The organism is Exiguobacterium sp. S22-S28 (assembly GCF_043359615.1).
Taxonomy (GTDB): Bacteria; Bacillota; Bacilli; order Exiguobacteriales; family Exiguobacteriaceae; genus Exiguobacterium_A.
Window position 1 is genome coordinate 108565 of sequence record NZ_JBHFFC010000027.1, and the last position, 52329, is coordinate 160893.

At 45.3% G+C, this 52329-nt stretch carries 73 protein-coding genes and 1 pseudogene (2 of these 74 cut by a window edge); 31 read left to right on the forward strand and 43 right to left on the reverse strand.

Annotated features, from left to right (window positions below; all coding sequences use genetic code 11):
• Nucleotides 1–218 carry the 3' portion of a DinB family protein gene (locus tag ACHA8N_RS10595; RefSeq protein WP_393965672.1) on the forward strand. It extends 280 nt beyond the left edge of the window, so only the last 218 of its 498 coding nucleotides appear in the window; its start codon lies off the left edge, out of view; the stop codon is at nt 216–218.
• Between the two features lie 129 nt (nt 219–347).
• On the opposite strand, the gene ACHA8N_RS10600 is transcribed toward ACHA8N_RS10595, so the two are convergent.
• The 3 genes from ACHA8N_RS10600 to ACHA8N_RS10610 form a co-directional block, all read right to left on the reverse strand.
• Nucleotides 348–1172: an SDR family oxidoreductase gene (locus ACHA8N_RS10600; protein ID WP_393965673.1), complete on the reverse strand. Its 825-nt coding sequence runs from the start codon at nt 1170–1172 to the stop codon at nt 348–350.
• A gap of 37 nt (nt 1173–1209) precedes the next feature.
• Nucleotides 1210–2622, reverse strand: a complete 1413-nt coding sequence (locus ACHA8N_RS10605; protein WP_393965674.1) for an aldehyde dehydrogenase family protein — start codon at nt 2620–2622, stop codon at nt 1210–1212.
• A 106-nt stretch (nt 2623–2728) separates the two neighbouring features.
• Nucleotides 2729–3064 (reverse strand): ArsR/SmtB family transcription factor, encoded by a 336-nt coding sequence (locus tag ACHA8N_RS10610; protein WP_393965675.1) that lies wholly within the window; start codon nt 3062–3064, stop codon nt 2729–2731.
• 247 nt (nt 3065–3311) lie between these two features.
• On the opposite strand from ACHA8N_RS10610, the gene tnpB (ACHA8N_RS10615) reads away from it, so the two are divergent.
• The gene (tnpB, locus tag ACHA8N_RS10615; protein ID WP_393965747.1) at nt 3312–4484 is read left to right on the forward strand and encodes an IS200/IS605 family element RNA-guided endonuclease TnpB; all 1173 of its coding nucleotides are present in this window, start codon (nt 3312–3314) and stop codon (nt 4482–4484) included.
• 107 nt (nt 4485–4591) lie between these two features.
• On the opposite strand, the gene ACHA8N_RS10620 is transcribed toward tnpB (ACHA8N_RS10615), so the two are convergent.
• A complete protein-coding gene (locus ACHA8N_RS10620; RefSeq protein ID WP_393965676.1) occupies nt 4592–5677 on the reverse strand; it encodes a peptidyl-alpha-hydroxyglycine alpha-amidating lyase family protein in 1086 nt (361 codons plus the stop codon).
• A 219-nt stretch (nt 5678–5896) separates the two neighbouring features.
• Between ACHA8N_RS10620 and ACHA8N_RS10625 the strand changes: the two genes are divergently transcribed.
• The 3 genes from ACHA8N_RS10625 (at nt 5897) to ACHA8N_RS10635 (ending at nt 7289) form a co-directional block, all read left to right on the forward strand.
• A complete protein-coding gene (locus tag ACHA8N_RS10625; protein WP_147511208.1) occupies nt 5897–6439 on the forward strand; it encodes a hypothetical protein in 543 nt (180 codons plus the stop codon).
• A 23-nt stretch (nt 6440–6462) separates the two neighbouring features.
• A complete protein-coding gene (locus tag ACHA8N_RS10630) occupies nt 6463–6684 on the forward strand; it encodes a PLD nuclease N-terminal domain-containing protein (protein ID WP_393965677.1) in 222 nt (73 codons plus the stop codon).
• A 179-nt stretch (nt 6685–6863) separates the two neighbouring features.
• The gene (locus tag ACHA8N_RS10635) at nt 6864–7289 is read left to right on the forward strand and encodes a MarR family winged helix-turn-helix transcriptional regulator (RefSeq protein ID WP_026833149.1); all 426 of its coding nucleotides are present in this window, start codon (nt 6864–6866) and stop codon (nt 7287–7289) included.
• 19 nt (nt 7290–7308) lie between these two features.
• On the opposite strand, the gene ACHA8N_RS10640 is transcribed toward ACHA8N_RS10635, so the two are convergent.
• Nucleotides 7309–7638, reverse strand: coding sequence for a hypothetical protein (locus ACHA8N_RS10640; protein ID WP_393965678.1), 330 nt, complete (start codon nt 7636–7638; stop codon nt 7309–7311).
• A 52-nt stretch (nt 7639–7690) separates the two neighbouring features.
• On the opposite strand from ACHA8N_RS10640, the gene ACHA8N_RS10645 reads away from it, so the two are divergent.
• Nucleotides 7691–8062, forward strand: a complete 372-nt coding sequence (locus ACHA8N_RS10645; protein WP_393965679.1) for a hypothetical protein — start codon at nt 7691–7693, stop codon at nt 8060–8062.
• Nucleotides 8063–8107: 45 nt separating this feature from the next.
• Here ACHA8N_RS10645 and ACHA8N_RS10650 read toward each other — a convergent pair whose 3' ends face one another.
• From ACHA8N_RS10650 to ACHA8N_RS10665, 4 genes are all read right to left on the reverse strand, one after another.
• Nucleotides 8108–8467: a hypothetical protein gene (locus ACHA8N_RS10650; RefSeq protein WP_393965680.1), complete on the reverse strand. Its 360-nt coding sequence runs from the start codon at nt 8465–8467 to the stop codon at nt 8108–8110.
• A complete protein-coding gene (locus tag ACHA8N_RS10655) occupies nt 8464–8682 on the reverse strand; it encodes a helix-turn-helix transcriptional regulator (protein WP_393965681.1) in 219 nt (72 codons plus the stop codon). The genes ACHA8N_RS10650 and ACHA8N_RS10655 overlap by 4 nt, the downstream gene beginning before the upstream one ends.
• A gap of 270 nt (nt 8683–8952) precedes the next feature.
• Nucleotides 8953–9516 (reverse strand): DUF1349 domain-containing protein, encoded by a 564-nt coding sequence (locus tag ACHA8N_RS10660; protein ID WP_393965682.1) that lies wholly within the window; start codon nt 9514–9516, stop codon nt 8953–8955.
• Nucleotides 9517–9570: 54 nt separating this feature from the next.
• Nucleotides 9571–9957 carry a hypothetical protein gene (locus ACHA8N_RS10665; protein WP_147512613.1) on the reverse strand — a complete coding sequence of 129 codons (387 nt, stop codon included), beginning with the start codon at nt 9955–9957 and terminating at the stop codon, nt 9571–9573.
• Nucleotides 9958–10044: 87 nt separating this feature from the next.
• Here ACHA8N_RS10665 and ACHA8N_RS10670 point away from each other — a divergent pair, with 87 nt between their 5' ends.
• The gene (locus ACHA8N_RS10670; protein WP_393965683.1) at nt 10045–10527 is read left to right on the forward strand and encodes a hypothetical protein; all 483 of its coding nucleotides are present in this window, start codon (nt 10045–10047) and stop codon (nt 10525–10527) included.
• Between the two features lie 25 nt (nt 10528–10552).
• Here the strand turns inward: ACHA8N_RS10670 and ACHA8N_RS10675 are convergent, their stop codons facing one another.
• Nucleotides 10553–11233, reverse strand: coding sequence for a glyoxalase (locus ACHA8N_RS10675; protein ID WP_393965684.1), 681 nt, complete (start codon nt 11231–11233; stop codon nt 10553–10555).
• Nucleotides 11234–11345: 112 nt separating this feature from the next.
• On the opposite strand from ACHA8N_RS10675, the gene ACHA8N_RS10680 reads away from it, so the two are divergent.
• The 3 genes from ACHA8N_RS10680 to ACHA8N_RS10690 all read left to right on the forward strand — a co-directional run bounded on the left by ACHA8N_RS10680 (nt 11346) and on the right by ACHA8N_RS10690 (nt 13213).
• A complete protein-coding gene (locus ACHA8N_RS10680) occupies nt 11346–12203 on the forward strand; it encodes an alpha/beta hydrolase (protein ID WP_393965685.1) in 858 nt (285 codons plus the stop codon).
• A gap of 19 nt (nt 12204–12222) precedes the next feature.
• Nucleotides 12223–13005: an HAD-IIB family hydrolase gene (locus tag ACHA8N_RS10685; protein ID WP_393965686.1), complete on the forward strand. Its 783-nt coding sequence runs from the start codon at nt 12223–12225 to the stop codon at nt 13003–13005.
• Nucleotides 13006–13066: 61 nt separating this feature from the next.
• Nucleotides 13067–13213: a hypothetical protein gene (locus ACHA8N_RS10690; protein WP_393965687.1), complete on the forward strand. Its 147-nt coding sequence runs from the start codon at nt 13067–13069 to the stop codon at nt 13211–13213.
• A gap of 10 nt (nt 13214–13223) precedes the next feature.
• On the opposite strand, the gene ACHA8N_RS10695 is transcribed toward ACHA8N_RS10690, so the two are convergent.
• The 3 genes from ACHA8N_RS10695 to ACHA8N_RS10705 all read right to left on the reverse strand — a co-directional run bounded on the left by ACHA8N_RS10695 (nt 13224) and on the right by ACHA8N_RS10705 (nt 15146).
• Complete coding sequence (locus ACHA8N_RS10695) at nt 13224–13730, reverse strand: DNA topology modulation protein (RefSeq protein WP_393965688.1); 507 nt, start codon at nt 13728–13730, stop codon at nt 13224–13226.
• Nucleotides 13727–14005 (reverse strand): hypothetical protein, encoded by a 279-nt coding sequence (locus tag ACHA8N_RS10700; protein WP_393965689.1) that lies wholly within the window; start codon nt 14003–14005, stop codon nt 13727–13729. The genes ACHA8N_RS10695 and ACHA8N_RS10700 overlap by 4 nt, the downstream gene beginning before the upstream one ends.
• Before the next feature lie 67 nt (nt 14006–14072).
• Nucleotides 14073–15146 carry a DUF871 domain-containing protein gene (locus ACHA8N_RS10705; RefSeq protein ID WP_393965690.1) on the reverse strand — a complete coding sequence of 358 codons (1074 nt, stop codon included), beginning with the start codon at nt 15144–15146 and terminating at the stop codon, nt 14073–14075.
• Nucleotides 15147–15280: 134 nt separating this feature from the next.
• Here ACHA8N_RS10705 and ACHA8N_RS10710 point away from each other — a divergent pair, with 134 nt between their 5' ends.
• Together ACHA8N_RS10710 and ACHA8N_RS10715 are read left to right on the forward strand one after the other, a co-directional pair.
• Nucleotides 15281–15769, forward strand: coding sequence for a DUF4825 domain-containing protein (locus tag ACHA8N_RS10710; protein WP_393965691.1), 489 nt, complete (start codon nt 15281–15283; stop codon nt 15767–15769).
• 46 nt (nt 15770–15815) lie between these two features.
• Complete coding sequence (locus tag ACHA8N_RS10715; RefSeq protein ID WP_393965692.1) at nt 15816–16091, forward strand: hypothetical protein; 276 nt, start codon at nt 15816–15818, stop codon at nt 16089–16091.
• Between the two features lie 82 nt (nt 16092–16173).
• Here ACHA8N_RS10715 and ACHA8N_RS10720 read toward each other — a convergent pair whose 3' ends face one another.
• The 3 genes from ACHA8N_RS10720 to ACHA8N_RS10730 form a co-directional block, all read right to left on the reverse strand.
• Entirely contained in the window at nt 16174–17547 is a 1374-nt protein-coding gene (locus ACHA8N_RS10720) for a PTS transporter subunit EIIC (RefSeq protein ID WP_393965693.1), read from the reverse strand.
• Between the two features lie 12 nt (nt 17548–17559).
• Nucleotides 17560–18444: an N-acetylmuramic acid 6-phosphate etherase gene (gene murQ, locus ACHA8N_RS10725; RefSeq protein ID WP_393965694.1), complete on the reverse strand. Its 885-nt coding sequence runs from the start codon at nt 18442–18444 to the stop codon at nt 17560–17562.
• Between the two features lie 148 nt (nt 18445–18592).
• Entirely contained in the window at nt 18593–20533 is a 1941-nt protein-coding gene (locus tag ACHA8N_RS10730) for a glycoside hydrolase family 3 protein (protein WP_393965695.1), read from the reverse strand.
• Between the two features lie 306 nt (nt 20534–20839).
• Here ACHA8N_RS10730 and ACHA8N_RS10735 point away from each other — a divergent pair, with 306 nt between their 5' ends.
• The 3 genes from ACHA8N_RS10735 to ACHA8N_RS10745 all read left to right on the forward strand — a co-directional run bounded on the left by ACHA8N_RS10735 (nt 20840) and on the right by ACHA8N_RS10745 (nt 22406).
• The gene (locus tag ACHA8N_RS10735; RefSeq protein WP_393965696.1) at nt 20840–21502 is read left to right on the forward strand and encodes a type 1 glutamine amidotransferase domain-containing protein; all 663 of its coding nucleotides are present in this window, start codon (nt 20840–20842) and stop codon (nt 21500–21502) included.
• A gap of 55 nt (nt 21503–21557) precedes the next feature.
• On the forward strand, nt 21558–21845 hold the full coding sequence (locus ACHA8N_RS10740; RefSeq protein ID WP_147512599.1) for a putative quinol monooxygenase: 288 nt from the start codon (nt 21558–21560) through the stop codon (nt 21843–21845).
• A gap of 246 nt (nt 21846–22091) precedes the next feature.
• The gene (locus ACHA8N_RS10745; protein ID WP_393965697.1) at nt 22092–22406 is read left to right on the forward strand and encodes a dihydrodipicolinate synthase family protein; all 315 of its coding nucleotides are present in this window, start codon (nt 22092–22094) and stop codon (nt 22404–22406) included.
• A gap of 45 nt (nt 22407–22451) precedes the next feature.
• Here ACHA8N_RS10745 and tnpB (ACHA8N_RS10750) read toward each other — a convergent pair whose 3' ends face one another.
• Both tnpB (ACHA8N_RS10750) and ACHA8N_RS10755 read right to left on the reverse strand, forming a co-directional pair.
• Nucleotides 22452–23627 carry an IS200/IS605 family element RNA-guided endonuclease TnpB gene (gene tnpB, locus ACHA8N_RS10750; protein ID WP_393965698.1) on the reverse strand — a complete coding sequence of 392 codons (1176 nt, stop codon included), beginning with the start codon at nt 23625–23627 and terminating at the stop codon, nt 22452–22454.
• A gap of 230 nt (nt 23628–23857) precedes the next feature.
• The gene (locus ACHA8N_RS10755; RefSeq protein ID WP_026828525.1) at nt 23858–24268 is read right to left on the reverse strand and encodes an Lrp/AsnC family transcriptional regulator; all 411 of its coding nucleotides are present in this window, start codon (nt 24266–24268) and stop codon (nt 23858–23860) included.
• 153 nt (nt 24269–24421) lie between these two features.
• Between ACHA8N_RS10755 and ACHA8N_RS10760 the strand changes: the two genes are divergently transcribed.
• Complete coding sequence (locus ACHA8N_RS10760) at nt 24422–25186, forward strand: MBL fold metallo-hydrolase (RefSeq protein WP_026828526.1); 765 nt, start codon at nt 24422–24424, stop codon at nt 25184–25186.
• A 132-nt stretch (nt 25187–25318) separates the two neighbouring features.
• On the forward strand, nt 25319–26188 hold the full coding sequence (locus tag ACHA8N_RS10765; protein ID WP_147512596.1) for a PhzF family phenazine biosynthesis protein: 870 nt from the start codon (nt 25319–25321) through the stop codon (nt 26186–26188).
• A gap of 19 nt (nt 26189–26207) precedes the next feature.
• Here ACHA8N_RS10765 and ACHA8N_RS10770 read toward each other — a convergent pair whose 3' ends face one another.
• Both ACHA8N_RS10770 and ACHA8N_RS10775 read right to left on the reverse strand, forming a co-directional pair.
• Nucleotides 26208–26819 (reverse strand): hypothetical protein, encoded by a 612-nt coding sequence (locus tag ACHA8N_RS10770; protein WP_393965699.1) that lies wholly within the window; start codon nt 26817–26819, stop codon nt 26208–26210.
• A gap of 550 nt (nt 26820–27369) precedes the next feature.
• The gene (locus ACHA8N_RS10775) at nt 27370–27690 is read right to left on the reverse strand and encodes a winged helix-turn-helix transcriptional regulator (protein WP_393965748.1); all 321 of its coding nucleotides are present in this window, start codon (nt 27688–27690) and stop codon (nt 27370–27372) included.
• 137 nt (nt 27691–27827) lie between these two features.
• Here ACHA8N_RS10775 and ACHA8N_RS10780 point away from each other — a divergent pair, with 137 nt between their 5' ends.
• The gene (locus ACHA8N_RS10780; protein WP_393965700.1) at nt 27828–28406 is read left to right on the forward strand and encodes an NAD(P)H-dependent oxidoreductase; all 579 of its coding nucleotides are present in this window, start codon (nt 27828–27830) and stop codon (nt 28404–28406) included.
• 420 nt (nt 28407–28826) lie between these two features.
• Here ACHA8N_RS10780 and ACHA8N_RS10785 read toward each other — a convergent pair whose 3' ends face one another.
• Nucleotides 28827–29690 (reverse strand): LysR family transcriptional regulator, encoded by an 864-nt coding sequence (locus ACHA8N_RS10785; protein ID WP_393965701.1) that lies wholly within the window; start codon nt 29688–29690, stop codon nt 28827–28829.
• Nucleotides 29691–29806: 116 nt separating this feature from the next.
• Here ACHA8N_RS10785 and ACHA8N_RS10790 point away from each other — a divergent pair, with 116 nt between their 5' ends.
• Entirely contained in the window at nt 29807–30316 is a 510-nt protein-coding gene (locus ACHA8N_RS10790; protein ID WP_393965702.1) for a hypothetical protein, read from the forward strand.
• A 56-nt stretch (nt 30317–30372) separates the two neighbouring features.
• Here ACHA8N_RS10790 and ACHA8N_RS10795 read toward each other — a convergent pair whose 3' ends face one another.
• The 3 genes from ACHA8N_RS10795 to ACHA8N_RS10805 form a co-directional block, all read right to left on the reverse strand.
• Complete coding sequence (locus tag ACHA8N_RS10795; protein ID WP_393965703.1) at nt 30373–30672, reverse strand: hypothetical protein; 300 nt, start codon at nt 30670–30672, stop codon at nt 30373–30375.
• A gap of 52 nt (nt 30673–30724) precedes the next feature.
• Nucleotides 30725–30901, reverse strand: a complete 177-nt coding sequence (locus tag ACHA8N_RS10800; RefSeq protein WP_393965704.1) for a hypothetical protein — start codon at nt 30899–30901, stop codon at nt 30725–30727.
• A 149-nt stretch (nt 30902–31050) separates the two neighbouring features.
• Nucleotides 31051–31881 (reverse strand): MerR family transcriptional regulator, encoded by an 831-nt coding sequence (locus ACHA8N_RS10805; protein ID WP_393965705.1) that lies wholly within the window; start codon nt 31879–31881, stop codon nt 31051–31053.
• A 79-nt stretch (nt 31882–31960) separates the two neighbouring features.
• Between ACHA8N_RS10805 and ACHA8N_RS10810 the strand changes: the two genes are divergently transcribed.
• From ACHA8N_RS10810 to ACHA8N_RS10835, 6 genes are all read left to right on the forward strand, one after another.
• Nucleotides 31961–32308, forward strand: coding sequence for a DMT family transporter (locus ACHA8N_RS10810; protein WP_393965706.1), 348 nt, complete (start codon nt 31961–31963; stop codon nt 32306–32308).
• Nucleotides 32308–32622, forward strand: coding sequence for a DMT family transporter (locus tag ACHA8N_RS10815; protein ID WP_393965707.1), 315 nt, complete (start codon nt 32308–32310; stop codon nt 32620–32622). The genes ACHA8N_RS10810 and ACHA8N_RS10815 overlap by 1 nt, the downstream gene beginning before the upstream one ends.
• Complete coding sequence (locus ACHA8N_RS10820) at nt 32622–33353, forward strand: carotenoid biosynthesis protein (RefSeq protein ID WP_393965708.1); 732 nt, start codon at nt 32622–32624, stop codon at nt 33351–33353. The genes ACHA8N_RS10815 and ACHA8N_RS10820 overlap by 1 nt, the downstream gene beginning before the upstream one ends.
• Nucleotides 33354–33477: 124 nt before the next feature.
• The gene (locus ACHA8N_RS10825) at nt 33478–33732 is read left to right on the forward strand and encodes a hypothetical protein (RefSeq protein ID WP_081776030.1); all 255 of its coding nucleotides are present in this window, start codon (nt 33478–33480) and stop codon (nt 33730–33732) included.
• A 15-nt stretch (nt 33733–33747) separates the two neighbouring features.
• The gene (locus ACHA8N_RS10830; RefSeq protein ID WP_393965709.1) at nt 33748–34041 is read left to right on the forward strand and encodes a hypothetical protein; all 294 of its coding nucleotides are present in this window, start codon (nt 33748–33750) and stop codon (nt 34039–34041) included.
• Between the two features lie 26 nt (nt 34042–34067).
• Nucleotides 34068–34460, forward strand: coding sequence for a DUF2283 domain-containing protein (locus ACHA8N_RS10835; protein ID WP_393965710.1), 393 nt, complete (start codon nt 34068–34070; stop codon nt 34458–34460).
• Nucleotides 34461–34684: 224 nt separating this feature from the next.
• Here ACHA8N_RS10835 and ACHA8N_RS10840 read toward each other — a convergent pair whose 3' ends face one another.
• Complete coding sequence (locus ACHA8N_RS10840) at nt 34685–35014, reverse strand: winged helix-turn-helix transcriptional regulator (protein WP_393965711.1); 330 nt, start codon at nt 35012–35014, stop codon at nt 34685–34687.
• Nucleotides 35015–35370: 356 nt separating this feature from the next.
• Here ACHA8N_RS10840 and ACHA8N_RS10845 point away from each other — a divergent pair, with 356 nt between their 5' ends.
• On the forward strand, nt 35371–36573 hold the full coding sequence (locus ACHA8N_RS10845) for an MFS transporter (protein ID WP_393965712.1): 1203 nt from the start codon (nt 35371–35373) through the stop codon (nt 36571–36573).
• 135 nt (nt 36574–36708) lie between these two features.
• Here ACHA8N_RS10845 and ACHA8N_RS10850 read toward each other — a convergent pair whose 3' ends face one another.
• On the reverse strand, nt 36709–37455 hold the full coding sequence (locus ACHA8N_RS10850; RefSeq protein ID WP_393965713.1) for a class I SAM-dependent methyltransferase: 747 nt from the start codon (nt 37453–37455) through the stop codon (nt 36709–36711).
• Nucleotides 37456–37612: 157 nt separating this feature from the next.
• On the opposite strand from ACHA8N_RS10850, the gene ACHA8N_RS10855 reads away from it, so the two are divergent.
• Complete coding sequence (locus ACHA8N_RS10855; RefSeq protein ID WP_071500266.1) at nt 37613–38518, forward strand: TerC family protein; 906 nt, start codon at nt 37613–37615, stop codon at nt 38516–38518.
• A gap of 148 nt (nt 38519–38666) precedes the next feature.
• Here the strand turns inward: ACHA8N_RS10855 and sstT are convergent, their stop codons facing one another.
• The 8 genes from sstT to ACHA8N_RS10895 all read right to left on the reverse strand — a co-directional run bounded on the left by sstT (nt 38667) and on the right by ACHA8N_RS10895 (nt 44179).
• Nucleotides 38667–39938 carry a serine/threonine transporter SstT gene (sstT, locus tag ACHA8N_RS10860; RefSeq protein ID WP_393965714.1) on the reverse strand — a complete coding sequence of 424 codons (1272 nt, stop codon included), beginning with the start codon at nt 39936–39938 and terminating at the stop codon, nt 38667–38669.
• A gap of 552 nt (nt 39939–40490) precedes the next feature.
• Complete coding sequence (locus ACHA8N_RS10865) at nt 40491–40667, reverse strand: DUF6440 family protein (protein WP_167498398.1); 177 nt, start codon at nt 40665–40667, stop codon at nt 40491–40493.
• Nucleotides 40668–40724: 57 nt separating this feature from the next.
• Nucleotides 40725–41339: a hypothetical protein gene (locus tag ACHA8N_RS10870; RefSeq protein ID WP_393965715.1), complete on the reverse strand. Its 615-nt coding sequence runs from the start codon at nt 41337–41339 to the stop codon at nt 40725–40727.
• A 105-nt stretch (nt 41340–41444) separates the two neighbouring features.
• A complete protein-coding gene (locus tag ACHA8N_RS10875; protein WP_393965716.1) occupies nt 41445–41672 on the reverse strand; it encodes a hypothetical protein in 228 nt (75 codons plus the stop codon).
• Between the two features lie 154 nt (nt 41673–41826).
• Nucleotides 41827–42306 carry a hypothetical protein gene (locus tag ACHA8N_RS10880; protein ID WP_393965717.1) on the reverse strand — a complete coding sequence of 160 codons (480 nt, stop codon included), beginning with the start codon at nt 42304–42306 and terminating at the stop codon, nt 41827–41829.
• Nucleotides 42307–42459: 153 nt separating this feature from the next.
• The gene (locus ACHA8N_RS10885; RefSeq protein ID WP_393965718.1) at nt 42460–42984 is read right to left on the reverse strand and encodes a hypothetical protein; all 525 of its coding nucleotides are present in this window, start codon (nt 42982–42984) and stop codon (nt 42460–42462) included.
• Nucleotides 42984–43178, reverse strand: coding sequence for a hypothetical protein (locus tag ACHA8N_RS10890; protein ID WP_393965719.1), 195 nt, complete (start codon nt 43176–43178; stop codon nt 42984–42986). Before ACHA8N_RS10890 ends, ACHA8N_RS10885 begins: the two co-directional genes overlap by 1 nt.
• 56 nt (nt 43179–43234) lie before the next feature.
• Entirely contained in the window at nt 43235–44179 is a 945-nt protein-coding gene (locus ACHA8N_RS10895; RefSeq protein ID WP_393965720.1) for a DUF2750 domain-containing protein, read from the reverse strand.
• A 377-nt stretch (nt 44180–44556) separates the two neighbouring features.
• Here ACHA8N_RS10895 and ACHA8N_RS10900 point away from each other — a divergent pair, with 377 nt between their 5' ends.
• Nucleotides 44557–45084 (forward strand): hypothetical protein, encoded by a 528-nt coding sequence (locus ACHA8N_RS10900; protein WP_147512718.1) that lies wholly within the window; start codon nt 44557–44559, stop codon nt 45082–45084.
• Nucleotides 45085–45144: 60 nt separating this feature from the next.
• Here the strand turns inward: ACHA8N_RS10900 and ACHA8N_RS10905 are convergent, their stop codons facing one another.
• The 6 genes from ACHA8N_RS10905 to ACHA8N_RS10930 all read right to left on the reverse strand — a co-directional run bounded on the left by ACHA8N_RS10905 (nt 45145) and on the right by ACHA8N_RS10930 (nt 48521).
• On the reverse strand, nt 45145–45732 hold the full coding sequence (locus tag ACHA8N_RS10905; RefSeq protein ID WP_393965721.1) for a hypothetical protein: 588 nt from the start codon (nt 45730–45732) through the stop codon (nt 45145–45147).
• A gap of 13 nt (nt 45733–45745) precedes the next feature.
• Entirely contained in the window at nt 45746–45967 is a 222-nt protein-coding gene (locus tag ACHA8N_RS10910; RefSeq protein WP_393965722.1) for a hypothetical protein, read from the reverse strand.
• A gap of 70 nt (nt 45968–46037) precedes the next feature.
• Complete coding sequence (locus tag ACHA8N_RS10915) at nt 46038–46604, reverse strand: SMI1/KNR4 family protein (protein WP_393965723.1); 567 nt, start codon at nt 46602–46604, stop codon at nt 46038–46040.
• Between the two features lie 108 nt (nt 46605–46712).
• Nucleotides 46713–47033: a hypothetical protein gene (locus tag ACHA8N_RS10920; RefSeq protein WP_393965724.1), complete on the reverse strand. Its 321-nt coding sequence runs from the start codon at nt 47031–47033 to the stop codon at nt 46713–46715.
• A gap of 48 nt (nt 47034–47081) precedes the next feature.
• Nucleotides 47082–47765, reverse strand: a complete 684-nt coding sequence (locus tag ACHA8N_RS10925; RefSeq protein ID WP_393965725.1) for a hypothetical protein — start codon at nt 47763–47765, stop codon at nt 47082–47084.
• 66 nt (nt 47766–47831) lie between these two features.
• Nucleotides 47832–48521: a hypothetical protein gene (locus ACHA8N_RS10930; protein WP_393965726.1), complete on the reverse strand. Its 690-nt coding sequence runs from the start codon at nt 48519–48521 to the stop codon at nt 47832–47834.
• A gap of 138 nt (nt 48522–48659) precedes the next feature.
• Here ACHA8N_RS10930 and ACHA8N_RS10935 point away from each other — a divergent pair, with 138 nt between their 5' ends.
• A complete protein-coding gene (locus ACHA8N_RS10935) occupies nt 48660–48881 on the forward strand; it encodes a hypothetical protein (protein ID WP_393965727.1) in 222 nt (73 codons plus the stop codon).
• Nucleotides 48882–48900: 19 nt separating this feature from the next.
• Here the strand turns inward: ACHA8N_RS10935 and ACHA8N_RS10940 are convergent, their stop codons facing one another.
• A complete protein-coding gene (locus tag ACHA8N_RS10940; RefSeq protein WP_393965728.1) occupies nt 48901–49146 on the reverse strand; it encodes a hypothetical protein in 246 nt (81 codons plus the stop codon).
• A gap of 205 nt (nt 49147–49351) precedes the next feature.
• Here ACHA8N_RS10940 and ACHA8N_RS10945 point away from each other — a divergent pair.
• Nucleotides 49352–50477, forward strand: a pseudogene (locus tag ACHA8N_RS10945) (IS3 family transposase).
• A gap of 101 nt (nt 50478–50578) precedes the next feature.
• Here the strand turns inward: ACHA8N_RS10945 and ACHA8N_RS10950 are convergent.
• Nucleotides 50579–50800 (reverse strand): DUF2188 domain-containing protein, encoded by a 222-nt coding sequence (locus tag ACHA8N_RS10950; protein ID WP_393965729.1) that lies wholly within the window; start codon nt 50798–50800, stop codon nt 50579–50581.
• A gap of 152 nt (nt 50801–50952) precedes the next feature.
• Here ACHA8N_RS10950 and ACHA8N_RS10955 point away from each other — a divergent pair, with 152 nt between their 5' ends.
• Nucleotides 50953–51594: a DUF3885 domain-containing protein gene (locus tag ACHA8N_RS10955; RefSeq protein WP_393965730.1), complete on the forward strand. Its 642-nt coding sequence runs from the start codon at nt 50953–50955 to the stop codon at nt 51592–51594.
• A gap of 4 nt (nt 51595–51598) precedes the next feature.
• Here ACHA8N_RS10955 and lysS read toward each other — a convergent pair whose 3' ends face one another.
• Nucleotides 51599–52329 carry the final stretch of a lysine--tRNA ligase gene (gene lysS / locus ACHA8N_RS10960; RefSeq protein WP_393965731.1) on the reverse strand. 829 nt of this gene lie beyond the right edge of the window, so only the last 731 of its 1560 coding nucleotides appear in the window; its start codon lies off the right edge, out of view; it ends in the stop codon at nt 51599–51601.

Consider the following 52329-nt stretch of genomic DNA (forward strand, 5'->3'; position numbering starts at 1 on the left):
ACAATACCGACAGTGCCGATCAGTTAAGACACCGTCTCGTTCAACTGGTCGAACGAATGGAAGACTGGTCGGCACGACTTGATCAGATTGATCCAACCTCGAAAACGGAACACGGTGGGTTCGGTTGGCTGAACGCCCGTGAATGGTATCAGTTGATCGAAATGCATACCCGGCATCACTTCCGTCAAAAACAGGAGCTGGAATATCACCTTCGATGACTTAACGTTTTCAGGAGCCTGATTTTTTCAAATACGAATTTTACGCTGTAAGAAGAAAAAAGAATTAGAATAAACGCTTTAAGGATGTCACTGTTTCCCTACCTTTTACAATATTAAGCAGTCATTTCATTATTTTTTTTCGATTACACGTCTGACAATCGCAAAAAACATCGCGTTTGGTAAAAAGCGTTTCAATTGAATCAAATTTGAAGCATTTCCGCCGGCTGGATATCTCATTTTACGTTTTTTATCTGTAGCAGCTTTCCAAATCGCCATAGCCACAACATCTGGGCCTTCCGCTTTCGAACCAGCTGCATTCGAGTTCCGGAGAGCTGTTTCCGTATAGTGAGCATAATCTGTAATAGCATCATTTCGAATCAATTCTTGCGAACGTCCATAAAAATCTGTTTTAATTGGTCCTGGTTCAATGATTTTTAATTGAATATTGAATGGAGCAAGCTCGTAATGTAAAGACTCAATAAATCCTTCAATGGCCCATTTCGAACTGTGATATAGACTATAGATCGGGAAAGTGACTTGCCCACCAACTGAGCTGACAGTCAATATCATTCCACTGCGTTGTTTACGGAAATAGGGGAGTATATGCCTTACTACATTCATAACCCCGAAAACATTCGTATCGAATTGACGTTGGATTTGTTCTTGACTCGCCTCTTCAAAAATACCGACAGCTCCATATCCCGCGTTGTTTACGACAACGTCTATTTGTTGAAAATCCTGCACAATCGATGCAAGTGCTTGTTGAATACTTTTTTCATTTGTCACGTCAAGAGGATACAAACGAACACCAGGAAGGTCTTGTAATTCAAGTGACTTTTCGGGTGTTCTCATTGTTGCAGCGACATTCCATCCTTCCCGACTAAAACGTTCAACGGTTGCTCGACCAATCCCACTTGAGGCACCTGTAATAACAATTGTTTTTTGATGTTTCATGTTCATTCTCCTTTTTAAAAAATAGATAGTGGATTTATTATTTAGAAAAATAATGTTTAGCGATTCTCAATTTCTTTTCCGTATACGGTGCATACCGTAAGGACGGATCAAGTCGCGTCGACGTTTTTACGATACTTTTAGTATGCGAAAACCTATCAAAACTATGTTTCCCGTGGTATGCCCCAATACCGCTTCCCCCTACTCCTCCAAATGGAAGTTGCGCATTCATGAGATGAACCATCCCATTGTTGATGCACCCTCCTCCAAATTCGACCTTTTCCATGAAGAAGGACTCGACCGATGATGATTCTGTATACAAATACAACGCTAGAGGATATCGATTTTTTCTGATGATGGCTACTGCTTCTTCCTGAGTACGATACGTCATGATTGGGAGTAAAGGACCAAAGATTTCTTCTTTCATGATGTCATCTTCTAATGTGACGTCGTCAATCAAGGTGGGTTCGATATAGTGATGCGTCTCCTCGATTCGTCCACCGTGTATAATCGTTCCTTGACTCATAAGACCTCTTAATGTATCCATTCGTCGATCATTGATAATCCGCCCATAACTTTTACTTTTCATTGCATCTTCGCCGAAAAATGAACGGATGTGCTTTTTTAATAAAGTAATGAATTCATTTTTCACTTCTTCTTGAATAAGTAGATAATCGGGGCAGACACACGTTTGACCCGCATTAAAAAACTTTGACCATACGATTCGTTTCGCAGCGACATCCAAGTTAGCACTTTTTTCGACAATGACAGGAGATTTCCCACCTAACTCTAATGTCACGGGCACTAGTTGTGCCGCTGCTTTCATTGCGATATGGCGTCCAACACCCGGACTCCCAGTGAAAAATACATGATCAAACCGGAATCGCTCGAGTAATTGATCACCAACGTTTGCACCATCTCCAAGCACGACGCTAATAAAGTCTGATGCAAACGTTTGATGGATCAGCTCATAAATCAACTGTGAGATATGAGGGGTTTGATCAGAAGGTTTTAGGACGATACAGTTCCCTGCTGCGATAGCACCGATGACTGGTGCCAACAGGAGTTGAAACGGATAGTTCCATGGACCGATAATCAGAACGACGCCTAACGGCTCTTTAAGCATGTAACTGCTTGAAGGATGTAAGATCAAAGGTGTCTTGACTTTTGTTGGCTTCATCCATAGACGGAGGTGCTTTTTCGCTTCTTGTATTTCCTTGTACAATACTCCGATTTCAGAAGTGTAGGCTTCAAAAGCTGGTTTCCCCAAATCTTTTGATAAGGCAGTCAAAATCTCTGTTTCATTGTTTCGTATCATGTTCTCTAAATGATTTAATTGCTTCATCCGAAAATCAATCGATTTCGTCCGATCCGCATCAAAAAACGTTCTTTTTTGGAAATAGACTTGATCGTCAATGATTGTGTTCATTTTACTTTCAGGTAAACTGCTCATAATTATAATCCTGCTCCTTTTAATGTTCTTACGTTTAAACATTTAAACATTTAAACATTTAAGCCGAAGATGAACTCTTTTCTCGACTGAGAGAAAAGAGTTCCGTTTATCGAAGGATACATCCTTCTTCGATTGATTGAGTTAAAGCATTTAACAAATCGACTGCTTCCCGTAATGTCAAAAAATAAAAATTTTCCGTACCGCTTTTTTCAGATGAGACGATTCCTGCTGCGCGCAAGACCTTTAAGTGATGAGAAATCGCCGGTCGTGATAAGGAAATCTTTTCGTCCAACTGACTGACATTTAAACGGTCATGCCTTGCCAATTCGATAATGATATGTTGGCGGTTGATATCTGACAAGACTTGAAAAATCGGAATCGACTCTTGGAAATATTCAACTGCATGATCCAATGCTTTTGAATCTGTTAGATTTTTTCTCATGAAACCTCCGTTTAAACGTTTAAACATTTAAATTCATATCTGAAATTTATCTTATTTTTTTCTTAATGTCAATATTAATTTTTCGTTTAGATGATTTATCTAGAGGCTGCTTATCCAGTAGTTTTTGATCAAAATCAGGCGAGAATACGCCCACTTCTAAACGTTAAGGGCGAAGCCCTAGTGAAAGTGGGAGATGAATCGCCAGCCTGCCTTTCGGGTATATTCCCTTTGAAGGAGGTGAAAAATGGTGTTGAAACACAAGGCCTACAAATTCAGAATCTATCCGACAAAAGAGCAGGAAATCCTGATCGCGAAGACGATCGGGTGTTCGCGTTTCGTCTTCAACCACTTCTTGGCGAAGTGGGATGAAACGTACAAGACCACTGGAAAAGGACTGTCCTACGGTTCTTGTTCCAAAGAAATTCCTTTGTTGAAGCAGGAGTTCGACTGGTTGAAGGAAGTGGATAGTACATCTGTTCAGATCAGCGTCAAACATCTTGCTGATGCGTTTGACCGCTTCTTCAAGAAGCAGAACGAACGTCCTCGTTTCAAGTCCAAGCGCCATCCCGTCCAGTCGTACAAGACCAACATCCAAGGCAAAAACCAGCTTCCTGAAGTCTCGATTGGATGCAACAAGCTCAAACTTCCGAAGCTGAAATGGGTTCGTTTCGCCCATTCGAAACAGATCACAGGCCGTATCTTGAACGCCACGATCCGACGTAACGCTTCAGGCAAATATTTCGTCTCCTTGCTCGTCGAGCAGGAGATCAACGAACGGCCGAAGACCGGTTCATCCGTCGGCGTCGACGTCGGACTCAAGAACTTCGCCATCCTGTCGGACGGCACGGCATACAAAAACGACCGTTACTTCCGAACGCTTGAGAAGAAACTGGCGCGCGAACAGCGTAAGCTCTCCCGCCGTCAACGCATGGCCCTGAACAAGAAAATCACGCTTTTTGAGGCGAGAAACTATCAGAAGCAGAAGCGGAAGGTCGCCCGTATCCACGAGAAGATCGCCAACAAGCGAACCGACTTCCTGCACAAGGTATCGACCGAGATCGTCAAAAATCACGACATCATCGGCATTGAGACCTTGCAGGTGAAGAACATGCAGAGGAATCGCAAGTTGAGCAAGTCCATCTCGGACGTCAGCTGGTCCGAGTTCTTCCGCATGTTGGAGTACAAGGCGGACTGGTACGGGAAGACCGTCGTAAAAGTCGGCAAGACCTTTGCTTCCAGTCAACTGTGCTCCGGTTGCGGACATCAACACAAAGACGTGAAACATCTTGGCTTGCGTGAATGGACATGCCCGAGTTGCGGGATTCACCACGACCGGGATGTGAACGCAGGACTGAATCTCAAACAAGAAGCTGAACGCATCTTAGCTTCTTCAACCGTCGGGACGACGGGGTTAGCCTGATAAATTTTCGACCGGTAGGTCGGATAACTCAGGAATCCTCCACCTCTGAGCAAAGCGTAGGTGGAGGTAGTTCAACGTCTAAATCAGCATCAATGATTCCAAATTAATCATTTCAAGTTTTTCGGAATTCTAAACTGTTGCAGCCGCTTATTCATTAATTCCGCGACAAAAATCGTTCCGTCGTCTGCGATAGCCAGATCATGGGCAATCCGCAGCTGACCGGGCTTCGTACCAAAGTTGCCGAATCGCTCCAGAATCGTACCTTGTTGATCGAGCACTACAATTTGACTGCGGGCGTCCGTTGTCCGTTTATTCAAATAGTCACCGCCGTCAGCGACATACACCTTTCCGTCCGGCCCGACCTCGACCCCATACGGTCGACCGAGTTCCGGTTGATCCCATGTCTGCTGATGACGACCGAATCGGTCAAATACTTGAATCCTGGCGTTGTTGCGGTCGGCAACATACAAATTCGACGCGTCGTCACTACTGATGCCATGCGGCAAATTGAGTTGACCGTCTGCCGAACCCAATTGATTGACTTCCCACTCGAACTTGCCGGTCCGGTCGAATTTCGCAATCCGGTGATTGCGGTACCCGTCCGCGACTGCAAACGAACCGTCCGGCAACACCGTCACATCGGTCGGACGGGCAAACAGATACGCGTTCAATCGGACCGGGAAGTTCGGCAACTTGTTGCGAATCCGAAGACCGGCTTCCGTTCCGAACGGATATGCTTTTCCATAAACCGCTTGAACGTCGCCTTCTGGATTCAGCTTAAACACTTGATTCAAGCTGATGTCCGTCACCCAGATGTTGTTGGCGTCATCGACTTCCAACCCGTGCGGGGACTGAAACAAATTCTGACCGATCGTCCGCTTGACGGTCCTCGTCTCGCCGTCGAGCACGACGATTGTTGCCTCTTTGATCATCGCCTTACTGCCGTACGTCCCGTTTGCCCGGTGCAGGTAATAGATGTCGCCGTTTGGTCCAACAGCGACACCGCTCGCTTCGCCTGCCTGTTGTTGTTGATTGCTTGTTTTCGGCCATACTACTGTTCCTTCATAGTGTTCACTGGTCGCTTGGACCGGATACGATTTCTTAAAGACCGGTTCGGCTCCTCCGCGTGACCACCACGCTACTGTCAGTCCAAGTACCAACACACTCCCGAAGAAGATGGTTTTCTTTTTCATTATGTACGACTCCTTTTGTTTACTGCTTTCACTATACGTCTTTTGTTTCGTTTCCTCCCTCCGCCTCGCGATGTAATTTTCCTCCGGCTTCCGTCTCTTCCCTTATTCGTCCCTTTTTTGCACGATTGTCACAAAACAGTAACGTTTCTGACCTTTCCTCCAATTACCAAAAAGTGTATATTTAAAGCACTGATTATGTTAAAGGAGGCTTTTCCCCACGTGAAATTCTTCAAATCCCCTCGGGTGCTTGAATTAAAATGGATTCCCAAGCAGGACTGGCAAACGGTCTGCACCAAGCGCATGATTGACATACCGCATCATCCAAATGAACAAATCGTCGGACTTGCCTACAACAATCAACAGCAAGTCGTTCAAGTGACACGAAACATTCAAGCACCGCTGTTCGGCTATTACGTCACCTTACTCGAAAACCGTCAGGCGAAAAAAACCGTCTTGTCGAAACGTTCGCACATGACGATCCAACACCTGTCGACACGCCTGTTCGGTTCCGTCGAACTGGCCGAGTTTTCCCTGCTCGACATCCATGTCCGGGAAGAAGGACTCGGTGAACGGGGTCTGTTATTAGAGGCGTTAATCCAAGATATCGAACAGAAGTACACCCATTACCGGGTCAGCGGGGATTTCACTGCCATCTCTTACGGCGGTCGCGTCTCGGCCGAGTGTTTTACAAGGTACGGGTTTACGATTGATCAGGATCGATTGATTTTAAAAAACTACCATGATCGTTTGTTCGTCAGTTAACCAGCTACTGGGAGGTAAATCCATTGCGTCTAAAAGACAAGCCATACGTCAAAGCTGTCGTCTATATCCTTGAATTCCTGTTACTAGTCGTCTCTTATGTCGACTTATGGAAACGTCCGCGCACCCGCGGACCAAAATGGTTGTGGGGCATCCTGATTTTTCTCGTCAACTATCTCGGACCGGTCGTTTATCTCGTCTGGGGACGCCGTCCTGCGGCACCATCCGAGCCGTCCATCCAAGACTAAAAAAGCTTCACTCCGTTGCCTGAACATCAGGACAAACGAGTGAAGCTTTTTTGTTCGTATCAAGTGGTAGGAGAACGCGTGATTATGTGGTAATTTGATTAGTATACACTACTTAATTTTTTGAAAAGCTTCACCAATCACTATACCGTTCACGAACGGTGACAGAAAAGAGGGATTTGATGACGTCACACTTGTCCACTCCATCCTACCGTCATTGGCAGGGGATTCAAAAACTCCATCACCGCTACATGAAAGAAGTCAATGCTGTCTTAAAGGACTGGGGCTTATCAAAATCACAGTTCGACATGCTGGATACGCTCTACCGCGAACAGAGTGCCACTCAAAAATCACTGGAGGCGACGCTTGAACTGTCAAGCGGTGCAATCTCCCAAACCTTAAAAAAATTGTTTGAGCAACACCTCATCACCCGGAAGCGGATCGACAGGGAAAAACGACTTGTCTTGACACCGTCCGGAGAGACGATCGTTCAAGAGTCGGCCCCTGTCGTCGAAGTCATCCATGAGCAGTACTTCAAAGCCTTTACGATGGACGATCATGAATCGTTTGACCGCCTGCTTCACAAGATGCAAAGCAGTCATTTTTGATGCCTGGATGCAATCGTCGTTACCGCTCCGTCTTCGGCAGACTCTCTTCGTCGATTACACCCATCTCGATGATTTGATCGTCTCGTAAACGATACGTCATGTATTCGGTTGGTTTCAGCGGCAGGACATCCGCACGGACCGCCACGGCATATCGTTTATCCTTGGCCCGATGCTTGTCGTTATAATAGGATTTGACGACGATCGATTCACTTGTTCCATAAGTCTGTTCGACATGCTCTACGACCTGACGCATGACGTCCTGTTCATACGCACGGTCGTATCGCGTGATGTACACGTAGGACGCAGCTGCGATCAGGACCAGACAGACGATCCACATCAGTTTTTTCATGCTACAATCTCACCTTTCTCATACTCTACTTTTTCATAAAGGAGCGCTGCCGATGATTTTGCGTCACTTCACCCACCGTCGGCATCTAAAAGCCATTGTCGCCCGCGGCGGACTATCGGTAAAGGATACAGCTGAACCTTACTTACAGTTCGAATTTAATCTACCAAGCGACCACTTGAAAGAGACATTCCATTCGTTTCATCAATCCGCCAGTGATGCGTGGGACGAGACGGATACGGTTGCTCTCGACTTTGACTTCGTCAAGATCCAGGCCGCGGACATTGGCGTCCTGGAACAGGTTGAACCGTTCCCGGGAAAAATTGACTCTGATTCTGCCAACGGTCCAATCCGCTTCGTCAAAAACTTTTTGTCGCTCGGCTATTTAACGGAAGAATCACGGGAACAACTGTCTGAATATTACTGATCACACGTCAAGAACAGGCCAATCGTGCCTGTTCTTTTTTTGTCGTCAGCTGCGTCGATTGTAGATAAACATCATGACCGGGAACGTCATGACATGAATGAAGAGGAAAGACAACAAAGCTGTCATGATATCTTCGATGACGTTCCACTGGAAGAGTATCAGCATCACAAAAACATAGACAATACTCAAAGCGTATGACATGTGACCACTTTTTCTCTTGATCTCTTCTTGCCGTTCGTCATGGGGTTCAGCAGCCGGAAAAACTAGATCGGCGGCCAATTGACTCAAACCCGCTAATATCATTATTATACTGAGTGGACTCGGTCCATCAAATATTGCCAAATAGTTGCCGTATAGTATTAGAACTGCGGCGAGTAAACGATTGATCATCGGCATATGTTTCATCCTACATCGTCTCCTTTTTTCTTCGATTCGGGAATAAAAATCGCTTCAATCGGACAATCAAACAAAGCCGCCATCGAAAACGCGAGCTCGAGCGACGGATTGTACCGCTCCTTTTCAATCGAAATGACGGTCTGTCTCGAGACGCCTAACGCCTTTGCCAAATCTCCTTGCGACCACTGACGCGTTTCTCGTAACACCTTTACCTTATTTTTCATTGCGGTCACCTCTCTCTTCCAATAATATGTAAAAACGTTTCATCGTGTCAAGTTTCCTTTACAGACTAAACAGAAGAAAACCGCCGATTCATCTGATTCGACGGTCGACGGTTTAATATCATGATTTAATCGGTTGTGCGGCTTTTACCTGTCGACGTTTCTCATCTTCCCGCCACCAGCCGTTGATGAAGAGCTGAAACATCAGAACAAATTGCTTGAAAATCACCTAATTCTTTTTACTCACTTACAAGACGAGGTGCTCACGCTATTTTATCTTTCCTGGCAGTCAAACGACAATATTTCCACTTCACACCCTTGCCCTTCCAGATTCGGGCTGCACGCGTACGGACCGACTTTCCAGTCCCCTTCTCCATGCAAATGCGCAATCCGTAACTGTTCCTTCGTTTCACCGTCCACAAAATACAGTTCCACATCCTGGTTTTTGAAGACAAGCTCGAACGTCAGCGGCTGTCCAAAGACCGCGTTGTCGATATCACGCGACGACCAGTCGGAAAAGCCGAACGAAGTAACGACGGCACCGAGATGCGATTTCCCGTCCGGAATAAATTCCGCTGAAACTTTTAACCAATGATCTTCGTTTAGATAAAGAAGGATCCCTGCCTGATCATACGTCTGACGTGCATCCAACTTCACTTCAATCCGGCATGAAAACGATGTTGACGGAATCGATTGAAGTAAGGCGTGACCGGTCATCCGGTTAAACTGATAATAGGTATTGCGCCAAAAGTCGGTATCGCCTTCTGTTTTAAAGGTCAGGCGTTCCTGCATATTGAATTCTTTTGGTTCATTCAACCAAGTAAAACCTTGCCACATATTAATTCCTCCTGTTTTTAAAACTGTTTGTGTTGAAACATCCTATACGTACGCTTACGGTTCATCTTTGAACTGTTCAAACTCTATATGTTCAGGTGCACGGAAGTCATTCTCGTCCCGTGGTCCATCTCGAAAGCCATAGCCCGAATAGATGGCAATGTATTCTCCATTTTTTTCTCGGACGTTAAAGGAATACGATGTCCGCGGTTCATCTTCAAGGATGAGATCGTAGCCGTAACCGTATTTTGAGATATAACTTTTCACCTGATACTCGTCTTTTTCCAGTCCGTACTGTTGTTCGAGTTGGTCCTCCAAGTATAATTGACGTAGGATTTTCTGATGAAAAGTATACAAAAAACATGAGACCAACACCAACAGTATCGCAAGGAAGATGAACCGTCCAATCCGCCACTTGCCGTTTGCTTTCCAAAAGTTCGTCATCGGTACTCCTTTCCTCCTGCCGCCACATATGTTACGGTACGGATAAGGAAGATATTGTTAATAAACTGCCCTATTCTTAAGAAAGAAGTGATTTACTTGAAAAAATATCTCTTGATTCTCTTTTTCCCGATTGTCTTCTTAATCGTTCCGTTATGGGCTGATCAACTGTCACCCTTGTTACAAACACTCTTTTTCCTGATGTTATTCATCTCAGTCTGTTTATCGCTACATACCGCGTGGACAGTGCTCAGTCCACGGTTCCCGAAATGGACGGCGCGCGTCAACAAACTTCATCCGGCTCTCGGCATCTTACTTGGACTCGGTCTTTTGGCGGCATTCGGCTATTTGTTCTTTACAGCCTTTTCGCTTGTTTCATTCGGAATCATTCAAAGTATGCTGACGATTGTCTTGATGTATATCGGACTGGCGATTTTTGTCTTCCTCCTCAGCTGTTTCGTCGAAGGGATCACCCGCCAATCAAAAGACACGTTGTTTCAACCCGTCTTAATCTTCGTCTCTGTCTCTTATGTCGTCTTGACCACATTCGGGATTTTACAACTCATGGCGTAATCTCCAAACCCGTCTGCGCACGGGTTTATTTTTCGTGATGCAACGTACCGTCCGCATCGATCTGGACATGCAGCTTGCCGTCGAGTTCGAGAATAAGTGGACTCGTGACCGCCGGTTTCGGTGAGAACAACCACGTCCGTCCCGCTCGTCCGAGCAACAGATGGGTCCCGTCTTCCGGCGCCCCGAGGAAGTTTAAGAAATCGACGTTAATCGGCTGATGGTAGCGGTGAAAGACACCGAGTTCAGCAAATCTAGCCCCGACACCGGCGACGTCCGGCGTCGTCACGTTCATTTCGCCGATATCTAAAATATCACTCACCGTAAACGTCTCAAGCGACTTATTCGGATTGACGTCATGCCGGGCAATCAATTCGACGACGTTCTCGTCCGGGTCGTAAAAGTAGACGGAATGGGCATTGATGTTTTCAAAAAAGATTTCGTCTGCTCCGTCCTCAATCAATAATGGCACCTGCCGTTGCAACCAGTCCTTGGCCAGCTGAAACGCATTTCCCGGAACGTTGAACGCAAAGTGGTATTGTTTCGGTTGCTGTGTCGTATCCTGTTCAAACCGAAGCTGACTTGTCCCGATTTGTACCGTAAAGGATGTTGCCGTTTCTTCGACGAGTCTGAAACCAAGCGTCGTCGTATAAAAGTGTTGCATCGGTTTTACGTGATCCGTCCAAAGTGTTGCTACCGTAATTTTCATTCCACATTCCCTCCGTCTGTCTTTTAAATTCACTCGCTTCATTATACAACAATTGATGTATAATACTGGTTAAAAAGTAAGTACATTCCTATTTGAGGATGGAGGAAAACAGATGAAACGTTACAGTATCGCATGCGGCGGAATTTCAACACAAGTCACCGAATGGGGCAACCCGAATCACCCGGTGATTTTTTGTCTGCATGGTCTCGGAGGAACGAGCCTCAGCTTTATTGAACTGGCCGATGCGTTGAAGCATGACTACCGAATTGTCTCGATCGATGCACCGGGTCACGGGAAGACCGAACCGTTTCCGGATGAACGGGATTATCAGTTTGCTCGGTTTTCCGATTGGCTGAATCGGCTGTTCGAACAGTTGCACATCGAAGACTTTTATTTCCTCTCGCACTCCTGGGGCAGTTTCATCGCGCTTTTCTATCAGAAGGAACAGCCGGAGCGCGTCCGCGGATCGATTTTAATTGACGGCGGTTATCAGAGTAAACGGTTGCGGGGTACACCACTCGAGCAGGAATCTGCATTTTACGATACAGATTTTGAGGAGTCCGTCGCGACGTGGGAAGAATTTCGGGACGTTGCCGTGTACGGACCAAAGATGCGCCGGTCGCCGTTGCTTGATCTGGCCGGAAAAGATTTTGTCCGGATGCAGGACGGGCGTTACTACTGGCATGCCCGGGCGAAGACGGCACGCGCCATCTTGACGGCAATGTATCAAGACGAGATTCTCGACTTCCTCGACGATGTCCCCGGTGACAACCTTGTGTTGCTCCGTGCGACGTTACCGGTTTCAGAAGAACCGTTCCGCCAACAAGCAATTACCCTGTGGCAGGAAAAAACCGGTGGGACTGTGATATCCGCTCCGTCGACTTCCCACATCCTACACTGGGATGATCCGGAGTTTATTCTGCAGGTGATTCAGGAAAACTGGACGATTTCAAAATCGCTTCATTCATAACAGATTAAGGAGAATCATCATGAATTTTGTTTTTGATTTGGACGGGACCCTCTGTTTTCAAGGTTTGCCGTTGTCTCACCCCATTACAGAGGCGCTTCATTCGCTGGAAGAAGCGGGTCACCGGGTCATCTTCGCTTCAGCCCGACCCATTCGCGATCTGTTACCGGTCCTTCCGGAAACATTTCAGCACCACCTGTTGATTGGCGGAAACGGATCGTTAGTTTCTTGGTGTGGTGAAATCGTTTATTCAACGCCCTTTTCTCCGTCCGATGTCATCTACATGCAAAAACTGATTCAACAGATGGATGCCACCTACTTAGTTGACGGTTTGTGGAACTACAGCTATACGGGTCCCGCGTCTCACCCGATTCTCAAGAATCTGGATCCGTTGCAATCCGCAAAAAACGTAAGTCTGGCAGAACATGACACCATTATAAAAGTCTTGATTTTAAGCGCATCAAGTATGGCGGACTTTTCGGAAGCAGTACGCGAGATCGATGTCGTTTCGCATTCGCATGGTGAAGAGCAGGTGCTTGACATCAGCCCGAAAGGCATCCATAAGCGACATGCCCTTCACATCATGGGCATTACAACAGAAGGATATGTCGCGTTCGGGAACGATGCCAACGACATCGAGATGTTTAAAGGTGCCGTTCATTCGGTCATGATCGGTAGTCATGCCGGTCTGCCTTCCTATGCGGATGAACGGATTCCGTTAAACGGTTTGTTCGAAGAACAACTTGTCGCTAAACTGCGTGCATTGAATCTCCGTTTCAGTGCCAAAAATGGTTTGCCAACTTAATTTTAAGCAATTGATTTGATGTAGTTTCAATAGCAGTCTATTCAGAAAGGAGGAAGATAATATGCCTGGCATTGATCCGTTTTTGATGCAGTTGTTCATTGTTCCGGCGGTCGTCATTGGAGTTGGCGTATTTGTGTCGATTTCAACCAGACAAAATGGACATCAACTCTCTGAGCGATTCTTCAGAGGATTGACGTCCATGTTTTAGTGGATTTCGATTAAGTAGTTGTCTCCAAAAACTGCCGAACGTCGTTCCGGGATTTCAATACGATGATGGTTTTGGTCGACGCAACTTGATTAAGTTTCGATTGGATGTCGGGTCGTTGTACGTTCGGATAATTCCAAATCCATTTCAAAAAAGCAAAATCGATTTTTTCCGGACACCCTGCTGCCATGTCTGTTCTTGGTTCATGGCGGTGGCGGACTGTCCGTTTCAAGACACGGTACACACATGTCGTTCGCGGCAAATCGAGAAAGATGATTGTATCCGCCGCTTGCAGCCGAATGTCCATCGTTCCGCCGTAATTCCCGTCGATGATCCAGTCATCCCGCGCAATCAACTCCGCCTGAATGCGCGTTTGTTCTTCCCGTGGAACACCTTGCCAGTTCGGCTTCCAAAACAATGTATCCAGATGATAGACCGGAATGCCCAAGGCATGGCTGAGCTGTTTGGCTAACGTCGATTTGCCGGAGCCCCCGGAACCGATCAGGACGATTTTTTTCATTCCGTTTCCTTCCTCGTTTCCTGTGTTCGCTCACTTGACGGTTCGTCGGCTTTTGTATTTCGTTCAAGATAGACAGAAACCAACTCGTTGACATGAAACGCCAAGGCGTTTCCCCCGTCAACTGACAGTCTAAAAAACTGGGTCGTATAATGTGCAGCTGTCTCGTGGTGTTCCAAAAAACCATCAATCGATTCCATAAACATATTAAAATCAACAAAATTATCAATATAATGTACATCCCCTTTTTTCAATTTCAAAAAAAGTTTGTCCTCCATCGTTGTCCTCCTCTAGCATTTATATTCAATATTGCTGTTTCATCCTTTCGATGAGTAAATTGATTACTTATAACTCTACCCACTCAAGCCGAAATCGTCCACCGGGTCCGATCTGGTGCAGCAACGCCCGGTCCGCCTCGATGATACGACCGATGACATTAACACGCTCGTCGGCCGCAAGATCCCGTTTCGTCAGCTGCAACTCGCCGGCATACCGACCGTACTTAAGATTGTCGATCGTGACCGATCCGACAGGCCGGTCTGATAAGGTCGAGGGTTCAAGCAATCCATTGCCCGGTCGACCGTAAGCCCGTGACTCGACCGATCGGATGACATCCCGCGCCGGATCCATCCGGTTCGTCTGAATACTCGTCAACAGCGGATCATCGGTCAACAGCGGATCGTCGCCTTGCCCCGTTGCCCGGAGGACAATGATTCCCTCCTGATACGCAGCAAATTGCCGCATCGAGCTTTCCGACAAGCCCGGGTCCCCGATCAGAATCCGGTCAACGGACGCTTCCAGCTCGAGATAACAGGCAAACGGTGATTGTCCGCGGTGGTCTTCGAGCGTCGGTAACGTTTCGTGCAGCGGACCACGCAGGTGTCCGTCTCCCGGAATGAAAGCTTGGACACGGATTCCCTGTTCACGGAGCCACCGGTTTTTATCATTGAACCAGTCACGATCCAGTCCCGTTTCCGGTCGCGGATAAAAATTGTGCCACGCCTCGACCTGCTCAAGCACAAGTCCCTCCGCTTTCATCGCGTCGAGTTCTTCCGCCGTCAGCGTACTGGCGTTTAAGGCGACCATCATCTGTTTTGATAAGTCCGCGACCTGTTTCGGTGTCACGCCGTAGTCGACCCGCAGTCCGGTCACCCCCCATTCGGTTAAGGTATCGGCATCCCCCCACGTCTTGCCGAGCGCGGCAAGGGAAGTCGGGGCGATGTCCGCGACGAGTTCCATCTCGAGCTGTTGCGCCAGTTGCCCAAGCGTCCGTAAGCGTTCCGTGTACAACGAAGGATCGTCTTCCGGAATATGTAACGAGGTAAAGATTGAGGTAAAACCAATCGTCCGCATCTGTCGGATGCTGTCTTTCGCCTCATCTGTCAGTGGTTCACTCAAATAAACGGCAAGTCCTTTCATCTGTTTCACTCCTTCTTGTCAGCGTAGTGTTCAAAGACCGTCAATTGTTACTAAAGTTCCAATATAAGAATTTTTTAGGAGATACTTCATGAATTATGATACCATTAGTACGAGATCCATAAAGGAGAGATTGTATGAAACGAATTTTGATTCCGTTCCTGTCGATTGCCTGTCTGGTATTGATCTGGAACGGTTACAGCCAACATGCTGATTCAAAGACGGACCTGTTCCAACATAAACATTCTTCTGTCGGCGACAACAGCGCCGTCGCAAATATCGTCAAAGAATTGGCACACCATCAAGAGTTGCATCAGATTGCCCTCGAAACGAAACAAACACCGTATGGCATCCATTTGACTTACAAGGACATCGAGACGGAACAAGTCGAACAGGAGATCAAAGAAACGGTTCTGTTCAACGCAACCTACCTGTTTGTCCTCGTCGATAACGTGGACCGGATTACGTTTACCTTCCCGGATTATACCTTCACCGTGACCCGCGATAAGCTGGACGGCTGGTACAACACGCAACTCAGCACAATCGAACAGGAACAAGCAGTCACAAAATTGATTCAGCATCATTTGAAGTCTGAAACCAAAATCAACCAATTTTTCGCTGACTGATCTAAAAAAGTAATCACCCATTTAGAAACCAATGGAGGTCATCTGCATGTTCGCTTGGTTCGGCATGAGACACGTTAAAAAAACGGATCGTCAATTCATTGGGAATCTGCAAAAACGGACTGTGACCTTGATCCTGCTGACAGCCCTTCTCGTGTTGAACGGTGTGAAGTCTCTGTTGACTTATCTGATTCCCGCAGCATACTTGACTGACTCAATCATTGCTGTTCTGCCAGGGACAGTGGGAGTTCTTGTTGCCTTGGTCTATGTCTTGGTCCTTGAACGTATACTCCAGGACAAGACCGTCGACACGAAGACTCAATAGGCAGGTCAAACGTAAAAAAGATGGAACATCACCTCAACGTGATCTTCCATCTTTTCATTTCCCCTGATATCCTTACATCCAGTTAAATCCCATCTGCCATTTCTTCTTTGAAACCAAACCAGAAGGTAAACAAGAAACCAAAAACATACGAGATGACGAGACCACCGATATACGTCAGGTACATTCCGTTATCGATCAACGGTGTCAACGACAGACCGGATACACCGACCCCAAGCGCCGCTGTCTTCATCGTTGCCTGGAAGGCTCCGCCGACTGCGGCTCCCATACAGGCCGTCAAGAACGGACGACCGAGTGGTAGCGTGACCCCGTACAACAACGGTTCACCGATACCGAGGAACCCGACCGGAATCGCCCCCTTGATGATGTTGCGTAACCGTTGATTCCGTGTCTTGACGAAAATCGCCATCGCTGCCCCGACTTGCCCGGCTCCCGCCATCGCAAGAATCGGTAGCAGTGCCGTATTGCCAATCGTATTTAACAGCTCCAAGTGAATCGGTGTCAATCCGTGATGGAGACCGACCATGACGAGCGGCAGGAAGAATCCGGCGAGGACGGCACCGGCAATCGGACCACCGACTTCAAGAATCACGTTGATCGCCTTCATGATGCCGTCTGATAAGACGCCGGCGACCGGCATGATCGCATAGAGTGCCGTAAAGCCGACGAGCAAAACAGTAAAGAGTGGCGTAAAGATGATATCAATCGAGACCGGCATGAACCGGCGGATATGTTTTTCAAGATACGTCATCAACCAGGCGGCAAAGATGACCCCAAACAAACCACCCCGACCGACGACAAGCGGTTCACCGTAAATAATTATGTCGACGAGCAACGGATTAAACAGAATTCCGCCGGCAATCGCTCCGAGAACCGGTGTTCCGCCAAATTCCTTCGCCGTATTCCAACCGACAAGAATCGCTAAGTAGGCGAAGACGGTACTACCAATCAATAAGAGAATCTGCATCCACGTTTCTGTCGCATCAACCCCGGCATTTTTCGCAAAGTTCGCCGCTCCGTTGATGATCCCCGATGCGACGAGTCCCGGAATGAGCGGGATGAAGATATTTCCCAAACGGCGTAAAAAACGTTTGAACGGTGACTTTTGTTTATCCTTCACTTTTTGCCGTTCGATGGCAGCCCGCTCTTCAAACGTCAGGTTCTCATCGACCGACTCTTCACCGATCGCAAGACCCGTCTCACGGCTTAAATGATCGGCCACCCGATTGACCGTTCCCGGTCCGACGACGATTTGCAGTGTCTCGTCATCGATGACCCCCATGACACCGTCAATTTGTTTGAGGGCCTGGATGTCCGCTTTTGTCGGATCTTTCAGCGACAACCGGACACGTGTCATACAGTGGGCCAGTTGCCGGAGATTATCTTTTCCCCCGACATGTTCAAGGATGGCAGATGCCAACACTTCTTCCTTCTTCATGTTCGTCCCCCCTTAAAGCGCGTCGCGGACGAATCCGTGCGCACGTTGTAATCGTTCGACCGCCTCAGTATACGAAACGTCCGCTAAAATCATGACGATCGCCGTCTTGACGTGACCATTCGCCGATGTGAAATAACGCGCGGCTGTCTCAAGATCAACCCCTGTCGCTTCCACGATCATCCGTTTGGCCCGAATTTCGAGTTTTTCATTCGTCGATTGGACATCGACCATCAAGTTTTGGTAGACCTTCCCGACACCAATCATCGCCGCCGTCGAAATCATGTTCAACACAAGCTTTTGTGCCGTTCCGGCCTTCAGGCGTGTCGAGCCGGTCAAGACTTCCGGTCCGGTTTCGACTTCAATCCGGAAGTCCGCGTGTTCACTGATTGCCGCCTGCTTGTTGCAGGACAGAGCAGCAGTCGTCGCGCCGACTTCACGGGCATAGTCCAGACCGCCGATCACGTAAGGAGTCCGACCGCTCGCTGCGATGCCGATGACGGTATCATTCGCCGTCAGCTGAAGGGTCTGTAAATCTTCGACAGCAAGCGTTTTGCTGTCTTCCGCCCCTTCGACGGCTTTGATGAGTGCCCGTTCGCCCCCGGCGATCAGGCCGACGACCATATCCGGTGAAACCCCAAACGTCGGCACACATTCGGCCGCATCCAGCACACCGAGTCGACCGCTCGTTCCGGCTCCGATATAAATCAATCGTCCGCCCGCTTGAAACGATTGAATGACCCGATCGACGACTCGTTTGATGACCGGTATTTCCTGTTGAATGACAGCGGCGACCGTTTGATCCTCCGCATTCATGACCGTCAACATGTCTTCGACCGACATGTCGTCGAGACGCATCGTTTTTTCATTCCGGCGTTCTGTCGCTAATTTCTCTAACATGACCTTCATCCTCTCTGACAACTCCTTCTACTTCCTCAATACAAAATATAATAACGATTAAAATTAATAAAAAATGAAATTTAATTGCAAAAAGAGTCAATAGGCAAAGCCCAATCAGAAAGATTGAGCTTACCTATTTTCATCGTCCTTACCGGTTCCAGTTCTTGAACCCGTCTCCAAATTCGAGATGAAGTGTGTTTCGGAACGTGCCGTCTTTAAACTTCGGTACGTCAACGGGCAGTTTTCCTTGTGGTTTCACTTCACCAAAGATGGCGCGGATTCCTGCCGGTAAATTTGGTCCGGCTGATTTTGTGTTCCCGGCTTCCGAGTCCGGACCATTGGGATCTCCCTTAAAGCCGTAGACAAGCAGTTGCGCTTTTGCGTCCGCTTGCACGGCGACATCATAAGGATTCCGAAGACTGAGCAGGACGGACGGTGTTCTGGTACGTTTCGCCTGACGGAACACTTCCGCCGGTACATAATGGTCCGCTGACGTCGCTTTCAGCTTGTCACTGTTGTTGACGTTTGAGCCGACGATGATGTAGTCCGCAGCTGCGACCTTTTCTTGCAGATTCGGATTTTGCTCCAGATGCGGCGTCGACGCCGTATAATTTTCCGTCAATATGTTCACGTGTTTCAGGTTACCGGCGTTTTTCTCAAGCGACCGAATTGTCTTGACCATACTGTCCGTCTGATCTTTTGCCGGTGACAAGACAAGGATCGTCTCCCTTTTTTTAGGTTTGAACGGCAATGTTTTCTTGTCATTTTTAACGAGTGTGACCGCCGCTTCCGTCATTTTCCGCTCAAGTGCCTTATGTTCCGGACTGCCGACGACTGTTTTCGCTTGCGCCAGCTTTTCATCGAGCGTGACCGGTGTGTCCGTTTCATTCCAAATGCCGCGTGTTGCTTTTAACGTCAAAATCCGCGAGACAGACTGATCGATGTCCGCTTCCGACAGTTCACCGCTTTCGACAGCTTCAATCACGTCGTCAAAAATCGTCTCGAGTTTCGTCACGTCTTGTGTCGACCGGAGAATCGTCGGCATCAAGGCGATATCGACTCCGGCTTTTAACGTCTTGATGACGGCTTCCGACTCCGTGAAGTTGTCGGCAATCGCCTGCATGTTCAAGGCATCAGTGATGACAAGTCCCTGATATCCGAGTTCTTCCCGCAAGACGCCGGTGATGACGTCATCCGATAACGTCGCCGGCAACGGGAACGTGCCTTGTGTCGATTCGACGACCTCATCCTCGATTTGCGGCATTCCGATATGTCCCGTCATGACCATATCGATTCCTTCGGCAATTGCGCGTTTAAAGGGAACGAGTTCCAGTTGCTTCAACTCTTGTAATGATTTATCGACGACCGGCAAGCCGTAATGCGAATCCACTGCCGTATCCCCGTGTCCCGGGAAGTGTTTTGCCGTCGCAGCGACACCCTGCTCCTGAATGCCTTGTGTCATCGCCGAGCCGAGTTTCCCGACCAGCTGTGGATCACTTGAAAACGACCGGACGCCGATGACCGGATTCCCGGGATTGTTGTTGACGTCTAGGACCGGACCAAAGTTGACGTTGATTCCAAGTGCCTTCAACTCGGACCCGATGATGCCGCCTGCCGCTTCAGCGTAGGATGCACTCCGGGTCGCCCCAAGTGCCATGTTGCCCGGTAAATTCGTTCCCGTTCCGAGTCGTGTTACGATTCCGCCTTCCTGATCAATCGTCACGAACAACGGGATATCGTTGCTTGTATCCTGCTTGACGACCTCCTGCAAGTCATGGACCAATTTCGTCGTCTGCTCCGTCTCACTGACGTTTTCCGCAAATAAGATGACGCCCCCTAAGTCAAACCGGTCGATGACCCGTCCGACTTCCGGTGCCAGCTTCGTATGATTGGCCCCGTCCCATAACCGGAAATCCGGCATGATCATTTGTCCGATCTTCTGCTCAAGTGTCATCTGATCCAGTTGTACGTCGACCCGTTCCGTGACGGAGGGTGTCGTTTCGGCCGCGACCGGTTGCATTGGCAGCGACGCGGCGAGTAGCGCCGTCGTCAATCCGAGTGTTGCTGTCCAGTTGAGTTTCTGTCCCATATGCTCAGCTCCCCTTTTGTTTTGACCCCTGCTTTTACATCCATGGTTTGGCGTTTTTCCAACCGCCGTTGGTACTTTCCCCTGCGTTCACCGTTAGTATAGCAACCACATTAAAAAGAAACAATGTTTTATTTGAAAGCGTTACCAATATAAAATAAAATTTCTTTACTACATCGTTCAATCAGTTGGATTTTACTATAAATTTATTTATAGATAGACCTATTTTTATTAATTTGTTTTTACATCAACTACGCGCTATTCTAATCACGTAGCGAATCACTGAACACATCCAAGGAGGAAATAAACATGAGTAAACACGTATTAATGGTCGTCACAAACGCCAGCGAAATGAAAGAAGGACATGCAACAGGCATTTGGTTATCCGAGTTCGGCGAAGCCTATGTTGCGTTCCAAAAAGAAGGCTATACGATTACGGTCGCCAGTCCAAACGGTGGACTTTCGCCAATCGACGCCCGCAGTCTCGAAGACGAAGTGCCGGCAGATATTCAAGCCACGGCGCCGCTGCTCGAAAACACACTCGATCTGAAATCGATCAGCGACTTCAGTGCGTTTGATGCCATCTTCATGCCGGGTGGTCACGGTACGATGTTCGACTTGCCACACAGCGATGCCTTGAACCACGCACTGCGGACGTTGTTTGAAGCGGGTAAAACCGTTGCTGCCGTCTGCCACGGACCAGCTGGACTCGTCAGTGCGACACTGACGGACGGAACACCACTCGTCGCCGGTAAAACGATCGCAACGTTCACGGATGAAGAAGAACGCGCGACAGGACTCGACATCTACATGCCGTTCCTGCTTGAAACACGTCTGCGTGAACTTGGTGCGAACATCATCGTCGCTGATAACTTCACAGAAAACGTCCAAGTCGACGGAAATCTTGTGACGGGTCAAAACCCACAATCTACGATTGCCGTCGCAAATGCCGTCATCAAGACACTTAACTAAACAATCAAGGGAGATCCTTTTCACGAAGGATCTCCTTTATTAGGAGGTTCGATTCATGATTCAACTGATCGCCCGTATCGAAGCGCATCCCGGACAAGCGGAACAACTCGCTCATGTCATCGAAGGTGTGATCCTGCCTTCCCGTGCCGAAAGCGGTTGCCTGACCTATCAAGCACACCGCGCTGAGGACGATACGCATGTTTTTTACTTTTATGAGCAGTGGCGTGATCAAAAGGCGTTTGATGATCACGTTGCTTCGGTGCATTACCAAACGTACCGAACGGATAGTGCCAACCTTGTCGCCGACCGTTCGTTGACGTTTTTACAAGATGTTTCTAGGTGATTTCGAAAATGAACCTACTCGAAAAATTTCGGATGGATTTCAGACGGAAGACAAAAAAACGATTTTTCTCGTAATCGAGAAGAATCGTTTTTTTGCTGGCTTCTAATCGTTTTCACTAAACAAACATTGTTTTTGAACTTTATAATTTCTACGTTTGTTCATCTGGAATGCTAAGTATGAATATGTCATACTACTCTCGAATAACACGGAGTTCATACAAAATACTGAGGACAAAGGAGCAATAATATGTTGAAAGAAGCATTTCACATTGCTGTACCAACTGCATTTTTTCCAGATGAAACTTTGAATGTCGACGGAACAATTGAACATATTCGATATTTAGTCGACCAAGGAGAAAAGTCGATTCTTGTGTGCGGATCGACTGGAGAGCAACATAGCCTGAAACTGAAAGAAAAATTAGTTTTACTCGAGGCGTTGATGAATGAAGCATATTTACTTAATGACGAGATAGAGGTTTTATTTGGCGTATCCGCAATTAGACAAAAAGAATCCGTTGACTTAGCTCACGCCTTGAACTACCTCCACCTACGCTTCACTTAGAGGTGAAGGATTCCTGAGTTATCCGACCTAACGGTCGAAACCTGATCAGGCTAACCCCGTCGTCCCGACGGTTGAAAAAGCTAAGATACGTTCGGCTTCTTGTTTAAGATTCAGTCCTGCGTTCACATCTCGGTCGTGATGGATCCCGCAATTCGGGCATGTCCATTCACGCAACCCTAGATGTTTCACATCCTTGTGTTGATGGCCGCAACTCGAGCACAGTTGGCTCGAAGCAAAGGTCTTGCCGACCTTCACGACGATCTTCCCGTACCAGTTCGCCTTGTATTCCAGCATACGGAAGAACTCCGACCAGCTGACGTCCGAGATGGACTTGCTCAACTTACGATTCTTCTGCATGTTCTTCACTTGCAAGGTCTCGATGCCGATGACGTCGTGGTTTTTGACGATCTCGGTCGATACCTTGTGCAGGAAGTCGGTACGCTTGTTGGCAATCTTTTCGTGGATACGAGCAACCTTCCGCTTCTGCTTCTGATAGTTCCTCGCCTCGGAAAGCTTGACTTTCTTGTTCAGAGCGATGCGTTGACGGCGGGAGAGCTTGCGCTGTTCGCGTACCAGTTTCTTCTCAAGCGAACGGAAGTAACGGTCGTTCTTGTATATCGTGCCGTCCGAGAGGATGGCAAAGTTCTTGAGTCCGACGTCGACACCGACGGATGAACCGGTCTTCGGCAGTTCGTTGATCTCCTGCTCGACGAGCAGGGAGACGAAGTATTTTCCTGAAGCGTTGCGTCGGATCGTGGTGTTCAAGATACGGCCTGTGATGTGTTTCGAATGGGCGAAACGTACCCATTTCAGCTTCGGAAGTTTGAGCTGGTTGCACACAATCGAAACTTCAGGAAGCTGGTTTTTGCCTTGGATGTTGGTCTTGTACGACTGGACGGGATGGCGCTTGGACTTGAAACGAGGGCGTTCGTTCTGCTTCTTGAAGAAGCGGTCAAACGCATCAGCAAGATGTTTGACGCTGATCTGAACAGAGGTACTATCCACTTCCTTCAACCAGTCGAACTCCTGCTTCAACAAAGGAATTTCTTTGGAACAAGAACCGTAGGACAGTCCTTTTCCAGTGGTCTTGTACAATTCATCCCACTTCGCCAAGAAGTGGTTGAAGATGAAGCGTGAACACCCAATCGTCTTCGCAATCAGGATTTCCTGCTCTTTTGTGGGGTAGATTCTGAATTTGTAGGCCTTGTGCTTCAACACCATTTTTCACCTCCTTCAAAGAGAATATACCCAAAAAACAGGCTGGCGATTCATCTCCTACTTTCACTAGGGCTTCGCCCTTAACGTTTAGAAGTGGGCGTATTCTCGCCTAATTTTGATAAAGATCACTCTGTCACTTACTGAAAGCTATTGAAAACGAACCATATTAGAATTAGATCCTTATCTATCGTTTATTTTTAGCTAGTTGAATCTAAACAAAACAACATGACAGTTCATGGTTCGATGACGATTGAGAGTTTGTAGTTCACATACTTACTTAACCCTTTCAAAAAGGCGTTCAGTTCACCATTCGATGGAAATCTGCACTCCAATAGGTAACATGATTCACCACTCAGCTTATAATTTCGCCTGACATATTTACGATGTTCTTCTAAGAACAATAAATAGGGATCATGGAACGAGGAAATCATAAAGATGTTCACCATCGCATGAACGGTGTTTCCTATCTTCTCTTCATCCACCGTAATGGAATAGTTCCGGATGACGTCAGATTCCTCAAGTTTCTTCACCCGAGTTGCTACCGCCTGTCCAGTCAAATGTACACGTTCTCCAAGTTCCCGCATCGTCATCCGACTATTTCGGTTTAGTTCTTCCAGAATTCTATAATCTGTTCGATCAAGCATGGCTGCTCCTCCTTTATTCGCAAAAGAACGATCTATCATGACATCACTTTCAAATATCAAGTTTTTTTATCTATTTACTTGATTTCTTCTATGTCTTATTCGCACATTCTTTTTTTATACTATAGTTATCATACGATAAAAGGAGAAATGATGATGAATATTCAACTTATCCGAAATGCGACAATCCGACTGGAGTACGCGGGACTTACTCTCTTAGTTGATCCATTTTTGGCAGATCAAGGTGCGTACCCTGCATTTCCGAACTCAGTCCGACAAGACCAAAAAAATCCTTTGGTAGACTTACCTCTGACGGTAGAAGAAATTATCGATGGCGTGGATGCGGTGATTCTGACCCACCTCCATCTTGATCATTACGATGAAGTCGCCAAACAACATCTGCCGAAGGATGTGAAAGTATTCGTTCAAAATACCGAAGATCAAGCTCTAATCGAAAATGATGGATTCACCAACGTCGAACTATTGACAGATGAATCTACATTTAAAGAAGTAGAACTCATTAAAGTAAAGGGGGAACATGGACGAGGCGAGATTCTGAAACTGACAGGTGAAGTATGCGGAGTCATTCTCAAACATGATACAGAACAAACACTATATATTGCAGGCGATACTGTTTGGTATGAGGAGGTTGCAAAAAATATTAAGTCACACGCCCCTTCCGTCATCGTCGTGAACGCCGGCGACAATCAATTCCATGCAGGCGGCTCTCTTGTGATGGGGAAAGAAGACGTACATGCTGTTCATCAATCAGCACCAGATGCCTCCATCATCGCCGTCCATATGGAAGCCGTCAATCATTGGACTTTATCAAGAGAAGACTTACGCAGATTTGCGGCGTCGAAGCATTTTTCTAGTAAACTCGTCGTTCCTGAAGACGGTCAAATCATTAATACTCTATAAAAATCTGTATCCCGATGTTGATTCCGCTTGAACTTCCTCCCCCGCCTACACTTAGAGGGGGAGGATTCCTAAGTGAAAATGACACGGAGGTGCTTTCCGCTAAATTTCAAACATTTGAAAAGGAGTAGACTCATGAAACAAGAGGTGTTTACAGTCCGATCTTTCGCAAAAGATACCATTGGAGGAAATGAAGCAGGAGTAGTCTTAAATGCAAATCATTTGAAAGAAGACCAGATGAAAAAAATTGCGCTGCTTTTGGGTTACAGTGAAACAGCTTTTGTGAGCGAATCGGATATTGCAGATTTCAAAGTCCGCTTCTTTACTCCAGAATATGAAGTAGATCTTTGCGGCCATGCGACGCTCGCTGTTTTTCATATTTTATTCAGTGAAAAAATCATAAGTACAGGCACTTTTTCACAAGAAACCCAAGCTGGAGTGTTAGAGGTTGAAGTAAAGCAGGACGGGACCATCATGATGAATCAAAACCGGCCACAATTCTTGGATATATTACAGAAGGACGAAATAGCACGGTCATTAAACATTGATCCCACTGAAATATTAAGTGATTTGCCCATTCAGATCGTTTCTACAGGTCTAAGAGATATCATCATCCCGATTAAAAACCTTAAAACACTTCAGCGAATAAAACCAAACTTTTCCGAGATTGCAGCTGTCAGTAAAAAATATGACACTATAGGGTATCATCTATTTTCATTCGATACCTTGGGTAACGCAAATGCACATACAAGAAATTTCGCGCCTTTATACGGTATCCCAGAAGAGTCTGCTACAGGAACATCCAATGGTGCTTTAAGTTGTTACTTATTCAACTATAAAAAACTGGAGAACAAATCCGTAGAAAACATTGTGATTGAACAAGGTTATACAATGAAGAAACCTTCAGAAATTTTTATTGGATTGCTATGCGATGAAACCGGAATTACACGTGTAACCGTTGGTGGTAGAGCTGTCTTAATCGAAAAAAGAGTTTTGGATGTGTAAAAAAGAGACCGAGACATTATTAGCTGACTACACCTGTTTCACTACAATAAAATTCTACTGGAATGTTGTGAGTTGAAATAACTCCATTGGAAGAAAATTTCCCGCCAACAGAAATATCGTAGGTTCTTCCTCCATCGATCATAACAGTCGAATATCCTGACTGAGTCCATTTTCCTTTACTCGACGTATCTTTAGATGTTACCGAGTTAACATCTGAGAAGAATTGTCGACCTGCTGACTCTCGAAGCGCTGTATCGAATAATCCTGTAATTGCGATCCCGACTGAAGTACCTTGAGCATTAATCGTTTTTGTTTTTGATTTAGATACAGCAGCTTTTGCTGAAACATTGAAAGAAGGTTCGAACTCCAATCCGACTCGATCTTCAGCAATTCGCTTGAAGCTTTTAGGGGTAACCCAGTCAGATTTTTTAAAATCTTTTTTTGTTACCAATTCAAGATCTGCCTCTGGATGATCTTTGTTGATTGTATCAATTATGACTGAATACTGTTTGTAATACTTATTTTTTTGATTTTGAGTCAGTGAATTCTCTTTACTTTCTGCTGATGCTCCGTTGACCAATGAGACAGTCAATACAGCACCTAATGCCGTTGACAATAATGCATTTTTCACGTTCATTTTGTTCCCTCTTTCTTTTTTCAGCATATTTAATACACTGTAAAAATAGCACGATGTTGAATTTTTTTTATACTTTTACAATTCGTTTTTCTTATCTTAATCACATTATTTTTTAATAGTTAATTACTTACATTGAATTTATTGTTTGACTAAAAAGAAAACTATTATAGAGTTAAAAAATATTAAAATATGAATTGGTGATATTCAATTAATTTTTATTGAAAACGTATTTTTCACTTTATTTTTATCAATTCCTTATAGCAAAAAATTATTTCCAATATCTTCCACTCTATATTTTCAGTCGCAAATTTAGAGGCTACTCATGCATGAGCTACATTGCTCTTTTTACTCGAATGGAGAGACTGGGACATAACTAGCTGACTTTTATAGAAGAAGGCCCTCGAAACGTTTTTCGTTTCGAGGGCCTTCTCATTTATAAAGCTGAGTTATGTCCCAGTCTCATTTTCTTCAATAAACTTCTTTAGAATCAGCTAGTCATGTCCAAGCTTCTTTCCTTTTAATTTCTTAAACTATACTGTTTTTGTTATTTCAATTGTCTTTCTCCCCAATCACAAATCACATCCATAACCGGAATTAACGATAAACCACGTTCAGATAAGCTGTACTCTACTTTAGGAGGAACTTGAGGATATTCTTTACGTCGTATTAAAGAATCTTTTTCTAACTCTTTCAAAGTATTGGATAACGTTTTGAAGGAAATCATACCGAGTTGACGTTTGAGTTCATTATAGCGAATCGGCCCGCCGTATATATACAATGTATATAAAATTTTCATTTTATATTTTCCTCCTATCAATGACAAAGTGTAGCCAAAGCCTGTATTAGTTAGAACACTTTGGGATATACAAGAGTCGACTTCTACCTTTACATTCACATTTACACTCTCCTTTTGGTTAGTATCTAACTTTAATTACCGTACTTGTCTTCTTTTATAGCACAAAATACAATACATGTGTACCACAAAAAGAGGAGGAATTTTTTATGAAGACTATTGTTTATGCACACCCATGGGAGGGCAGTTACAATCATGCGATTTTAACCGCCATTACAAAAGACTTACGTGAGAAAAACCAAGAATTTCAAGTAATCGATCTTTATAAAGACGGTTTTAATCCTGTTTATTCTGCGGAAGAACTTAAACTATTCAGCCAAGGGGAAACCACCTATCCTTTAGTGAAAGAGTATCAACAACAATTAAACAAGACGACTGAGTTGATTTTCGTCTTCCCTATCTGGTGGTTTGACTTACCTGCTATTTTGAAAGGGTTCATTGATAAAGTGATGCTCTTTGGTTTCGGTTATTTGGAAGACGAAGAAGGAAATTTGACAGGATTATTGACACACATCACAAAAACAACTATCGTCACTACTTCTACTGCAGAGCAGAACTTCTTAGAGAACGAGGGTGGTAATGCAATTCAAGGTGTATTCATCAACCGGACACTTGCCGATATCGGTATTAAAAATGATCTGACTAAGTGGATTCATTTTTCTCGAGTAAACTTGACTACAGATGGAGACCGAAAACAATTCCTCGACGAAATTGCTCAGAAAATCTGAGGAGTACAGAAATTATAAGAACACTAAAACTGTCTTTGGACACAATCGTAAAGAATATGTCGAATTGTGGCGTTCAAGATACGGCCTGTGACCTTTTTCGAATGGGCGAAACGAACCCATTTCAGCTTCGGAAGTTTGAGCTAGTTGCATCCAATCGAGACTTCAGGAAGTTGGTTTTCGCCTTGGATGTTGGTCTTGTACGACTGGACAGGATGGCGCTTCGACTTGAAACGAGGGCGTTTGTTCGCTCGAAACCGCTTCCTAGGGAAAAACAAGCAAGAGCGACCCTGCAGCGAAGCGAAGCGGCGCAATGCTTGTCTCAGGAAAACGATTCGAGGCGAATAAAAAAAACGATCTTTCTTGTTTAAGAGAAAAATCGCATTTTGTCTTCAGTCTGAAAGTAGAATCCGCAATCGGATTCTACTTTTTGTGTTGCAAGGCAGCTAAAATATCGAGCATCAACGGATCATGCCGCGATTCGGTCCGGTACGCCATGTAGATATGGTTCGTCGCAAAACGCTCCGGTGCGATGACTTGAATCGTTTCGTCTTTGAGCGCTTGACGAATCAAATAATCCGGCAACACACTGACACCATGCGAAGAAGCGACGGCTTTTAATATGGCATCGACGTTCGGCAACACCATCTCCGGTCGAATGTCCGGCCGTTCCCCGAACTGTGTCTGGTAATACCGGCGGATGATCGGCAGTTCGAGTCCATAGCTGATCCACGGCTGACGATCCATCCAGCCCTTCAAATCATCGTCCGGTTGCTCCCAGGCGTAAGGGGCGACAAGGAAAAATGCTTCGTCAGCAATCGGGACAAACTGAATGCCTGGTTCTTCGACACGTTTCGTCGAGATGACAAAATCGAGTTCACCTATTGCGAGCCGCTTCAGCAATTGGTCGGTCAAGCCGAAATCGCCGATGTACTGGGCGAAATCAAGCGGCAGGACCGGAATCACTTCGTGGGTGATGAACTCGGTCGGTCCACCGAACTTCAACAGCGGACGCACCTGTTCACCTGCGACATATTTCATTTCGAGCGACAGTTCTTCCAAGCGGTCAATCAAACCGACGACTTGCGTATACAGCTCCTTGCCAGCATCGGTCGGAACCATCTGCCGCGGGGCGCGAATGAACAACGAGCTTTGCAATTCCGCCTCGAGGGCCGCGATATGCTGGCTGACGGCGGGTTGCGTCAAAAAACGGATCCGTGCGGCCGCTGAGACCGAACGTTGTTGGTACACATGGATGAAGCTCCGGTACCATTCAAAATCTATCATTGTATTCGCTCCTTTTCCTGCGATACTTTAAGTATAGGGAGCCGTCAGGCATTAGACAAATAACATTTCAAGCAGACATCCATAAGAATATTAATAGTCGGAAAGGATTGATCCATATGAAAAAATTCAGAGGCAAACGCCGTTACTTCCGAAATCTGCAAAAGAAACAACAACCTAGCGCTCATCCGCTCGATTTCAGTTCCGACAGCTGGTTCGATTTTTGGCACGTCCACCTTGATTTTGACGGGTTCGGAAATGATCACCTTAAAATGCGAAAAGCACATGTCCAGGCATTGTTTCATCTGATGGATGAGTTAAACGCCGCCCTTCAAACGTGGGGTCAGCCGTACCAGCTCTGGATCGAACTGTCCCGGCTCGATGCAGGATTGGACGCCGTTTTTATTCATACACGGAATCCGAACGATGATAATTTTCCGTTTACCGATCCAACTTTAACGAAACCGACCGAAAGATTGCCGGACTATTTGCAAACCATCGAGGGTTTGGAGCAATACCAAATCCGGTTGTCCGAACGAATCACATATGATGCGTTCGACGACGAACCGGAAGAAATCACGGATCACATTCTCGTCATCGAACGACGAGGGAGTCGTTACCTTCTTTAACCACGTACATACGGACGGTCCTATGAAAGGAACCGTCCGTCGACAGCGACTGACCTTTAAATTCTTTTGAAAATCATTTTGGAACCGGCAAGGAACACGATCAGAAGTACGCCGCCGAATACGAGATTGAACAGCCAAGGCAACGTTCCCATAAAGACTTCTCTTGCCGCACCGTTGAACCAGTAAGCTAGAGCCGTGAACAACACCACACTCATCAGCAGGATAAACGAAAAGCCGCTGTCCTGCTTCTGCGTTTTTTTGGCAATCCTGTAACCGATGAGAAAAACAACCACTGCCCCAATTGTAAAATAAATGTAAAACCATGCATCGACCGAAAACATTAACGAACTATTCAAATCGACTACCCCCTATTAAGAAATGAATTTCCTTAATAAGGAATACGTCATTTTACCCCCTAATTCCTTTCGCCTGATCATACAAACTAATCGCCTGCATCATTCGCTCCTGCATCTCGATGCGATCCAAGACGCCGAGTCCCCCGCTGTTTCGACATGGTTGAGTCCAGTGCACGACTCCCTTTTTAATATGGTCGGCTTTCGGTTCCCTGTTCAGCCGCTTCTTCACGCGGTATGACCGCCTTTTCCGATTCACGATGTCCGCCTTACTGGTTTACTCGGCTGTGACGATATTCTAATTAAATGGACGGATGCCCATCTGACAGGAGCATCCGTCCGTTTTTTGTTATGATGAGACGACCTTACAAATCCCTCCCATTACTTCACGGCAATCGGAATCTGTATTTCAAAAAGCGATTCTTCTAGTCGATCGGTCACCGAGACATCCACTTCGACCATTTGAATCGCATGACCGACGATTTTCATGCCTTCCCTCTCTATATATTCCATCATCTGACTTAAACATGTGTTCCGGTCCCAGACTTCACCAAAATGACGCAGACAGACGTATGTTCCACTTGGCACTTGAATGAGGTCTTCTTTTGAATAATCGTTCGGAAAAGACGTTTGAGCAACCAACACAGCTGTTTGTTGATCTTCTAGTCCCTCTTGTAGACTCGCCTCAAAAAACAATCCTAAAAAACTTCCTGCTACCAATGATACGTTCTGCATCAGCAAACGTTCGATTTCAATCGCAGCGTAACTCAATTCAATATCATTCGTCACTGTCCGATTGGTCGTTAAAAAATACCGTTTCGGAATCCTCCGGATATGCGGCTCCACTGTTGCCCCCTCTTTCGAAATCCGTCTCAAATCATTCATCTTTTGGCTCAGACTGCTTTCGATCCGGACAAGCTGATCGATTTTAAGTTGAAGCTTTTTTTGGTGTGCTTCCATGATGTGAAGAGACTGTTCTACATTCCGTTCTTCCAGGAAAGATTTGATTTCTTTTAAACTCAACCCAATCTCTTTTAGTTCCCGAATCGTTCCGAGCACTTCATATTGATGAATCGAGTAATAACGATATCCGGTAGACGGATCAATGACATGCGGCTTAATTAATCCAATCCGATCGTAATGGCGTAACGTTTCCGGAGTCATATGACGCAATTTAGCCATTTCACTGATTGAAAGTAACTCTTTATCCATAAATTCTTTCCTTTCATCTTGACCTTTGTGTAACACAAAACTTTATAGTGAATATCATCATTATAAAGGAGTGGTACAAATGAATCGAAATTGGGTATTCGTCCTGCTTGCAGGTATTGTCGAAATTGGTTGGGTGATCGGCTTAAAACATTCCAGTTCTCCAATTGAATGGGGACTGACAATCATCGGCATCATCGTGAGTTTTTCTTTAGTCATCAAGGCAACCTCTCAGTTACCGGTCGGCACTGCTTATGCCGTCTTTACCGGAATCGGTACGGCGGGGACGGTCCTCGTCGGCGCACTGTTGTTTGAGGAACCTTTGTCCGGGATGAAAATCATACTCATCATCACGTTAATGACGGGCGTCATCGGCTTAAAATTAGCGACACCTGACTCAGCACCTGATACGAAAGGAGCAATCAAATAATGCCTTGGATCATATTAATATTTGCCGGAATTTTTGAAGTGATTGGTGTTTCAAGCATCAATCGTCTCAATCGCCAATTTAACCTGTCATCACTTTTCATTTTTATCCTGTTTTTTGGTCTCAGTTTTTCGTTCTTGTCGATTGCTATGGCAAGTATACCGATGGGAACAGCTTATGCCGTTTGGACAGGAATCGGCACGGTCGGTGCCACCCTGCTTGGAATGTTTCTGTTTAACGAAGAAAAGTCATTCAAGCGCCTTCTGTTTTTAGGAATGATTCTGATTTCCGTCATCGGATTAAAGGTATTGGAGTAATGAAATCATTTCACGACCGTGTCTGGCTGCTTTTCATCATTTGGTTCTCATGCGGAATCATTTTAGTCGGATTTTCTCTTTTACCACCGTGGTTAGAGTGGGCAAATGCCGTCTTTCTTTTCCTCTCGGGGACGTATGCGGCGTTTTACCTATGGCATGTCTTGCCACGTGGTCGTTGGATTATTCCACTGATCTTTTTTGGTTCCATCCTGATTGAGTCGTTTGGAACCCACACCGGCTTATTGTTTGGAGCATACACGTACATGTCGGATTTTGGTCCAATGGTCTTCGGTGTCCCGATTACAATGGGACCGGCCTGGTTATCCGTGATGGGTGCCAGTCTCGCATTCTCGAAACTGTTTGATTTTCGCTATCGCACGTTACTGCTTGTGCCGCTTTTCACCGTCTGGCTCGATTTAGCGATTGATCCCGTCGCTGCGGTCAAACAATACTGGATTTGGCATGAGACCGGGATGTATTACGGGATTCCCGGTCAGAACTTCTTCGGTTGGTATGTAACTTCCCTGTTTTTCTCTTGGTTCATCGCAAAGTACGAAGAGCCATCGACCGATCATCGACTTGAGCACAATAATCAACTGCTGTTCCTCATGCTCCATCTCTTATTTGGTGTAACAGCTTGGAGCAATGGTCTCCACGGTGTTTTCCTGATTACACTGTCTTCGATTGCGGTTTATCTTTTACGTCATCGAAGACAACGAACCGTCAATTAGCTGATTTCGATCCCTGAATATCATGTCAAATCGTCAAAAGAAGGAACCCTCGCTCTGATGAGCATCCGTCCGTTTTTTGTTATGATGGATATGGGGAAAACAGGATAAAAGCAGTGGTTCGAGCATGCCGATTCGTTGGAAAGAAGAAACCATCGTATTTGAGACCTTTCGTGAGGCAGACGTCTGGGCGGATGCACTCGCAAACGAAATCTACGGTCGTACGATTAACGGGTACTGTACACCAGACCATAAGATTGCCTGTGCCCTGACCTTTTATTTGGCACATGTGCCGGAATTCCGGGTTCAAACGGCAGAAATACCATTTGAAGATCTCACCTATTATCAAGTATGGGTAGAGATCGTTGAACTCCAGGCGTAAGGAAAGGAGAACATCATGAGCGATCCTGTTGAAACGTTACCGTTTTACTTACGACGCTTTCCGTTTTTTGTGATTTCCTATATTGTTGCTCCTTTAGCCTTCTTATTGCTGTTGATCCACTGGAAATCGCTCCGTCCTCAAACACGGGACGCACGGCTGATTGTCTCCTCCTTGTTCCTGTTGTTGTTCCTCGTCGATTTTTTCCCGAGAGGATGGTACCAAAATGCGATGCTCGCATTTGCCATCACTGTCGGACTGTTCATCACTTTCATCGGACTTGAAGGGAAACGATCAAAACATGAAACATAATGTAACATATTGGGGGGGGCAAAAATATGAGTATAAAAATCACACTTGATAAAAAATTAGAACTGGGATACCTTTATCTTTTCCCTGAAAATTTCCAATACACAATAGAGGATACAGAAGATCTAGACTCTAATCCTTACCTTTCATTGGATATCGATCAAGATGAGCGAATTGTAGGCATTGAAATTTTCGGTTCCGAAACTGTCAATTTGATTGATGCATTGGGGAAAGATCTTAATTACGAGAAAAACTCTGACATTGTATCTCTGCGCTTAAAAGATACTCCAATTAAAAGTACGTCTACATTCTCAGGTATACAATTCCATTTTTCTGAAACAAACCATACAGGCTTTGTAGGATTCGATATTATCGACTTGAAACTATATTCGATAGAAGCACTAGGTTCACTACTAAAATAATTTTTTGTCCAGCATCGAGATAACTCTGCTGGACTTTTTTGATACTTCATTTGCTTAAAAACTTAATCGATTAGGGTATACATAACGGTTCATAAAATGACTAAACGGCATGAGTCCACTTGATGTCCGGGCTCATGCCGTTTATTAACTTCTTATAGTTTGTCGAGCCTATCTAATTGATGGAGTTCCATTCAGTGACAAGATCTTTTATTTTTTCAGTTGGTTCAAGAAGACACGACTTTCTCGCCCGTCAAGTCGATATGTCCTTCGCCCCAGGCGCACATCGCGTCTAAGATCGGGCGCAACGACCAACCGTAGTCGGATAAGGAATAGATGACTTTCGGTGGGACTTGTTCATAAACCGTCCGGATGATGACACCGTCCTGTTCGAGTTCGCGCAGTTGTTGCGTCAACATTTTTTGCGTGATGTTCGGCATCAGCTTCTTCAACTCACTTGTCCGGTGTTCGCCTTTGATGAGATGACACATGATGACGACTTTCCATTTGCCTCCGATGACTTGCAGGGTCGCTTCGACCGGAATATTGTAGGCCATGCTGATTCGTCCTTTCGATTCTTGAAGTACAGCGGGACAGGTACTTTTTAGTGCCTATCGCACTTGAAAGTGCGTACTTCTCAAGTGAATTTGATGGGTTTATGATAACAACTGTCAGCGGAAAGTACAAGTCGCCTTCGTCCATTGCTTCATCCGACGGGGGTAAGGTACTTTTTAGTGCCTATGGTACTTGAAAGTAAGTACTTCCGTAAATCGTTTTCCCGCTCTATGATGGGATCACGCAGAAATGTTCCCTCATCATTCAATGCGCACCGGGCCCGGTCGTTTAGGAAGACTTCCGTCATTTACTTCCGTCATTTACTTTCATCATCCATCTCACTTTAGGAGGAATCATCATGAATCAATTAAACCCGCGTGCCGAACAGGAACAGGTCCCGCAAAACGGTCGCCTCGCCCTGCTCGCACTTGCTATTAGCGCTTTCGGAATCGGAACAACGGAATTTGTCCCGGTCGGCTTACTCGCAGCCATCGCCGGCGACTTAAACATCGGCATCACCCTGGCCGGTCTGATCATCTCCGGTTATGCCATCGGTGTCGCTGTCGGGGCTCCGATTTTGACTGCTTTGACGAACCGGATGAACCGGAAAACGTTGCTCATGGCGTTGATGGTCGTCTTTATCGCCGGTAATCTCGTCTCTGCCGTCGCTCCGAGCTTTGAACTGTTGATCGTCGCCCGCTTTATCACCGCCTTTTCACATGGTGTCTTCTTCTCGATCGGCGCAACAATCGCCGTTCAGCTCGTACCAGCGGATAAAAAAGCCAGTGCCATCGCCTTGATGTTCACCGGACTGACGGTCGCAACCGTCACGGGTGTCCCGCTCGGTACGTTCATCGGTCAAGCATTCGGCTGGCGCGCGACGTTCTTCGCCGTTGCCGCATTGGGTCTTGTTTCAATCATCGCCAGTTTCTTCTTGATTCCAAAAGACTTGAAACAATCTCCACCGGCGAAGTTTTCCGATATGTTTAAACTGTTGACGAACGGACGCCTGATGCTCGGTTTCCTGATTACGGCACTGGGTTACGGCGGAACATTCGTCGCCTTCACCTACTTGACGCCGATCATGCAGGACGTCACGAAAATCAGCCCAAGCCTGATCAGCATCATCCTGCTCGTATACGGCATTGCCGTCGCGATCGGCAACGCAGTCGGCGGAAAACTCGCCAACGGTAACCCGATCAAAGCGTTGTTTTATATGTTCATTCTCCACGCCATCGTCATGATTGCCTTGTCGTTCATGATTCCGTTTAAAGTTGCCGGGATCATCGGGATCATCTTGATGGGGCTGCTCGCCTTCATGAATGTTCCGGGACTCCAGCTTTATATCGTCCAGTTGGCGGAAAAATATGTCCCGGCTGCCGTTGATGTCGCGTCCGCGTTAAACATCTCTGCCTTTAACATCGGAATCGCACTTGGTGCAACGATCGGCGGACTCGTCGCCGACACGATCGGACTCGTCCACACGCCGTGGGTCGGTGGCATCATGGTCATTCTGGCCGTCATTTTGACTGCCGTCTCCCGTCGTCTCGAACGCCTATGATATGACGTCTGATTTACACGGAGTTGTCGAACGACCGGCAGCCATCTATCGCCTGACACCGATTGGTGAGAGTTTGCAGCCGATCTTTCACGCCATCGAAAAGCAAACCCAGCATCCGTAAGCGGAGGCTGGGTTTTATCTCGTCGCGACAACCGTGAATTCCCACGGGATGTTTTCGCCGTTCCAGCCCCGATGTTCGTCCAGTTGTGCGAGCGTGAAGCCGCTGCTGATGAGGGTGTTCACGATCTCACTCATCGTATAGTGCCGCAACATCACTTTCGGAAAATCCGCTTGTTCAGCCGGATCAAAATGCGATTGGTACACAATATTCTCTTCATATGTATCCTGATCAAAATAACGCGGGATGTATTGCAACTCCTCGTTGATACAATGTTTGATTGGATGATAATCACTCAAAATCAGTTTTCCGCCCGGTTTGAGCAAGGCAAACAAAATCGCCGTGAACGCCTCAAGGGCATGAAAATAATGCAGAATCCCGCCTTCAAGATACAAGACATCGAACTGGTGCTGATACGTATTCACATCAATCTCATAGATATCACCGACGATGTACTCAATTTCTGTTCCGGCACAGGCGGCAAGCTCGAGGGCATAGCGCCGGTTGGCTTCCGAGATGTCGAAGACCGTGACGTCCGCACCCAGCAGTGCAAGTGGAACCGCCTTGCGACCGTTTGATCCGCACAGGTTGGCAATCCGTTTGCCGGTCACTTCCTGAAAATAGTCCTGATGTTTCTTAAGACTTGCTTTCGGGTCGGCCGTGATTTCTTTTGCCTTGTCAGACGGCGCCCCGTCACGCTGATTCCAAAATTCATAGGCCCGGTATTCCCAAGCAGTTTTGTTGATTGCACTCTGTTGTTTCATCTAATCAACTCCTTCTCGTACTACATTGAATTATAAAGTGAAAATGTGGTAAATGTGTTATTTCTAAAAAAACAGCACACTTAATGCTTTACTTTGAGTTCTTATGAACTTATAATCAAAGTATAAACAAAACACCACTTAAAAGGAGGAAGCGCTGTTGACACTATTGATCGTATTTTTAGCCATCGTCTTCATCATGCTCGCACTGGACCTTGGCGTATTTCACAGGAAAGCCCATGAGGTCTCGCTTCGAGAAGCTTGGACCTGGACGTTCGTCTGGATCGGACTCGCCGTCGCCTTTGGCGGTTGGTTATTCTATGCGCAAGGCAGCGACGCTGCAATCGAATACACGAGCGTTTATTTCATCGAAAAGGCACTTGCGATTGATAACGTCTTCGTCTTCTCACTTGTCTTTGCTTACTTTGCGATTCCGTTGAAGTATCAGCACAAAGTCTTGTTCTGGGGAATCCTCGGTGCTATCTTCTTCCGCGTCATCTTCATCGTCGCAGGAGTTTCGCTTCTTGATAACTTTGCTTGGGTGTACTACATCTTCGGTGCTTTCCTCGTCTACACCGGTTACATGATGTTCAAGAACATCGGGCAGGAAACGTCGCTTGAAGAGAACAAAACAGTCCGTTGGCTTGAAAAACGATTGCCGATCACACAAGACATCTCGTCTGGTAAGTTTACGCAGCGGATTAACGGTAAGTTGTTCTTCACACCGTTACTGATCGCACTGATTTTCATCGAGATTTCGGATATCGTCTTCGCCGTCGACTCGGTCGCCGCAAGCTTCGCGTACTCGCGTGATCCGTTTATCATCTTCTATGCGAACATCATGGCAATCCTCGGACTCCGTAGTCTCTACTTCGTCCTTGCGAACCTGATTGATCGCTTCTACTACTTGAAACACGGTCTCAGCTTCATGCTCGTCTTCATCGGGGCGAAGATGATTCTCGGTGATGTCTACAAAATGCCAATCTGGATGTCACTCGGAACAATCGTCCTCGTCATCTTGATCAGCGTCTTCTACAGCTTCTATAAGACGAAGCCCGGGAAGTAAATTCGTATAACAGTAAGCAGGGAGTGGATCATTTGATCCGCTCCCTGTTTTTGATGAAGTCCATCACCACAAAAAAGGTTAAAGCACATCCGATCATCATGGATGCCTTTAACCTTTTTTAACGTGAGCAGCATTCTTGAAGTACAAATCAGCCGTTCACAATTTTGTCAGCCGGTTCTTCAACCATGACTGGTTGATTGATTGACAGTTGCTCCCCTTCTTTTAAACGTTTTCTGTATTCAGCTGTCGCTGTAAACAGAACATCCGTCGAAGAGTTCAGGGCAGTTTCAAATGAATCTTGTAACACGCTGATGATGAGTCCGACAGCTACGACCTGCATCGCAATCTCATTCGGAATACCAAACAGACTGCAGGCGAGCGGAATCAAGAGGAGCGATCCGCCCGGAACACCGGAAGCACCGCAGGCACACACAGCAGCCAAAACACTTAAGATGATGGCCGTCGGAAGATCGACCGGAATCTCAAGCGTGTTTACCGCGGCAAGCGTTAAGACGGAAATCGTAATCGCGGCTCCTGCCATGTTGATCGTTGCACCAAGCGGAATCGAAATCCCGTATGTTTCTTTATGCAGACCAAGCTTTTTACACAATTCCATATTGACGGGAATATTAGCAGCCGAGCTTCGCGTGAAAAATGCTGTGATTCCACTATCTCGGAGACACTTGAAGACAAGCGGATACGGATTTTGACGGACGTTGATGAACACGATGAGTGGATTAACGATAAGTGCAACAATGAGCATCGTGCCGATCAAAACCAATAATACATTACCGTACTCGAGTAAAGATTTGAGTCCATTTTCCGTCACCGAACCAATGACAATCCCCATGATACCGAGTGGAGCGAGTTTAATGATCCATCCGACCATTTTCGCGAGCGCATCTGAGAAATTTGAGATGAAGGACTTCGTCGTATCCGACGAATTTTTTAGTGCAAAGCCTAATACGATGGCCCATGTCAAAATACCGATGTAATTGGCATTGACTAAGGCATTAACAGGATTGTCCACCATATTCAAGACGAGTGTCCGAATGACTTCAATCGCATCATCTGGAGCAGCCAATTTCTCTGTACTCTCAGTCAGCGTGATCGTGACCGGGAAAAGGAAGCTGATGATGACAGCAATGGTTCCGGCTAAGAACGTACCCAGGAGATACAAGAAGACAATGGACTTCATGTTCGTCTGCTGTCCCTTTTTATGCTGCACAATCGCTGCCATGACCAGGAAAAATACTAAAATAGGCGCGACTGCCTTCAACGCGGAAACAAACAGTGTCCCGAAGATGGTCAAGGATTTTGCCGCTTCAGGAATCGTTACGGCTAAAAGAATCCCAACAATCAAGCCGATTGCGATTTGTTTCACTAAACTGATTTGGTTCCACATCTTCAACACTTTCATACTTTCCCCTCCAGGCTTAAAACGAATAAGTTATTTAGAATTTGAAAAATGACGATTTTCTCTCCTATCCCGAAAAAGCGAACAGGCTGTCCGTTCATTTTTCTAAAAATTCTTTCAGTTTGTTGTTCTCTATTTTTACATAAAACCCAAGAAATAAAAACTAGTTTTTTGCAAGAAATATGATTCGTTGATTATGAGGCGTAAGAAGAATAGAGATGCAATCGATTGCATCATTAAGAAAAAGAAGAAACAAATCAGAAAACTGTCCCGTAAGAAATTGACTTACAAAAGGCTTTATATCAGGTGATTTTGTGTACAAATCAATTCCAATGTAGCACGAAAAATGATCTCCTTTTTAACACAGGAATCATCTGTTTCAAGCATCATAACTTTTCATCATCCTTGATCAGAGAAACAGTTAATGATGCTCTTTCTTATTCGCAACTGGACTATGGAACTTTACGAACCAGCCCAAGACGCTTTGTTTGGAAGCCGTCCGCTTCGATGATGTCGTCTGTGCATTTCGAGCCTAAATTGTTATTTGAGAGTATATCAGTTTTTCGCTCTGTCGATTACAACGTTGCCTTCTTGATCCAATAAGGGGGTCATTCCACTGAGTCCAAGACCACTTGTCATTACATAGTTCACACCGGTCTCTGTATCGACGATGATTTTGATGATTCCTCCACTCAGGTGTTGTTTGGATTTCACGACAAACCGTTTCTTCATTTTTTGATAATCCCCTTTCTTAATCTTTGACTGACAAAGTGGTTCAAGCTCTTCATTTTAGACTAAGTTCCAACGTTGCAACTCTTCCAAATAATCCATATAAGAAGATTGATATTCTTCGTCGGTTAGTTGTCGTGCCTGAATGACCATCTTTTTCACTTTCTCATTTGCGAAATGTGCGCCTCCTGTCAGAGACCATATATACGAACCGACTTCTTCCGATTGATTTCTGACTAAAAATCCGGTGACGTGTTCCCCGTCCAAACTTTCCAAGACGATATCAATCCGTCGTCCTTCCATCTCATCCAAAATCAGTTGAATGTAAGCTGCCTCTTTCTCGCCTTTAAAAGGATACGTTCGATTTCTGTGGAGATTATCGTTGATTTCCCATTGAAAATCCGCTTGTTCTTGTGACGTAAATATTTTTTGAAGCAAACGCGGATCATCGATTTTTAAGCAACAAAAAATGTAATCATACACAAGTTGATCATCATTGATTAAATCCGTGATTTTACCCTTGTCGATTTCAACAGCTTGGTATCGTCGCGCCAATCGTTCGACCACGATTTCTTTGCTGAAAACAAGCCGTTGACGGCGGTTTTTAAATTTATGATGAAGCATTTCATAATCCATTGATTGGTATTCCTCCAGTTCATTACAGGCTTTGATCATCAGGATATCGCTCTTCTTCTTCTGTAAGCCAGTTTCTTATGCTTAGTCTGTTTCTAACAGTTCAACAATTGTTGGATAGCGTACATGACGTTCCCTTTTGTTATTTCACTCTCTTTGAAGCTCAAGAACGTTAATCATCCGCATAAAATGAGTTAGTACCGTCCAGTCCGACAAATCGTCAATATTTGGTTTCTGCTTTAATGGACGTTCCAACACTTTGACTTCAAAAGGATAGCTATGCTGAGTCACCTGAATTCGGACGAGCTCTTGCCAATCGTCGTGCGGTAACAGTTCCCGGTAGACATCAATCGATTCATCACTCTGAAATTCCACTTTTCCTCTCCTCACCTTCCCCGTGACTTATTCGTAAAATTTTCTTCTTAGAACGTTGCAAACCACAAGTCCAATTCACCAATAATATCCTTCGAATACTAAGGGTATACCGTTAAACTCGTCCTTGGATCATCGTTGGTATTTTTCTATATATTCAATCCCATCGACAGGTCACGCTTTCGTTTACTTCAAGCCGTAGATGAATCAGGGTATTTGCGTTCAGACTTGAGAGAGTCAGAGCGCGAGTCCCTCCACCCGTATAGGACAATTCGAAAACGACACCTGTCATCTCTTTTAGTAAAAAGAATGCCCGGTGAAGGTCGTATTCACTCTCATACAAAAGATTCCACAATTCTTCAGTAAAGGTCGTTTCGTTTACCGCATACAGTTTCATGAACTCATTATCATCCAACAGTTGAAACGCGGAAAACACCTTTTCGTTTAGAATCCGCGGTTTTTGAATGATTAAGGAGTAACCTTCCGCCAGCTTCTCAAGTAGTTTCGTTTTACTGTCCGGGATATCCTCTTCCATCACGGATGAGGGCAGGTCGTTGATCTTCAACGGGAGACCAAATTCATATTCAAACGGGTCGTCGATTTTTAGAAGCTCTGCCCGGGAATACGTTGTCTTCATGGAAATAGTCCTCCTTTCATCAGCTCGTCTTTTAAATGCTCTTTAACATCCTGTGATCAAGTTTTCGGATATGGATACTAAAACATCTCACCTTCTACTTGAATTGCTATTTCAACAAGTTTAGGTGAGACGCTTTCAATCGCTGGTATTGAATTATTCGAAGTCCTCTTCAAAATCTTCATGTTCCCCGATGACCAGCAAAATACCGGTGACCTGATCCGCATCTCGTCGTACGCGAACCTTGTAGTGGCCGTCTCCCATCAACTGGACGGCAACACCAAACGGAAACAGAAAGATTTCCTCCTCCATCATCTCATCTGAGATAGCGACATAAAATGGATCGATCTCATCGTCGAACTCAAGCGTGTTCCGAATCTCCCAATCAATGGCCTCGCGTTTTCCGTAATCTGCTGTATTCATGACGACGAGCTGTGAGGAATCCACCACTGCATAACCTTCAAGAATGTCAAAATCATCCGTTGCAATATCTGCGTGATCATCAATCGTCAAGTACACTAAATTAATTTCCGGCTGATTATCTTCGTTATACCAGACCGTCCATGTCGAATCGGGGGCAACCGGAATCGACATGTTAAATTCCGGATCCGGTTCAAGAAAAGCCGGATCCGAGACGATCATATTTCCTTGCTGATTATGAAAAGTACCTAATTTTTTCATTATGCACCGCTCCTTTTTTGCTCATTTACGTTACGCCCTTCAAAATCAGACGAAATTTTTTGACAGAGATATCCCACGATATGGTCATGGGTCGTTCTCTCTTCCAGATCATCATTTTCAATTAATTCGTCAATGGCTCCCGAAATGACGTACCAAAGTTCAGTCTTTTTCAATTGATCATAAGGTGTTTTCAACATTTTTCACTCCTACTCATAAACGTATCTGTATCCCTTACATCAGTCATTTATCATTATCCTTCAAGCTCATCTAAAACATTTTCCGGATCCAGTTCGAGGCCCTGTAAACCGGCATCCCAGTTCAATCCGCAATATAAACCGTCTTGCATCATGTTCGGCAACCAGTCGTCTGTAAAGACATCGAGATCAAGGCGAACCAAATGATAATTCTCCCATCCGTCTGTCTGGCAGGCACGTGCTCCTTCTTTTGTCGAGAAGAACAATAACACATCCGATTCACCTTGGTTCGATGGACAATACGCCCAGCCCGACTGCTTCAATTTCGATAAACCGTAAACAGTTCCTGTCTCCATTACCGTCTGAAGAAAGTCTTCCGCCCGCATGGCACTCTCGTCAACTTGTTGTTCTTGTTTCATGAATGCTCTAAGGGTCGGGGCGACCGGAAATACTTCCTCTTCCTCATAGTTCCACAAAACAATCGTTTTTGTATCCGGCAATAAGTATCCAAGTTCATCCCCGGAACCGTCCGTGGCAATCCGGAAGAACCCGTCCGGATAGTCTTCTGTATCCGTCGAGTTGACACGGACGATGTCTTCCCATGTCCGCTTGATATACTGTTCGTCCTTGATCGGATGGAATTGCCACTCACCGGCTTCGAACTTGTTTTCTTTTTTAAAGTACGCCCGCAACTCGGATGGCAGCGAAAATCCGAGTTCTGCCTCGACTTCCTTCAGACGTTCTTCTGAAATTCCGGGTAAGCCTGTTATCTGTTCCATATGATGTCTCTCCTTTAGTTGTGCAGATGTTTTGAAAATGAACTCAGTTCCGTCGCGTAAAGCTTTCGCCGGGCGGATATAAACCAATGAAACGCTCCTAATAATGAATCCTTGCCTGACCCATCTGTAAATTCGCAAAGGCGTAGTTCCCTTTAAAATATTCAACGATGGGAGCTGTAACGTAAACTCCTGCGAACCCGTATTGTTCGAACACCATCTCAAGCATTATGTGAAATTACCCCAAATCAAACACCCGTCCTGTTTCCAGAGCATGCGTCGTCAGCCGCACAGCAATTCTGTGACATCTTCCTCCGCTTCCGGCTGTTTATCCGACATCATTACTACCTGATGGTCAAACTCATATGTATCTCCTATAATTTTCTTTCTGCGCAACTTTTGTAATTCCTCGAAGAAATTCTATTTATACCTTATATCATATAATTAGCTAACATTATTGGGAATTTTTATTTTTAATTATTACATTTTCTATTTTATTAACCATTAAAAAGCTGATTCAATCCTTCATCGATTGTAGGTTCTTTTTCCAAATTATTGGTATAATAGAAGCAATATTAAACGAACGTGAAAGGAACGTGTCTATGAAAAAATTAATATGTGGTTCACTGATTACCGCGACTTCACTAGCAGGTTGTGGTGCAGACGCATCAACAGAAGTAAAACCAACTACCTATGATGGAACATACTTAAAAATCGGTGTGATTGGAGAACAGCCTGATCTGCAAGAGAAAAATGTAAAGTTTTCAACACTTTCATTTGAAGAACTAGAGGACACGAACCGGATTTCTTCACAGTTTGATGCGGTGTTCATCACAAAAGATAACCTAAAACAGGCAGATGAAGAAAAATACGTGAAGGTGTACCCAAAACTTGATGTCCCGACCTTCTTCTTAGAGACAACAAAAGGATTTTTACCATTCGTGGTTGAAGACTTAACATATGCCAATGCGAGCGAACTGGAGCATTCCTATGCATCCGGTTATCTGCAAGGGAAAAAAGATCGCTATCGCTACTGGGAATATGGATTAAACAACGACCAAAAGAACGATCAAATTATCAAAGATGTTTATTCACAGATTTTCAAGACGATTGCAGAAGTGAAAGAATAACAAAAGGAGTGTAACCGGGTCTGTTCCATCGCCCGTTTGCACTCCTTTTAACATATCCGCTCATTCAACGTTCTCGATTTCAATCGACTTGTGTTGATACGGATGATCTGAAAAATTCGCAATAAAGTCAAATCCATTGCCATCATGATTCACCCATAGGAAGAAACAATTCCGCTCGTCATCCGAAAAGTTCAACCTGAACTTTTTAAAATAAAAGTCATTTTTTGTCTCATCGATTTCAATCGTCTTCTCGCTTGAAAACAATACACTCTCGTTATTGTATGCATCTTGATAAGCTTTAGGGAAGTAATGAAGAAATGCTTCTTCTGAAGTGATGGTCAATCGATGATAAATATTCTCCCGGTCAAATCTTGTGCTGCTGTCAGCGTCGTGCGCAATGTTGATCTTGCCCGAACCACTCATACTGTGAACGTACAGTGGATAATGATTCAACTCCAGTAAAAATTCTCGAATGTTCTTGCGGTAAAGAGCCATCCCGTCCTGCCATGACTCTTCCAACAGCTGATCCATGTCGACATCTGCGTATTCTTCATCATCCGTATAACAATGAAAACGTACTTTTCCTTTGTCCTCGGACGTAAAGATAAAAGCAGTTCCTTCACCGACCAACATACAATCCAATTCCATTATCCCAACTCCTTCATTCGTCATCTACGAAGTCAATTCGTACGCCGACGATTTGCCTCGAGACATCATACTGTATGTCAACATCATACAGTCCATCTCCAAAACCTGACGTCGAGACAGCTCCAAACGAGACAATGCCGGCCTGGTCGTCGGACGAAACAATTGCCTCAAATTCCATCGCTTGATTCTGACGATAAGCTGTTCGATCGAAGATACCGGCCAGTGCCGAGTCCACGCTGACCAGTTTTTCCTGCCGGCGCCATTTGCCGCTCCGCTTTTTATCCCCTTCAAAAACAAGCAGCTGCTTAACCTACTCGTCTTCCGTGTAAATGGTGGCTGCGGTCCAGCTGCCTGACTTCACATTCGACAAAATCAGCTGTGAATCCGTGTCTTCCTCTAGTCCGTAATAAGGATCCTTCATTGCTCTCGACCGTGAAACGGCCAAGTCGATAGGCCTGATTCGTTTTTCGTTTCGGGACATGCCAATCGATGAACTCTTTCAAAGAAGACGACGGATATTTTGCGATTCCCGTTTTTTCGTTCCATCTAAAGACGAGCTCCTGTAGGAAACGTTTTCGAATCCGGTAACACAGCTTGTCACCCGTTAGATTTTCACCGATACAAATCAAGTCATCGGGCAAGCTAGCCGGACGCTTCTCATTGTGACGAACGATATCCTGTAAGACTTCTTGTCTGGTTGGTACAGGATGCAGGCTCCATTCGCCAAACTGTGCACCATTCGTCTGTAAAAAAAGGTCTTTGTATTCATCTGGAAACAAAACACCTAAGGCACGTTCTGCTTTTTTCAGGTCAACAGCTGATGCCCCGGGCACCCTTGAATCGGGATGGAGACGTTTAATGAGTTTACTCACGACATCTTCGCTCCTGTCTCTGTTAGTCAAACTGCGTATGACATCAACAACATCTTTTAGTATTTTGTATGTATGTTTAAAATCCAACTATCATTAAACACAGCATGACTATTCTAAAATCATTCCGAACACAAAAACGACCAAGGCCATCGTCAGCGACCAGACGATTGTTTTCCTATTGTTCCCTTCAATTCGTACGTACCAGAGCGGAAAGATATTCATGACTAACAAGCCAAAGGACCGGTACAGCTTTTTCTCTTCAGCATCCCACCCAAGCCACGCGGTTACACCCACTAAAACTAGTAATAAAACGTTCAGACTGATACTGATTGTCCGAATACGACTCCCCGGTTTCAACCGATTAAACACAAAGGCCACGACCGTTCCGATACAGGTTGCTATACACAGATAATACAAAACGTGCTCCATTCTCATTCCTCCATGTTCAGTTTCATCCTTCTTTTACGTGTACCAGAATCAATCGGTTTCGTCATCCAGTAACCAGTCCTCATTGATTTGCGAAATGACGGTCCCTTTCGGAAATCGGGTCATCAGCTGGTCGATTGGTATATAGCCTTCATCGTTTGACAACAGGTGAAAACCGTTGCCATCGTGGGCAATCTTAAAACAGGTCATGTTCGGATGCATGGTCAAAACACCAATCGGGCGAATCAGTTTCAATCGCCACCATTTTATCTCATCCAACTTAAATGACAAGTTATCCGAGTACGAGATCGTGTAAAATAGATTTTCCGATGCCAGCCAGTAGGTTTTGTTCAGGACAAGACGCAGTTCTTCCGCATTTTGAACGGTAATCGTATAACACGGATGGTATTCCTTAAAACGGACTTTCATCTCTCCGCTTCGAAACTGTGTATCTAAATCCAATACGACATACGAAAGATTGTTTTGCTTGAAGAACGCGTCATGTTCTTCCTGTAACTCGTACTCATCCACAAAACTGACATAGAGTGGAAACACCTGTTGATGAATTAAGAAGTCGAGTAAAAAGTCTTTGTTTTCATCTGCTCCGTCTTTTTCAATTCGGCTTACATCAATGAAATAAGCTGTCGTCAACTCTCCACCCATTTCAAACGGGTATCCTAAGTTCATCGCATCCTTTTCGATAATCTGTTCTTCCATAATCATGATTTCTGCCATATTGTTCTCCTTACTGAGACACAGCTTTTTTATTCTCTAAAGTGCAAATGATGCAGAAGACGAAATTTAAATGTCTTTTTCTTGATCCTCTGTATGTAATATCTCACCTTCTATTAATTCATCGTTGATTTGCGTAACGACCATCTGGTCAGGCAAACTGGCGATCATGCCAGCAAGAGAAGCATACTGCGTATCCCTGCTGAGGATACAAAATCCTAACCCGTCATAATCAGTGGTGATGTAGGTCTTTGAAGCATTAAAATCAAATACAGCGATGGATCGTCTTCTTTCGACTCCCCATTCTAAGAAATCTCCCCATTCGAACGTTAAAGAATCTGAATGACTGATGCAGTAGCATACATTTTCAGATGCGAGCCAGTACGTTTTGTTTAATACAAGCCGTAAGTCAGCAATGTTTTGGATTTTCACCGTAATACAAGAGTAGTAGTTGTACCGTTTGTACCCGTAAGATTTCAAGTTGCCACCACAATCGTCGATCGTATAATCAATCTGATGTTTTTGAAAAAAGGTTGTAAAGTCTTCAGACAGTTCGCACTCATCGACAAAGTGCACATACAACGGGAAGACCGCTTGATGTGTTAAGAATGCCATTAAAAATTCTCGACCTTCTTCGACATGTCCTTCTCCGCTTAAACGATGCACAACAGGTAAACCTCCGTCAAACCGATGGGGATGCACTAGGTCTTCTATAAAATGTTGAGTGACAGGTTCTTCTATAATCAGGACTTTTGTCATTTTATGCTCCTTACCGGAAAATAATGTTGTACTACCTATAAAGAATAACGGAACCTGTCTAAGGTTTCCATTTTTTCTAATATAAAGTCTATTTTTTGATATACTACATGATAGATTCACCTTGAAAGGATGAGCTTGATGTGGAAAGCATTATTATTCTTTTCTGTCTGGAACGGTATCACCATTCCGATTCTTCTGTCTATCGTGTTCACTATCTTTAAACCGCTTGTTTTAGCAGATGAGACCGGTATCAGTATGATTGTCATCGCAGCTATCGTTGCAGTATGTAATTTTTATATCGCAACACGTATTTGGAATCGAATCGAAGATAAACTGTACAAACGAAAGACTTTTATGTGAAAAACGCAGAGCATCTTGTTCACGGAAGAACAGAGCATCTGCGTTTTCTTGTTTCCTTTACATCACGTGATGGACTTAACGGGATACATGACGCGTATCGTTCCCCCGGCGCAATGTCTTTGATTTCGCGGAATCGGTTCTCAATCTCATTTTCGCTGAGGACAATGACCTCCAGCATATTTTCCCGATCGGTCCGCTCCATCGCTTTATTGATCTTCTTCCCGGACGGTTCAACTTCAATCCGATGGTCTGCATCCTTCTGCATGTAGGAAGCAAGCCGCCTAAGTTAGCTCTCCATACTATGGGTGCAGGTCCTCTTCTTCGATGTGTGCTAAAAACATTTCTTGTAAAAATTCATCTGTTTCCTCAGAATCTAGTAGTAACTTTGGATGGTCTACAGTTAGTTGGACATAAACCTTAAGGTCAATTAGACTTAGGAAAATTATGAACAGCAGAGGAGAATCACCTTCATGAATAAACGGGAACGAAGAATTTTTAGCGATTCATTCAAACAACAGATGGTTCAACTCCATTTGAATGGGAAGTCACGCGCCGATATCATTCGGGAATATGACTTGACGCCTTGGGCATTTAATCGTTGGATCAACCAAAGTAAGACGACCGGATCTTTTAAGGAAGAAGATAATTTGTCAGATGAAGCGCGCGAGCTACGTGTGCTTCGGAAGCATGTCCAACAACTCGAGATGGAGAATGATATTTTAAAGCAAGCCGCGCTGATCATGGGACGAAAGTAAGTGTGATCAAGAATAATCGACATAAATACTCGGTATCAGCAATGTGTAGCGTCCTCCAATTACCCAGAAGTACGTTTTATTATGAAGCGAGGCAGCGACCATCGGTCGACGATGTGACGGAAGCCATCCGTGAAATTTTCCAGCGCAGCCGAGAGAACTACGGCACGCGTAAAATCAAGATCGAACTCCAAAAACAAGGGAAATGCGTCTCTCGTCGCCGAATCGGACGCATCATGAAAGACCAAGGGCTCGTCTCTACGTACACGCTCGCGCAATTCAAGCCTAAAAAAGAAGCGTGCAACGAGTCGATGGAAGCCAATGGAATGGATTGAATCGTGCGTTCAAGCAAGGAGAAGAGCTATCCGTTGTCGTCAGTGACCTGACATACATCAAGGTCCGTCAAAAATGGCATTATGTATGTGTATTTGTTGATCTCTTTAACCGAGAAATCATCGGTCACAGTGTGGGCGAGCGAAAGGATGCGCAACTGGTCCATCGTGCTTTCGCTTCCATTCCTCATGATTTGCGTCGTATCCGGATGTTTCACACGGATCGAGGACGAGAGTTCAACAACCGTCTGATTGAGGATGCCCTTCATACCTTCGGAATCCGTCGCTCGTTGAGCGAAAAGGGTTGTCCGTACGATAACGCAGTCGCGGAAGCCACGTTTAAAATCATCAAGACAGAGTTTGTCAAAAAACGAGTATTCTCGAGTTTGACGGAGCTGGAACGCGAGTTCCAGGATTACGTGAATTGGTTCAACCACCTTCGCATACACGGTACTTTGGATTATCAAAGCCCCGTTCGTTACAAGCAATCACTCCTTAAGAAGATTGTCTAGTTTAGTGTTGACAATCCAATTCCTTGTTGCAGAAAGAATGGCAGGACGGCTCAATGCACAATAAAAACACGTCCATTGAATGCGACGTGCTTCATACTTTCTTAACCTCTTGGAGGAAACGGATCATTGCCGTACGAATCCTTATCGCGGATCTGCCCTTCCTTATTGTGAATGATCAGCTCAACCTGTTGATTCTTCGCAATTTTCCGTCCTGCTGCGATGGCTTCTTTTTGTGTCGGAAACCGTTCCGTTGCTTTTGATGCCCCTTCCTCAATGACCTGATAACCGCTATCCGGATATAGTGTAATATGCTGATTCGCCATGAATTCACTTCCTTTTTAGTGGATCGTTTTATTCTGCTTCTATCCTTGTTACCCTTAACTAAAAGTCTTCATTCGTCTGGAGACAGTCTCCAGCCCATCGAAACCTTGTTCACTTAGCAGTACACGACAATCGCCCGGAGAGGAGCATTCGCATGAAGTTACACGATTATTTACAGACCCACTTTGACAATCCAGACGTACTAAAAGAATCGTTCGCGGAGCGTCCACTTACACTAAGTCTCGACTTGGAAAAAGAACTTTACCAAATACAACATAATTCAGACGAACTGAATATGGCGTATTTCGAGAAGGTCTATCAAAAATCCCTCACCTTATTTGAAGACCTGTTTCAGGAAGACGACCGTCTATATCTCGTTGTACGTGTCAGAAAAGACCGCCATTCTCCTCCGGCGAAAAGTACGGAGATTTTTGAGCGCTATCTCAAAAATAACAAGAATCGATACACGATTGAGTTTGAAAAAAAGAATGTCAGCGACGAGGAAGTCATTATTCAATACGCCCGCTTGTTACCGAACAGACAGGTCATTTATTATACAAAATTGCTTCAAGCAATCTGTAATCAGGACTTTCCTGAGTTGTATCCCCGCTTCAAATCGAGACAGACGTACTATCCTGAAATCTTTTTTGTGCATGCCGATCAAGATATCATCCTGCATATTTTTGACGACCGAGGCTGTTTTATCTTAACTAACAATGAACCGAGATTTGAGTTTTTGAAAGAACAGTATACATCTGATTTATCCGAAAGCTTTCCTAATCAACTTGAAGAGTAGTGAATCATTTGAGCCTATCTTGTGATAATCCTACTGTATCGATTAAATCAAATGATAAGAGCGAACAAAAACGCTCATGCCCGATAGCCTTTACAAGTAACGGAATCCGAGGACCAAAAGAGCTATCAATCGTCAATTCGTACAACATCGTCGAGCGAATCTTTTGCATCCGCATCGTTTCTTTCTTTTCTACTTGCCGAGTCAGACGATAGAAGACCGCCAGAACATCTTCTTCTCCCCGCACTGCTTCTGCGAAACGATTTAACCAGTCTTGTTCTTCCATCGAGTACGCCGCGAATTTTTGATCATTTCGCTGCTCGCGAATCCGAATCTGTCTTTCCGGACACCAACTTGTCACGAATTGGCGGGCACGCTCGACTTGAGCTGTAATTGTCTCGTCTGCCTCGTTGCATTCCAGTAATTGACGTAGTAACGGTTCATTAAAATCAACCATCGGACCAAGGGTCGTCCATTGCGAAAACGGAATCAGTTCGTTCTTCAAGTCCGCCTGACTCCAGCGTAAACTTTGTTGGATTTCTGGTGTTTGCCGTTCATAATGCATCACCATCCGCTCATATTCAGCGTAATGCCGTAACACATCTTCGTCTATTCCGATATGAAACGCATGCTCTGGTCGGTGTTTTGCGAATAGGAATAAGATTTGATGAGCCGGATAGACCTGCAGCAAATCTTGTGGTGTTAACCCTCCACCACTCGAACTCGACATTTTCTTCG

What these genes read in the sequence shown, in the direction of transcription:
- ACHA8N_RS10600 (WP_393965673.1), bottom strand. Translation starts at nt 1,172, where the DNA reads ATGAAACATCAAAAAACAATTGTTATTACAGGTGCCTCAAGTGGGATT.
- ACHA8N_RS10605 (WP_393965674.1), bottom strand. Translation starts at nt 2,622, where the DNA reads ATGAGCAGTTTACCTGAAAGTAAAATGAACACAATCATTGACGATCAA.
- ACHA8N_RS10610 (WP_393965675.1), bottom strand. Translation starts at nt 3,064, where the DNA reads ATGAGAAAAAATCTAACAGATTCAAAAGCATTGGATCATGCAGTTGAA.
- ACHA8N_RS10620 (WP_393965676.1), bottom strand. Translation starts at nt 5,677, where the DNA reads ATGAAAAAGAAAACCATCTTCTTCGGGAGTGTGTTGGTACTTGGACTG.
- ACHA8N_RS10635 (WP_026833149.1), top strand. Translation starts at nt 6,864, where the DNA reads ATGACGTCACACTTGTCCACTCCATCCTACCGTCATTGGCAGGGGATT.
- ACHA8N_RS10640 (WP_393965678.1), bottom strand. Translation starts at nt 7,638, where the DNA reads ATGAAAAAACTGATGTGGATCGTCTGTCTGGTCCTGATCGCAGCTGCG.
- ACHA8N_RS10645 (WP_393965679.1), top strand. Translation starts at nt 7,691, where the DNA reads ATGATTTTGCGTCACTTCACCCACCGTCGGCATCTAAAAGCCATTGTC.
- ACHA8N_RS10650 (WP_393965680.1), bottom strand. Translation starts at nt 8,467, where the DNA reads ATGAAACATATGCCGATGATCAATCGTTTACTCGCCGCAGTTCTAATA.
- ACHA8N_RS10655 (WP_393965681.1), bottom strand. Translation starts at nt 8,682, where the DNA reads ATGAAAAATAAGGTAAAGGTGTTACGAGAAACGCGTCAGTGGTCGCAA.
- ACHA8N_RS10660 (WP_393965682.1), bottom strand. Translation starts at nt 9,516, where the DNA reads ATGTGGCAAGGTTTTACTTGGTTGAATGAACCAAAAGAATTCAATATG.
- ACHA8N_RS10665 (WP_147512613.1), bottom strand. Translation starts at nt 9,957, where the DNA reads ATGACGAACTTTTGGAAAGCAAACGGCAAGTGGCGGATTGGACGGTTC.
- ACHA8N_RS10675 (WP_393965684.1), bottom strand. Translation starts at nt 11,233, where the DNA reads ATGAAAATTACGGTAGCAACACTTTGGACGGATCACGTAAAACCGATG.
- ACHA8N_RS10680 (WP_393965685.1), top strand. Translation starts at nt 11,346, where the DNA reads ATGAAACGTTACAGTATCGCATGCGGCGGAATTTCAACACAAGTCACC.
- ACHA8N_RS10685 (WP_393965686.1), top strand. Translation starts at nt 12,223, where the DNA reads ATGAATTTTGTTTTTGATTTGGACGGGACCCTCTGTTTTCAAGGTTTG.
- ACHA8N_RS10690 (WP_393965687.1), top strand. Translation starts at nt 13,067, where the DNA reads ATGCCTGGCATTGATCCGTTTTTGATGCAGTTGTTCATTGTTCCGGCG.
- ACHA8N_RS10695 (WP_393965688.1), bottom strand. Translation starts at nt 13,730, where the DNA reads ATGAAAAAAATCGTCCTGATCGGTTCCGGGGGCTCCGGCAAATCGACG.
- ACHA8N_RS10700 (WP_393965689.1), bottom strand. Translation starts at nt 14,005, where the DNA reads ATGGAGGACAAACTTTTTTTGAAATTGAAAAAAGGGGATGTACATTAT.
- ACHA8N_RS10705 (WP_393965690.1), bottom strand. Translation starts at nt 15,146, where the DNA reads ATGAAAGGACTTGCCGTTTATTTGAGTGAACCACTGACAGATGAGGCG.
- ACHA8N_RS10710 (WP_393965691.1), top strand. Translation starts at nt 15,281, where the DNA reads ATGAAACGAATTTTGATTCCGTTCCTGTCGATTGCCTGTCTGGTATTG.
- ACHA8N_RS10715 (WP_393965692.1), top strand. Translation starts at nt 15,816, where the DNA reads ATGTTCGCTTGGTTCGGCATGAGACACGTTAAAAAAACGGATCGTCAA.
- ACHA8N_RS10720 (WP_393965693.1), bottom strand. Translation starts at nt 17,547, where the DNA reads ATGAAGAAGGAAGAAGTGTTGGCATCTGCCATCCTTGAACATGTCGGG.
- murQ (WP_393965694.1), bottom strand. Translation starts at nt 18,444, where the DNA reads ATGTTAGAGAAATTAGCGACAGAACGCCGGAATGAAAAAACGATGCGT.
- ACHA8N_RS10730 (WP_393965695.1), bottom strand. Translation starts at nt 20,533, where the DNA reads ATGGGACAGAAACTCAACTGGACAGCAACACTCGGATTGACGACGGCG.
- ACHA8N_RS10735 (WP_393965696.1), top strand. Translation starts at nt 20,840, where the DNA reads ATGAGTAAACACGTATTAATGGTCGTCACAAACGCCAGCGAAATGAAA.
- ACHA8N_RS10740 (WP_147512599.1), top strand. Translation starts at nt 21,558, where the DNA reads ATGATTCAACTGATCGCCCGTATCGAAGCGCATCCCGGACAAGCGGAA.
- ACHA8N_RS10745 (WP_393965697.1), top strand. Translation starts at nt 22,092, where the DNA reads ATGTTGAAAGAAGCATTTCACATTGCTGTACCAACTGCATTTTTTCCA.
- tnpB (WP_393965698.1), bottom strand. Translation starts at nt 23,627, where the DNA reads ATGGTGTTGAAGCACAAGGCCTACAAATTCAGAATCTACCCCACAAAA.
- ACHA8N_RS10755 (WP_026828525.1), bottom strand. Translation starts at nt 24,268, where the DNA reads ATGCTTGATCGAACAGATTATAGAATTCTGGAAGAACTAAACCGAAAT.
- ACHA8N_RS10760 (WP_026828526.1), top strand. Translation starts at nt 24,422, where the DNA reads ATGAATATTCAACTTATCCGAAATGCGACAATCCGACTGGAGTACGCG.
- ACHA8N_RS10765 (WP_147512596.1), top strand. Translation starts at nt 25,319, where the DNA reads ATGAAACAAGAGGTGTTTACAGTCCGATCTTTCGCAAAAGATACCATT.
- ACHA8N_RS10780 (WP_393965700.1), top strand. Translation starts at nt 27,828, where the DNA reads ATGAAGACTATTGTTTATGCACACCCATGGGAGGGCAGTTACAATCAT.
- ACHA8N_RS10785 (WP_393965701.1), bottom strand. Translation starts at nt 29,690, where the DNA reads ATGATAGATTTTGAATGGTACCGGAGCTTCATCCATGTGTACCAACAA.
- ACHA8N_RS10790 (WP_393965702.1), top strand. Translation starts at nt 29,807, where the DNA reads ATGAAAAAATTCAGAGGCAAACGCCGTTACTTCCGAAATCTGCAAAAG.
- ACHA8N_RS10805 (WP_393965705.1), bottom strand. Translation starts at nt 31,881, where the DNA reads ATGGATAAAGAGTTACTTTCAATCAGTGAAATGGCTAAATTGCGTCAT.
- ACHA8N_RS10810 (WP_393965706.1), top strand. Translation starts at nt 31,961, where the DNA reads ATGAATCGAAATTGGGTATTCGTCCTGCTTGCAGGTATTGTCGAAATT.
- ACHA8N_RS10815 (WP_393965707.1), top strand. Translation starts at nt 32,308, where the DNA reads ATGCCTTGGATCATATTAATATTTGCCGGAATTTTTGAAGTGATTGGT.
- ACHA8N_RS10820 (WP_393965708.1), top strand. Translation starts at nt 32,622, where the DNA reads ATGAAATCATTTCACGACCGTGTCTGGCTGCTTTTCATCATTTGGTTC.
- ACHA8N_RS10825 (WP_081776030.1), top strand. Translation starts at nt 33,478, where the DNA reads ATGCCGATTCGTTGGAAAGAAGAAACCATCGTATTTGAGACCTTTCGT.
- ACHA8N_RS10830 (WP_393965709.1), top strand. Translation starts at nt 33,748, where the DNA reads ATGAGCGATCCTGTTGAAACGTTACCGTTTTACTTACGACGCTTTCCG.
- ACHA8N_RS10835 (WP_393965710.1), top strand. Translation starts at nt 34,068, where the DNA reads ATGAGTATAAAAATCACACTTGATAAAAAATTAGAACTGGGATACCTT.
- ACHA8N_RS10840 (WP_393965711.1), bottom strand. Translation starts at nt 35,014, where the DNA reads ATGGCCTACAATATTCCGGTCGAAGCGACCCTGCAAGTCATCGGAGGC.
- ACHA8N_RS10845 (WP_393965712.1), top strand. Translation starts at nt 35,371, where the DNA reads ATGAATCAATTAAACCCGCGTGCCGAACAGGAACAGGTCCCGCAAAAC.
- ACHA8N_RS10850 (WP_393965713.1), bottom strand. Translation starts at nt 37,455, where the DNA reads ATGAAACAACAGAGTGCAATCAACAAAACTGCTTGGGAATACCGGGCC.
- sstT (WP_393965714.1), bottom strand. Translation starts at nt 39,938, where the DNA reads ATGAAAGTGTTGAAGATGTGGAACCAAATCAGTTTAGTGAAACAAATC.
- ACHA8N_RS10865 (WP_167498398.1), bottom strand. Translation starts at nt 40,667, where the DNA reads ATGAAGAAACGGTTTGTCGTGAAATCCAAACAACACCTGAGTGGAGGA.
- ACHA8N_RS10870 (WP_393965715.1), bottom strand. Translation starts at nt 41,339, where the DNA reads ATGATCAAAGCCTGTAATGAACTGGAGGAATACCAATCAATGGATTAT.
- ACHA8N_RS10880 (WP_393965717.1), bottom strand. Translation starts at nt 42,306, where the DNA reads ATGAAGACAACGTATTCCCGGGCAGAGCTTCTAAAAATCGACGACCCG.
- ACHA8N_RS10885 (WP_393965718.1), bottom strand. Translation starts at nt 42,984, where the DNA reads ATGAAAAAATTAGGTACTTTTCATAATCAGCAAGGAAATATGATCGTC.
- ACHA8N_RS10900 (WP_147512718.1), top strand. Translation starts at nt 44,557, where the DNA reads ATGAAAAAATTAATATGTGGTTCACTGATTACCGCGACTTCACTAGCA.
- ACHA8N_RS10905 (WP_393965721.1), bottom strand. Translation starts at nt 45,732, where the DNA reads ATGGAATTGGATTGTATGTTGGTCGGTGAAGGAACTGCTTTTATCTTT.
- ACHA8N_RS10920 (WP_393965724.1), bottom strand. Translation starts at nt 47,033, where the DNA reads ATGGAGCACGTTTTGTATTATCTGTGTATAGCAACCTGTATCGGAACG.
- ACHA8N_RS10925 (WP_393965725.1), bottom strand. Translation starts at nt 47,765, where the DNA reads ATGGCAGAAATCATGATTATGGAAGAACAGATTATCGAAAAGGATGCG.
- ACHA8N_RS10930 (WP_393965726.1), bottom strand. Translation starts at nt 48,521, where the DNA reads ATGACAAAAGTCCTGATTATAGAAGAACCTGTCACTCAACATTTTATA.
- ACHA8N_RS10935 (WP_393965727.1), top strand. Translation starts at nt 48,660, where the DNA reads ATGTGGAAAGCATTATTATTCTTTTCTGTCTGGAACGGTATCACCATT.
- ACHA8N_RS10940 (WP_393965728.1), bottom strand. Translation starts at nt 49,146, where the DNA reads ATGCAGAAGGATGCAGACCATCGGATTGAAGTTGAACCGTCCGGGAAG.
- ACHA8N_RS10950 (WP_393965729.1), bottom strand. Translation starts at nt 50,800, where the DNA reads ATGGCGAATCAGCATATTACACTATATCCGGATAGCGGTTATCAGGTC.
- ACHA8N_RS10955 (WP_393965730.1), top strand. Translation starts at nt 50,953, where the DNA reads ATGAAGTTACACGATTATTTACAGACCCACTTTGACAATCCAGACGTA.